This window comes from Nocardioides renjunii (assembly GCF_034661175.1).
Taxonomy (GTDB): Bacteria; Actinomycetota; Actinomycetes; order Propionibacteriales; family Nocardioidaceae; genus Nocardioides; species Nocardioides renjunii.
Window position 1 is genome coordinate 1,854,853 of the sequence record NZ_CP141058.1, and the last position, 55,797, is coordinate 1,910,649.

Genomic DNA, 55,797 nt, shown 5'->3' on the forward strand with positions numbered 1-55,797 from the left:
GAGGACCTCAGACGGGGACGAGCTCCACCGCGCCGACGGCGTAGCGAGCCAGCACGGCCCGCGCCACGGCGGGGTGGGCGCCCAGCGGGTCGGAGACGGCGACGGCGCCGGCCTCGACGGCGAGCTCGGTGGCCCGGTCCGGCAGGCGGCCGGGGGCCAGGAAGAACGACGCGACCGCGATGTGGCGCTTGCCCTCGGCGCGGAAGGCGCGCACCGCCTCGCCGGCGGCCGGGGGAGCGGCCGACGCGAACGCCGCCGTGACCGGGAGCCGGTGCCGGGCGCCCCAGGTGCGGGCGATCCGAGCGACCGCCTGGTTGGCGAGCGGGTCGGACGAGCCGGCCGCGGCGAGCACGAGCGCGTCGAGCTCCCGGACCCGCGCGGCCTTCAGCGCGTCGCGCAGGCGGACGTCGAGGACCTCGAGGAAGGCGGCCTCCATGCCGAGGATCCGGCTGGCCTGGATGCGGACGCCTTCGTGGCGGGCCATGGCCGCCGCGACGGCCTCGGGCACATCGACCTTGGCGTGGTAGGCCTCGGTGAGCAGGAGCGGGACGACGACGATCTCGTCGTGGCCCGCCTTGACCAGCCGGTCGACCACGGTGTCGAAGCTCGGCTTGGAGAGGTCGAGGAACGCCGTCTCGACCCGGAGGTCGGGACGCATGGCCTTGACCTCGGCGACGAGCGCCTTGATCGTCGCGGCTGAGCGCGGGTCCCGGCTTCCGTGGGCCAGGGCAACCAGAGCAGGAGCAGCCATCAGGGGTGCCTCCGATCGTGCGTAGTGGTGCGGTGGTGCTGGGTGGGCTCGACGTCGTTGTCGGTGTTCGGGGGTGCGGTCGTGGAGCCGCGGGGTGGCCTAGGCATGGATCCCGCACTCCGTCTTGGTGGTGCCGGCCCACCGACCGCTGCGCGGGTCGTCGCCGGGGGCGACGCGGCGGGTGCAGGGCCAGCAGCCGATGCTGGGGTAGCCGTCGTGGAGGAGCGGGTTGACCAGCACGCCGTTGTCGACGATGTAGCGCTCGACCTGCTCGTCGCTCCAGCGGGCGAGGGGCGACACCTTGACCTTCCCCTTGCGCGCGTCCCAGCCGACGACCGGCGCGATGACCCGGTTGTGGGTCTCGGCGCGGCGCAGGCCGGTGGCCCAGGCGTCGTAGCGCGAGAGCGCGTCGTTGAGCGGCGCGACCTTGCGCAGGGCGCAGCAGAGGTCCGGGTCGGTCTTGTAGAGGTCCGTGCCGTGCTCGGCGTCCTGCTCGGCCACGGTCTGCTTCGGGGTGATGGTCAGCAGGTTGACCGGCAGCGTCGCCTCGACGGCGTCGCGGGTGCCGATGGTCTCGACGAAGTGGTAGCCGGTGTCGAGGAAGACCACGTCGAGGCCGGGGGCCACCTTTGACGCGAGGTGCGCCAGCACGGCGTCGCCCATCGAGGAGGTGATGGCGAAGCGGTCGCCGAACGTCGCGACGGCCCACTCGATGATGACCTCGGCGGGGGCCAGCTCGAGCTCGGCGCCGACGTGGGAGACCAGCTCGCGCAGCTCCTCCGGCGTACGTCCCTCGGTGTGGGTGCCCTTGAAGGCGCGCGCGGCGCGGGTGGAGAGGCTCACGAGGCACCTCCCTCGGTGCGGGGGTCGCGGATCATCCCGGTCATCTGCACGGTGAACCCGCGCAGGCACGAGCGGCACTCCCAGGCACCCGCGCCCTCACGGGGGAACAGGTTCTCGTCCCCGCAGTAGGGGCAGTGGAAGGGCTGTGCTCTCTCAGACATGGGCGCGCCTGGTCATGCCGGGACCGGCTCCGGCTCGCCGCGCAGCAGCCTCTCGTCGGCGCGCGCGACCCAGTCGGCGAAGCGCTCGCCGTCGGTGCGGTCCCCGAGGTATGCCGAGACGACCGCGGTGACGTAGTCGTCCAGGCCCGCGCTGGTGACCTTGTGCGCCCGCAGCTTGCGACCCATGACGGGGTTGAGCCCGAGGGCGCCGCCGAGGTGGACCTGGAAGCCCTCCACCTGCTGGCCGTCGGCGTCCATGACGAGCTGGCCCTTCAGCCCGATGTCGGCGACCTGGGTGCGGGCGCAGGCGTTGGGGCAGCCGTTGACGTTGACCGAGATCTGCGTGTCGAGGTCGGGGAAGCGCTTCTCCAGCTCGGTGACCAGGCGGCGCGAGCGCTCCTTGGTGTCCACGATCGCCAGCTTGCAGAACTCGATGCCGGTGCAGGCCATCGTGGAGCGGCGCCAGTTGCTCGGGCGGGCGGTGAGCCCGATCTTCTCGAGGTCGTCGGCGAACCGCTCGGTGTCCTCGGCGGCGACGCCGATCACCACCAGCTTCTGGTAGGCGGTCAGCCGCGCGCCGGCGGCGCCGTACGCGTCCACGAGGTCGCCGAGCGCCGACAGCGTCGTGCCGTCGATGCGGCCGACCACGGGCGCGGCGCCGATGTAGAAGTGGCCGTCCTTCTGCTCGTGGATGCCGATGTGGTCGCCGGGCGTGACCGGAGCCGCGGGGGAGGGGTTGTCGACGAGGGCGCGGTGGAGGTACTCGTTCTCGAGGACCTCGCGGAACTTCTCCTTGCCCCAGTCGGCGAGCAGGAACTTCAGGCGGGCCTTCGAGCGCAGCCGCCGGTAGCCGTAGTCGCGGAAGATGCCCGCCACGCCCTCCCACGCGTCGGCCACCTCGTCGAGGGGGATCCACACGCCGAGCTTGTGGGCGAGCATCGGGTTGGTGGACAGCCCGCCGCCGACCCACAGGTCGAAGCCGGGGCCGTGCTCGGGGTGGACCGTGCCGACGAAGGACACGTCGTTGACCTCGGGCGCCACGTCGTGGCTGGGGTGCCCGGTGAGCGCGGTCTTGAACTTGCGCGGCAGGTTCGAGTAGGCCGGGTTGCCCAGGATGCGGCGCTTGATCTCGGCGAGCGCCTCGCTGCCGTCGATGATCTCGTCCTTGGCGATGCCGGCGACGGGCGAGCCGAGGAACGGCCGCGGGCTGTCGCCGCACGCCTCGAGCGTGGTGAGGCCGACCGACTCGAGCCGCTCCCAGATCGCCGGGACGCTCTCGATCTCGATCCAGTGGTACTGGATGTTGTTGCGGTCGGTGATGTCCGCGGTGTTGCGGGCGTACGACGTCGAGCACTCACCGAGGGCGCGCAGGGCCGGCCCGTCGAGGATCGCTCCGTCGGTGCGCACGCGCATCATGAAGAAGCGGTCGTCGAGCTCCTCCTCCTCGAGCTGCGCGGTCTTGCCCCCGTCGAAGCCGGGCGCACGCTGCGTGTAGAGGCCCATCCACCGGAACCGGCCGCGCAGGTCCGCGGGATCGATCGAGTCGAAGCCGCGGCGCGAGTAGGTGAAGAGGATGCGGTCCCGCACGTTGAGCGGGTCGTCGTCCTTCTTGGACTGCTCGTTCTTGTTGAGCGGCTCGGTGTAGCCGAGCGCCCACTGGCCCTCGGCGCGCTTGGGGCGCGGGATCTCGGTGCTCTGGGCGGCCTGGGGCTTGAACCGGAGGTCGGGCATGGTCAGGAATATCCTGTTCGCTGAGGAGTGCCGCGCGCGACGTTGAGCGCGGAGAAGACGTGCTGGGGGGCGGCGTCAGCGATGCCAACAGGTCGCGCTGCCCACGCGCATGAGGTCGACGTGACGTCGGACCACGAGGTGCGCGTGGGTGGAGGCGGTGACCATGTCAAGAAGTCTCAGTCACTGGACACCGGTTCCACAAGGCGAAATCTTGTCATGTGAGATGGCGCTCCGACATGTGAGACGGCGGGGGCTGGCGACGCTTGTGGAGGACCACCGGTGCGGTCCAGGTCACACCGTCCGCGCCCGCGCGACCTCGTACGTCGGTCCGCGACGTGGCCTCTAGGCTGTGACGCATGACGGACTCCCTGATCAGCAGCGCGTACTCCCAGGCCCTCGAGGTCATCGCCTCGGTGGAGCCGCGGATCGCCGAGGCCACCCGCCAGGAGCTCGCGGACCAGCGCGGATCGCTCAAGCTGATCGCGTCGGAGAACTACGCGTCGCCGGCCGTGCTGCTCACCATGGGCACCTGGTTCAGCGACAAGTACGCCGAGGGCACCGTCGGGCACCGGTTCTACGCCGGTTGCCAGAACGTCGACACGGTGGAGGCGCTCGCCGCCGAGCACGCCCGCGAGCTGTTCGGCGCGCCGTATGCCTACGTCCAGCCGCACTCGGGCATCGACGCCAACCTCGTCGCCTTCTGGTCGATCCTGGCCAACCGGGTCGAGACCCCCTACCTGCAGAAGCTGCAGACCAAGAACGTCAACGAGCTCACCGAGGCCGACTGGGAGACGCTGCGCCACGAGTTCGGCAACCAGCGCCTGCTCGGCATGTCCCTGGACGCCGGGGGCCACCTCACCCACGGCTTCCGCCCGAACATCAGCGGCAAGATGTTCCACCAGCAGCAGTACGGCACCGACCCCGGGACGGGGCTCCTCGACTACGACGCCGTCGCCGCCAAGGCCCGCGAGTTCAAGCCGCTCGTGCTGGTCGCCGGCTACTCCGCCTACCCCCGCCGGGTGAACTTCGCCAGGATGCGCGAGATCGCCGACGAGGTCGGCGCGGTGCTGATGGTCGACATGGCGCACTTCGCCGGCCTGGTGGCAGGCAAGGTGTTCACCGGTGAGGAGAACCCGGTGCCCTACGCCCACATCACCACCACGACGACCCACAAGTCGCTGCGCGGGCCGCGCGGCGGCATGGTGCTGGCGCAGGAGGAGTTCGCCGCCGACGTCGACCGCGGCTGCCCGATGGTGCTCGGCGGCCCGCTCTCGCACGTGATGGCCGCCAAGGCCGTCGCCTTCGCCGAGGCCCGCACCACCGAGTTCCAGGGCTACGCGCAGAAGGTCGCCGACAACGCCAAGTCGCTCGCCGAGGGCTTCCTCAGCCGCGGCGCGAACCTGGTCACCGGCGGCACCGACAACCACCTCGTCCTGCTCGACGTGTCGTCGTTCGGGCTGACCGGCCGCCAGGCCGAGTCCGCGCTGCTCGACGCCGGGGTGGTCACCAACCGCAACTCGGTCCCGGCCGACGCCAACGGCGCCTGGTACACCTCCGGCGTCCGCCTCGGCACTCCCGCGCTCACCACCCGCGGCTTCGGCCACGACGAGTTCGACACGGTCGCCGACCTGATCGTCGACGTGCTGAGCAACACCGAGGCCGGCACGACCAAGGCCGGCGGCCCGAGCAAGGCGTCGTACGTCCTGGGCGACGGCGTGGCCGACCGCGTCACGAAGCGGTCGGCGGAGATGCTCGACAAGCACCCGCTCTATCCAGGGCTCGTCCTCAGCTGACGCGGCCGACCGCGCGGCCTGCGGGGAACCTCGTCCACTCGGGGGTGAGGTTCAGCTGCCAGTTGCGCCAGCCGAGGTAGATCCACCACGCGAAGTGGGCGATCCCGAGCAGGATGGCGCCGACGGCGGCGACCCACGCGCCGAGCGGCCACAGGACGAACGCGGTGACGCCCGCGGCGACGATCGTGTTGACCGCGATGATGAAGACCCCGGAGCTGGCCGCGACGTGGCTCGCGCTGCGCGCCGGCCCCATCGTGTAGGTCTGGGCGATGCCGGCCTCGTCGTCGGTGAGGCCGGTGATGAAGTACGGCTCGAGGCCGGGGTCGATGTCGAGGTAGCCCGCCCGCAGCCGGTTCATCCCCTTGACGAACATGTAGTCCTCCTGGCTCGCGTTGTGCACGCGGAAGGCCGTGAGGGTGCCCGTGGTCAGCAGGGTGAGGCCGAGGACGATGGCGAGGAACCGGAAGGTGTCGGTGTAGCCCACGCTCTGCCCGACCAGCGCCAGGAACAGCAGGCTGGCCGAGGTGAACATCAGCTGGGCGGTGATCCGGCCCATCACCTCGTTCCACGTCTGGCTGCGCACCGCGAGCAGCCCCCAGTGCTCCGTGGCGAGGATCTGCGCCCGTACGGCGGGTGGCACGGGCTCGGGGACCGGCTGGCTCATGGCGCCTCCTCCGGTCACGGTAGACCCGCGTGGTGGTCGCCGGCACCCCTCGCCTCGCACGACGAACGGACCCAACGTGCGGTGAGGCATGCCTCGACGCTCAGCCGCAGGCGTCGAGTCCGCGTTCGGTCCGTGCGACGGTCGCGTAAAGCACCGAGCGCACCCACGCCTGGTCGTGCATGACGTCCTCCCAGGCGAAGCGGAGCACCTGCCAGCCGTTCGCCACCAGGAGGTCGTAGCGTCGGGCGTCGCGACGCAGGGCGGCCCGGTCACCGTGCCACTCGAAGGAGTCGGCCTCCAGCACGAGGCGGAGACGACGGTCCACGAGGTCCGACCGAGCCACCAGGCCCAGGTCGCCGCGCACTGTCACCTGCGGCTCGACGTCGAGCCCAGGCAGGTCGACGGCAATCGCTCGCAGGACCGACTCGAACGGGTTGGCCGCCCGACCGTCCGCGACCTCGGCGACGCGTCGCAGACGTGCGGACCCAGGACCGCGCGCCGTCCGTGCGAGGTCCAACAGCGCCTGACGTGGGAAGCCTTCGCGCAGGGCCGAGTCAGCGATGGACAGCGCCTCGTCGAACGGCAGGCGGCGCCCGCACATCTCGAGCGTCTTCGCCTCGGTGGTGCATAGTCCTTCGGTGTGGCCGTCGTGCAGGTCGACCCAGCTCAGCTCCACGAGGGCGCGGGTCGCTGCGTCGACACGACGGTCCTTCGGCACGGCAACCTGCGGCCGCTCGGGCACCAGCTTCACTCTCCAGCCGTGCTCCAGGGCGGCCGAGACCAGGCACACGTGCCCGGACACCTTGAGGGCCAGCTCGGTGCCGGCGTGCACAGCCGGTACGGCGTACCGTCCGCGGCCGACCCGCACCAGCTCCCCGGCCCGGAGGGCATCGTCGAGCGCGCGCCTCGACGTGACGTTGACCAGCATCCGGCGGGAGGCCACTCCGCCCAGGACCGGCATCAGCTCTGCGATCTCCATGCTGGCAGCCTCGGTCACGCAGACGGTGTCCCCCTCGCGGCATCCACAGGACCGGCGTACGGACCGAACGCACGTCCGGACGGCCGACCTAAACGTGCACGGCCAGCCGCAACCGTCGTTCGGTCCGTTCGTCCGCGCGCCTAGGCGAGCGAGCGGTAGAGGTCGACCGTGCGGGCCGCGATCGAGCCCCAGCTGAAGGACTCCTCGGCGCGCCGGCGTCCGGCCTCGCCGAAGGTACGCGCGCGGTCGGGGTCGCTGACGGCGTCGGTCAGGGCGGCGGCGAGGTCGGCGACGTACTGCTCGGGGTCGAGCGGCGTGCCGGTGCCGTCGGTGGCCTGCTCGATGGGGACCAGCCAGCCGGTCTCGCCGTGCACGACGACCTCCGGGATCCCTCCGGTCGCGGTCGCGACGACGGCGGTCTCGCAGGCCATCGCCTCGAGGTTGACGATGCCGAGCGGCTCGTAGATCGACGGGCAGGCGAAGACGGTCGCCGCGGTGAGCAGTGCGACGACGTCGTGCCGGGGGAGCATCTCGGCGATCCACACGACGCCGGACCGCGTGGCCGCGAGGTCGTCGACGAGCCCGCGGACCTCGGCCTCGATCTCCGGGGTGTCCGGCGCTCCCGCGCACAGGACGAGCTGGACGTCCTGCGGGAGCGCGGCGGCCGCGCGCAGGAACAGCGGCAGGCCCTTCTGGCGCGTGATCCGCCCGACGAAGATCACGCTCGGGCGGTCCGGGTCGACGCCGAGCTCCCGGACCCGGTCGGGGTCGGGCGCCGGCGACCACTGGGTCGTGTCGATGCCGTTGTGCACGACGTGGACCCGCTCGGGGTCGACGGACGGATAGCTGCGCAGGACGTCGTCGCGCATCGCCGCGCTGACGGCCACGATGCCCGCCGCACCCTCGTACGCCGTCCGCTCCACCCAGCTGGACAGGGCGTAGCCGCCGCCGAGCTGCTCGGCCTTCCACGGCCGCATCGGCTCGAGGGAGTGGGCGCTGACGACGTGGGGGATGTCGTGCATCAGTCCGGCGAGGTGACCGGCCATGTTGGCGTACCAGGTGTGGGAGTGGACGAGGTCCGCCCCGGCGCAGTCGTCGACCATCGCGAGGTCGACGCCGAGCGTGCGGATGGCGGCGTTGGCTCCGACCAGCGACTCGGGCTCGGCGTAGGCCGTCGTGCCGGCCTCCGACCGCGGCGCCCCGAAGCAGCGCACCCGGGCGTCCACGTCGGGCAGCACCCGCAGCGCACGGACGAGCTCGGCGACGTGCACGCCGGCGCCGCCGTAGACCTCCGGTGGGTACTCCTTGCTGAGGACGTCGATGCGCATGAGCCGAACGTAGCCTGAAGGGAGGTCGACCCGCGCCCCCGCGGAGGGCTAGTTTCGAGGCATGGCAGCCACGCCGAGTCGCAAGAAGGTCCTCGCCGTCGTCCTCGCAGGTGGTGAGGGCAAACGGTTGATGCCGCTCACCGCCGACCGGGCCAAGCCCGCGGTGCCGTTCGGGGGGATCTACCGGCTCATCGACTTCGCCCTGTCCAACGTCGTGAACTCCGGCTACCTCAAGGTCGTCGTGCTCACGCAGTACAAGTCGCACAGCCTCGACCGGCACGTCACCACGACGTGGCGGATGTCGAACCTGCTGGGCAACTACGTCACCCCGGTGCCGGCGCAGCAGCGCGTCGGCAAGCGGTGGTACCTCGGCAGCGCCGACGCGATCTACCAGTCGCTCAACCTGCTCACCGACGAGCAGCCCGACATCGTGGTCGTGGTCGGCGCCGACCACGTCTACCGCATGGACTTCTCCCAGATGGTCGCCGACCACGTCGAGTCCGGCGCCGGCTGCACCGTCGCCGCGATCCGCCAGCCGATCAGCCTCGCCGACCAGTTCGGCGTGATCGACGTCGACCCGGGCAACCCGCAGCGCATCCGTGCGTTCCTCGAGAAGCCCACCGACCCGGTCGGCCTGCCCGACGCACCGGACGAGGTGCTGGCCAGCATGGGCAACTACGTCTTCGACGCCGACGCCCTGCGCGACGCCGTGACCCGTGACGCCGAGGCCGAGCAGTCCAAGCACGACATGGGCGGCGACATCGTGCCGTGGTTCGTCGACAAGTCGGAGTCCGCGGTCTACGACTACAAGGACAACGAGGTCCCGGGCGCGACCGACCGCGACCGCGGCTACTGGCGCGACGTGGGGACGATGCGGTCCTACTACGCCGCCCAGATGGACCTGGTCTCGCCGCTGCCGGTGTTCAACCTCTACAACACCGCCTGGCCGATCTACACCAGCTACGGCCCGCACCCGCCGGCCAAGCTGGTCGAGGGCGCCAGCGGTGCGCAGGTGTCGACGTTCAACTCGATCCTGTCGCCCGGCGTCGTCGTCAGCGGCGGCACGGTCAACCAGTCCGTGCTCTCGCCCGCCGTGTGGGTCAAGGACGGCGCCGAGGTCTCCGACTCGGTGCTGATGGACGGGGTTCGCATCGGCGAGGGCGCCGTCGTGCGCAACGCGATCATCGACAAGGGCGTCGTCGTCCCGCCGGGCGTGCACATCGGGGTCGACCAGGAGGCCGACCGGGCCCGCGGGTTCGTCGTCGACGAGGGCCTGACGGTGCTCTCCAAGCAGCAGCCGGTGCCCGAGGGCTAGGGCAGGTCGGCGCGACGCCCGACGAGGAACTCCCGCTCGACGTCGTTGCGGCACGCCGCGATCGCCTGGTCGTACGCCGCCCGCGCCGCGTCGACGTCGCCGGTCCGCGCCAGCAGCTCGGCCCGCACGGCGACCGGGCGGTGGCTGTCGGGGATCTCGAGCCCCTCGAGGGCGTCCAGCCCGGCCGCGGCTCCGCGGTCCTCGGCGACGGCCACGGCACGGGCCAGCCGCGCCGACGGCGAGGGCGCGACCTGCAGCAGAAGGTCGTACCACTCGACGATGCGGTCCCAGCGGGTGTCGGCGGCGGTCGGCGCGGTGGCGTGCTCGGCCGCGATCCGCCCCTGCAGGACGTACGACGCCGCCAGCGGGCTCAGCGGTCCGGCGAGGCTCGGGTGGGCGAGGAGCCGGGTGGCCTCGGCGACCTCGTCGTGGTGCCACCGGGTGCGGTCCTGGTCGCTGAGCAGGACCAGGCGGCCGTCGCGGACGCGGGCGTCACGGCGCGAGTGCTGGAGCAGCATGAGCGCGAGCAGCGCGACCAGGGCCGGCTCCTCGGGGCGCAGGCCCAGCACCACCCTCACCAGCCGGATCGCCTCGCCCGACAGCTCGGCGCGCAGCAGGTCGGGCCCCGTGCCGGGGGAGTAGCCGGCGGTGAAGGCGAGGTAGGCGGTCTGCGCGACGATGTCGAGCCGCTCGGGCAGCACGGAGGAGTCGGGCACGGCGAAGGGGATGCCGGCGCCGACGATGCGCTTCTTGGCGCGGGTGATCCGGGCGGCCATGGTGGGCTCCGGCACGAGGAAGAGCCGCGCGATGTCGGCGGTGGGGACCCCGAGCACCAGCCGCAGGCTCAGCGCCCCGGCGGACTCCGGCGCGAGCGCCGGGTGGGCGCACATCAGCACCAGGCGGAGCACGTCGTCCTCGACGAGGCTGCCGGCGTCGGCCATCGTGCGCGCCCCTTCCTGGTGGTGCTCGGCGTCGGTGAGGAGGACGGGCAGCTTGCGACGCGCCACCTCCTCGGTGCGCAGCCGGTCGAGCACCCGTCGTCGCGCGGCGGTCATCAGCCAGGCGGCCGGGTTGTCCGGCACCCCGTCCTCGGGCCACCGGCGACTGGCCGACTCGACCGCGTCACCGAGGGCGTCCTCGACCAGGTCGAGCCGGCGGAACTGCGCCAGGAGCAGGGCCACGAGCCGGCCCCACTCCTGGCGCACGACCTGTTCGAGATCGGTCACCGGATCAGTACGGGTCCACGGCCGGCGAGATCTGGATGTCGTAGGCAGGGAGGATGCCGAGCAGCTCGACGAGCACGTCGAGGTCGGGGGCCTCGACGAGGTAGAAGCCACCCATCGCCTCGATCACCTCGGCGTACGGCCCCTCGGTGAGGCTGGTGCGTCCTCCGCGCGTGCGCACGGTGGTCGCGTGGCTCGGGCCGGCGAGGGCCTCACCGGCGAGGATCGTCACGCCCTCGCGCTCGCGGCAGGCCTCGTCGAACGCCTCGAACTGGCGCATGACCTCCTGCTGTTCCTCCTCGGTGTGGTCGGGCCATGCCTTCAGCTCGCCGTCTCCGATCAGCAGCACCAGGTACTTCACGATGCTGCCTCCTCGCCGGTGATCTTGCGGTGGACCTCCACGGCGTCTCCCGTGGTGGCGAGGATCCGGCACACCGCCATCAGGTCGTCGAGGTCGTCGGTCCGGACCTCGTAGTAGCCGCCGAGCTGCTCGGTGGTCTCGGTCCAGGGTCCGTCGGTGACGGTCTCCGCGTGGGGCGCGATGGACTTCGCCTCGGACGCACGCGGCAGCTCGGCCCCACCGATGATGGTGTGCCCGCGCCGCTCGAGCTCCTCGGTGAAGCGCCCGTGCACGTCGTAGGTGGCCTTCTTCTCCTCCTCGGGCGTGTCCCACCACGCCTCGGTGTCACCGAACAGCAGCACGATGTAGTCGGTCATGTCCGTCTCCTCACTCGGCCAGTCGTCGGAGCTCGATGTGCTCGCCACGACCCGCGAACCGCTCGCAGGCGGCGCGCAGGTCGGCCTCGTCGTCGGTCTCGACGAGGTAGAAGCCGACCACCTGCTCGGCCGTCTCCGAGAACGGACCGTCCGTCACGAGCGCCTCGCCGTCCGTGCCGGGGCGCATGGACGTGGCGCGGTCGGAGGCCTCGAGGGGACCGCCGACCACCAGCACGTGCCCTCCGGCGGAGAGGTCGCGGTGGAACTGCTCGTGCGACCGCTGCCCCTTCTCGTGGACCTCGGGCGGCAGCTCGGCCCACTCCGCCTCCGGAGCGGGCAGCAGGATCAGGTAGCGGCTCATCGTCGGTGAGCTCCTTCGGTTGTCGCGGACCGCAGGGCTGCGGCCTCACCCCTCTGACGGGTCCAGACTGCCGGAATCGACACGAGGACGGGGACTTTCTCGACGGGGCACGCCGGACCCACCAAGATGGGGCCCATGGCCACCCACGAGAGAGCAGGACAGCCCGCCCGCACCGAGGACCTGGTGGACGTCTCCCACCTCGTGACGGCCTACTTCGACCTGGAGCCCGACCCCGACGACGTCTCCCAGCAGGTCGCGTTCGGCACCAGCGGCCACCGCGGCACGTCGCTCACCACGTCCTTCAACGAGGTCCACATCGCCGCCACGACGCAGGCGATCTGCGACTACCGCAAGGAGCAGGGCTACGACGGACCGCTCTTCATCGGTCGCGACACCCATGCGCTGTCCGAGCCGGCGTGGGCCACCGCGCTGGAGGTCCTCGTCGCCAATGACGTCACCGTCCTGGTCGACGACCGCGACGGGTTCACCCCCACCCCGGCGGTCAGCCACGCGATCCTGCGCGCCAACCAGGGACGTACGTCGGGTGCGGGGCTCGCCGACGGCATCGTCGTCACGCCGTCGCACAACCCGCCGCAGGACGGCGGGTTCAAGTACAACCCGCCGCACGGCGGCCCGGCCGACTCCGACGCCACGAGCGTCATCGCCGCGCGTGCCAACGAGCTGATCCGCGGCAACATCGAGGGCGTACGACGCGTCGCCTTCGCCAAGGCTCGCGCCGCGGTCGGCGACTACGACTTCCTCGGGACCTACGTCGACGACCTGCCGACCGTCCTCGACCTCGACGCGATCCGCGACGCCGGCGTCCGGATCGGCGCCGACCCGCTGGGCGGGGCGAGCGTGGCCTACTGGGGCGAGATCGCCGAGCGGCACCGCCTCGACCTCTCGGTGGTCAACCCGCTGGTCGACCCGACGTGGCGGTTCATGACGCTCGACTGGGACGGCAAGATCCGGATGGACTGCTCGTCGCCCTACGCGATGGCCTCGCTGGTGGGCCGCAAGGACGAGTACGCCATCGCCACCGGCAACGACGCCGACGCCGACCGGCACGGGATCGTCACGCCCGACGCGGGCCTGATGAACCCCAACCACTTCCTCGCCGTGGCGATCGCGCACCTCTTCGGCGGGGCGCGCCCGGAGTGGCCGGGGACGGCGCGCATCGGCAAGACCCTCGTCTCGAGCTCGATGATCGACCGGGTGGCCGAGTCGATCGGCACGCCACTGGTCGAGGTGCCGGTCGGCTTCAAGTGGTTCGTGCCGGGCCTCATGGACGGCTCCTTCGGCTTCGGCGGGGAGGAGTCCGCCGGCGCCTCCTTCCTGCGCCGCGACGGCTCCACGTGGACGACCGACAAGGACGGCATCCTGCTGGCGCTGCTGGCCAGCGAGATCCTCGGTGCGACCGGTCGGACGCCGAGCGAGCACTATGCCGAGCTGGTCGCCCGCCACGGCGACCCGGCCTATGCCCGCATCGACGCGCCCGCCGACCGCGACCAGAAGGCCAAGCTCGCCGCGCTGTCGCCGGAGGACGTCACCGCCACGACGCTGGCGGGCGAGGACATCACCGGCAAGCTCACCGAGGCGCCGGGCAACGGCGCGAGGATCGGCGGCCTCAAGGTCACCACGGAGTCGGCGTGGTTCGCCGCCCGCCCGAGCGGCACCGAGGACGTCTACAAGATCTACGCCGAGTCGTTCCGCGGGCCCGACCACCTCGCGGAGGTCCAGGCCGAGGCCCGGGAGGTCGTGTCGGCCGCCCTAGCGTGACGCGCCGACCGGCCCCGCCTCGATCGGCTGGCGGGGTGCGTGCCAGTGGGGGCGGGCGTCGTCCTGTCGGGACGGCTGCTCGTCACCGTCGATCGACGCGCGGGAGAAGCTGACCGCGACGATCGAGTCGAGCCGCACGAGCACCTGGTTGCCGGCGCCGTCGTCGAGGATCACGCCGAGGCCGTCGGAGCCGACGACCGTGCCGTCCAGCCACGTCCCGGACACCAGGACCCGCACGGCGGAGCCCGCGTCCTTGGCGTGGCGCAGCAGCGTGCCGACGGTGAACAAGGTGCTCGACTGGCTGGACATGGACGGACCCCCCTGGCAGGACTTCCGGCGACCCTACGTCGCTCCCGCCGCCGCGCCGCGGGTGTTCGGGGAACCTTGACCGAACGTCCGTTCTCGCCTGGCCCGTCTGGACCACTGCCCATCAGCCGATCGGCGTCGCGCGCTCCACGACCTGCCGCAGCGAGCCGCTGGTCAGCATCCCGAACGTCCCGCCGTACGACCCCCCGAACCGGCTGCCGCAGAACGCGTCGGCCACCTCGGGCGGGGCGAACCGGACCAGCAGCGAGCCCTGGAGGCACGCCGCCATGTGGCCGGCCAGCCGGCGCGCACCCGCCTCGGGGCCGCCTCCGGTCGCACCGGCCTCGCCGAGCAGGGCGAGCGTGTCGTCGACCGCCCGGTCCAGCCGGCTGTCGCCGCCGCGGGCCGCGCCGACCTCGGTGATCCAGGCCTGCAGTACCTCCGGCTCCCGGCCGAGGGCGCGCAGCACGTCGAGCGCGTTGACGTTGCCCGAGCCCTCCCAGATCGAGTTGAGCGGGGACTCGCGGAACAGCAGCGGCAGCCCGGAGTCCTCGACGTAGCCGTTGCCGCCGAGGCACTCGAGCGCCTCGGCGACCATCGCCGGGGTGCGCTTGCAGACCCAGAACTTGGCGAGGGGAAGGGCGACGCGGCGCAGGGCCACCTCGTGCGGGTCACCGGGGCGGTCTACGGCGGCGGCCAGCCGCATCGCGAGCGCGGTGGCGGCCTCCGACTCCACGGCGAGGTCGGCCACGACGTTCTGCATGAGCGGCTTGTCGACGAGCAGGCCGCCGAACGCAGAGCGGTGGCCGACGTGCCAGGAGGCCTCCGCCAGCGCGTGCCGCATGAGCGAGGCGGAGCCGATCACGCAGTCGAGCCGCGTCGCGGCGACCATCTCGATGATCGTGCGCACGCCGCGTCCCTCGTCGCCGAGGCGCTGGGCCAGGGTGCCGTCGAGCTCGAGCTCGCCGGAGGCGTTGGAGCGGTTGCCGAGCTTGTCCTTGAGCCGGACGACGTCGATCCGGTTGCGGGTGCCGTCGGCGAGGACGCGCGGCACCACGAAGCAGGTCAGGCCGCCGTCGGCCTGGGCGAGGACGAGGAACACGTCGTTCATCGGGGCCGAGGTGAACCACTTGTGGCCGTGGAGCGTGTACCACCCGTCCTCGGCGGTCGGGACCGCGCGCGTCTGGTTGGCGCGCACGTCCGAGCCGCCCTGCTTCTCCGTCATGCCCATGCCGGCCAGGGCGCCGACCTTCTCCGACCTCGGCCGCACGCCGGGGTCGTAGGAGCGCGCCGCCAGCAGCGGCGTCCACTCCTCGGCGATCGCGTCGTCGGCCCGCAGCGCGGGCACCGCGGCGTACGTCATCGAGATCGGGCAGCCGTGCCCCGGCTCGGTCTGCGACCAGGCGAAGAATCCCGCCGCGCGGCGCAGGTGGGCGTGCGGGTCGCCGCCCTCCTGCTGCTCCCACGGCGCCGCCTGCAGGCCGTGGCCCACCGCGCGCTGCATCAGCCAGTGCCAGGAGGGGTGGAACTCCACCTCGTCGATGCGGGTGCCCCAGCGGTCGTACGGCGTCAGCTCGGGGTGGTGGCGGTTGGCGAGCATGCCGTGCTCGCGCGCCTCCGCTGACCCGGCCTCGGCCCCCAGCGCGACGAGGTCGTCGACGACCTCCGGTGACCCGTGCCGGGCGACGGCCTCGGTGAGGGCGAGGTCGGACGTGACGACGTTGTGCCCGACGAGGGCGGGCGCCTGGTTGGTGGCCGTGCGCGGGTCGGTCATGGCGCCCACCGTAGGCGGTGGCGCCGACCCGGGGGGAGTGACATCACCCACGCGTCGCGGCGGGGGACCCGCGGCCGGGCTGCGGTCGTTCGGGAGTGCTGCTCGATAGCGTGGGCGCATGGTCGAGGCGAGCGAGGAGGAGCCCGCCCCGCGGCGGGCGGAGGTCCTCGCGCGCCGCTGGAGCGAGCACCTGTGGCGCATCATCGTCACGTCCGTCGGCTCGTGCCTACGGCACCGGGTGACCGGCCTGGCCGCGGAGGCGGCGTTCTTCGCGGTGCTGTCGGTGCCGCCGCTGGTCTTCGCCCTCGCGGGGGCGATCGGCTTCGTCAGCGACCGGTTCACCGACACGCAGATCGAGGACGTCAGCAACGCGGTGCTCGAGATCTCGCGCCAGGCGCTCACCGACCGGGCGGTCGACCGGATCATCGAGCCGACCATCAACGAGGTGCTGACCGGCGGTCGCTACGACGTCATCTCGATCGGCTTCATCCTCGCCCTGTGGTCGGGCTCGCGCGCGCTCAACGTCTTCGTCGACACGATCACGATCATGCACGGGCTCGGCGGGCACCGCGGGATCGTCGCCACGCGGGCCCTGTCCTTCGTGCTCTACGTCCTCGCCATGGTCACCGGTGCCGTGAGCCTGCCGCTCGTGGTGGCCGGGCCCTCGCTCGTCGACCGGCTGCTCCCGCCGCGGCTCGACGTCCTCAACAACCTCTACTGGCCGGTCGTCCTGCTGGTGTGCATCTGCTTCCTCGCCACGCTCTACCACGTGTCCGTGCCGGTGCGGACGAACTGGAGCTTCAACCTCCCCGGCGCCACCTTCGCCCTCTTCTGCTGGATCGCGGGGTCCTACGTGCTGCGCTGGGTGCTGACGGTGACCGCCGCGGAGTCGCGCTCGATCTACGGCCCGCTGGCCGCGCCGATCGCCGTCCTCTTGTGGCTCTACCTCCTCGCCCTCGCCGTGCTCATCGGGGCGGCGGTCAACGCCGCCTTCGACACGGTCTTCCCGCAGAAGAACACGACGCGCGCCCGGATGGAGCTGGTGCAGCGCCTGCGGGAGCGGATCAGCGTGCGAGACTCCTGACCGTGCAAGCGCCCAGCAACCACCCCAGCGTGGGACGGGTCTCCCTGCCCGACCGGGTGCGGTCGCCGTGGTGGGAGCTCGGGCGCCGGCTGCTGCTGGCGATGGCGATCCTCGTCGGCACGGTGCTCCTGGTCTTCTTCGACCGCGAGGGCTACCGCGACGGCAACGACCCGACCAACACGATCACGCTGCTCGACGCGTTCTACTACACGACCGTCACGCTCAGCACGACCGGCTACGGCGACATCGCCCCCGTCTCGCCCCAGGCCCGGCTGGTCAACGCGCTGGTGATCACGCCCGCGCGCATCGCCTTCCTGGTCCTGCTGATCGGCACCACCCTGGAGGTCCTCGCCTCCCAGGGACGCGAGATGTTCCGGGTCGCCCGGTGGAGGAAGAAGATGGACCAGCACGTCGTCGTCGTCGGCTACGGCACCAAGGGCCGCAGCGCGATCGACACCCTCGTGAGCAACGGCTACGACCGCGACAGCATCGTGGTGGTCGACCCCGGGGTGGTCGCCATGGAGGAGGCCAACCGCGACCAGCTCGTCGGCATCGCCGGCGACGCCACCCGGCGCGGCGTGCTGCGGCAGGCCGGCGTGGAGAAGGCCACCCACGTCATCATCACCACCGACCGCGACGACTCCAACGTGCTCGTCACCCTCACGGTCCGCCAGCTCAACCCCGACGCCTGGATCGTGGCGTCGGTGCGCGAGCAGGAGAACGTGCCCCTCATGCGGCAGTCCGGCGCCAACTCGGTCATCACCTCCTCCGACGCGGTCGGCCGCCTCCTCGGGCTCTCCTCCATGTCGCCGATGCTCGGCTCGGTGATGGAGGACCTGATGACCTACGGCGAGGGCCTCGAGGTCGCCGAGCGCGACCTGCTGGTCAACGAGGTCGGCAAGCAGCCGCAGTCGCTGCCGGACCAGGTGATCGCGGTGATCCGCGACGAGAAGGTCTACCGCTACTTCGACCCGGTGGTCTCGCTGCTCGCGCGCGGCGACCGGCTCATCGTCGTACGCCCTGCCAAGGAGCTGCCGTGGGCGCCCCGACCGGGCACCCACGGCGAGGACCTGGCCGACGACGAGGACTGAGGAACCACGCTCCGTGATCGCCTCCCACGCCCATCGCTTCGTCTTCATCAAGACCCGCAAGACCGCTGGCACCAGCCTCGAGATCGCGCTGTCGCGGCACTGCGGACCCGACGACATAGTCACCCGGATCAGCCCGGCCGACGAGGAGCTGCGCGCGGCCGCCGGGGGAGTGGGCCCGCAGAACGACGACACCTCGCCCAGCTCGTACGCCCACATGGGCGCCCGCCGCGTCATCGACGTCATCGGCCGCGAGACGTGGGACGCCTTCTTCACCTTCGCTGTCGAGCGCAACCCCTACGACGTCGTCGCGTCCTCCTACCGCTACAGCGCCCGCAAGCCGAGCTTTACCAAGACGTTCGCCGAGTTCGTCCGCACGCCGAAGCGGATGGAGCGGCTCGCGCTCAACGAGCGGCTCTACCGGCTCGGCGGTCGCGTGGTCGTCGACCGGGTCTACCGCTACGAGGACCTGCCCGCCGCGGTCGAGGACGTCTCGGCCCGCCTCGGCGTGCCCCTCGACCTCCCGCACGCCAAGCAGGGGAGCGGCCCGCACTACCGCGAGCTCTACGGCACGGGTGACGCCGAGATCGTGGCGCAGCGCTTCGCCCGCACCATCCGCGAGTTCGGCTACGAGTTCTGAGGGTCAGGTCCCGGCCGGCTGCCCGGGCTGCTGGCGACTCCCCCTCCTCATGCGAGCGCGAGGTCGACGAGCAGGTCGGCGTGGGCGACCGCCGAGTCGATGACCGGCAGCGGTGCGTCCTCGGGGCCGACGAGGAGCCCGATCTCGGTGCAGGCGAGCACGACCGCGTCCGCGCCGCGGTCCGCGAGGTCGCGCATGACCTCGACGTACGCCTCGCGCGACGACGGCAGGAAGATGCCCTGGGTGATCTCGTCGAACACCACCCGGTCGACGAGCTCGCGACCGGCGGCGTCGGGGACGACCACGGAGATGCCGTGGCCGGCGAGACGGTCGGCGTAGAACGTCTCCTCCATCACCCACGTGGCGCCGAGGAGGCCGAGCGTCGTCCAGCCCTCGCGTGCGGCGACGGCTGCGACCGCGTCGGCGATGTGGACGGCGGGCCCCTCGGCCGCGGACTCGAGCGCGGCGAAGTTCTTGTGCATGAGGTTGGTGCACAGCGCGACGAGGTCCGCACCGCCCGCCTCGCAGCGGCGCGTCGCGTCGGCCAGCAGCCGTGCCGAGCCGTCCCAGTCACCGCGCAGCTGGCAGTCGCGCACCTCGGCGAAGTCGAGCGACTGCAGCGAGATCCGGGCCGACGCGTGCCCGCCCAGGCGGGCGGCGACCTGCTCGTTGATGAGCCGGTAGTAGGTCGCGGTCGAGTGCCAGGACATGCCTCCGACGAGGCCGATCGTCTTCATGGCTCCATGGTGGTCGACCGGCGGGCTCAAAGGAACCCCCGTTCTCCTTGGGCGTCCCATAAGCGATGCTAGGCCCATGAGCCTTGATCCCCGACGTGTCCTGATCTTCCGCGAGGTGGCCCGGCAGGGATCGATCAGCGCCGCCGCCCGGGCGCTCGGGTGGACCCAGCCCGCCGTCAGCCAGCACCTCGCCCGGATCGAGCGGGACGTCGGAGGGCCCCTGCTCCTGCGCGGGCCCGGCGGGGCGACCCCGACCGAGGCCGGGGTGGCGCTCCTCCGCCGTGCCGACGTCCTCGCCGCCGAGCTGCACGCCGCCGAGGAGGAGCTCGCCGCCCTCACCCAGCTGCGGGCGGGGCGGGTCCGGCTCACGGCCTTCCCGTCCGCCGCAGCCACCCTGGTGCCCGAGGCCATCGGCGCGCTCGCAGTCGACCATCCCGAGATCGAGGTCGGCCTCGACGAGGCGGAGCCGCCCGAGGCGATGGCCGCCGTCGCGGCGGGGGACTCCGACCTCGCCCTCGTCTTCGGGTACGACGGCCCGCCGGAGGCCATGGGCCTGCTGACCTGGCAGCCCCTGCTCGACGAGCCGGTGCACCTCGTCGTGCCACCCGGCTGGCGGGGACCCGGGCGGCGTGGCCTCGCGGCCCTGGCCGACGCGGACTGGATAGGCGGCTGCGTGCGCTGCCGCAGCCACCTCGTCGCCTGCTGCCAGGCGGCCGGCTTCTCCCCGACGCTGCGGCACACGACCGACGACTACGTCGTGGTGCAGAACCTCGTGGCCCGCGGGCTGGGGGTCACGGTGCTCCCCGCCTCCGCCCTCGTCGCCTACCGCCACCCCGACGTGCGCGTGGTCGATCTCCCCGCGCTCGGACGCCGCCACATCGGCCTCGCCCACCGCCACGGCGCCGAGGCCGTCCCCGCCACCGCGGCCTTGATCGACCGGATGCGTGAGGTGGTCGCCACGGCGGAGCGACGGTGACTCCTCAGCCCGGGCGCCGACACCCGCGACACGCGCGTGGTCTCGCCCTAGGCTCGTGAGGATGGTGGACAACGTGCTGTGGATCATCACCGACGACCAGATGCGCTGGACGCTGAGCAGGATGCCCAGGACGCGGAAGCGGCTCGTGGGCAAGGGCGCGGAGTTCAGCCGCGGCTATGCCGCAGTCCCGCTCTGCGGTCCGGCACGCGCCTCCATCCTGACGAGTCGCTACCCCCACGACCACGGCTGCCTCACCAACGCGACCCACACGCGGTTCGTCGCGCAGCGCCACGACCGCGACACCGTCGCCACGCGGATGCGGGCTGCCGGCTACGACACGGGCTACTTCGGCAAGTACATGAACGGCATGGGCCGCGACGCCACGTACGTCGCCCCCGGGTGGGGTCGCTGGGTGGGCTCGTCGGTGGGTAACCGGGAGACGGTCAACGTCGACGGAGAGCTGCGCGAGCTGGCGAGCCGCCAGGCGGTGGAGCGGTTCGCCTACAGGAAGCTCCGGCGCTTCGTCAGGCGCCACCGGGACACCGGGCCCTGGTTCGCGGTGTGGGGGCCGACGGCGCCGCACGCGCCGTACACACCGTCGCCCGCGCACCGCCACGACTTCGACGACGTGCAGTGGGACCCGCCCGCCCTCAACGAGGCCGACCTGTCCGACAAGCCCACCTGGATGCGCGACCTGCCGCCGCAGGAGCGGGCGGAGATGCGCCGGCTGCTCGAGGGGAAGCTCGAGGAGCTCCAGGACCTCGACGACCAGATCGGCCGGCTGCTCGCGCTGCTGAGGAAGACCGGTCAGCTGAGGCGGACCTGGATCTTCCTCGTCTCCGACAACGGCTACCTGCTCGGCGAGCACCGCCTGGTCCACAAGGAGCAGCCCTACGAGGAGTCGAGCGGCATCCCGTACGTCGTCCGCGGCCCCGGCGTCAGGCCCGGCACCCGACGCGCGCTCGTCTCGCAGGTCGACCTGATGCCGACCACCCTCGACATCGCCGGCCTCGATCCCGACGCCGGCCGGGACCTGTCGGGGCGCTCGATGCTGCAGCCGCTGCGCACCGGCGACTGGGGGCGTTGGCGACGCCGCCTCCTGGTCGAGAACCCCGACCTGGGGTGGGCGATGCTGCGGGAGGGGTCCACCGCCTACATCGAGCACCACGAGCGCGGGGAGTGGGAGCTCTACGACCTGGAGTCCGATCCCCACCAGCTCGAGAGCCGCAGGGGAGCCGACGTGACCGACGTGTCCCGGCGGTTGACGCTGCTCCGGCAGGCGCGGGGGAAGGAGCTGCGCGCGCGAGAGGTGTAGTCCCTCGGCAACCCGGCCGTCCGGCCGGAGCGCGTCGGGTCAGGCGTCGTTGGCGCAGCGGAACCCGATGTTGCCCGACGAGGACTCCGCCGTGTTCGACGAGCGGGCCGCCACGCGGTAGCGGTTGCAGTAGCTGTCGTGGCAGAGATACGACCCGCCGCGCATCACCCGCGGCACCTGGGCCTCGTCCGTGCCGGTCGGCTCGCTCGCCACCGGGTCGACGACCGCCTCCTCGCCCGCGCGCTCGGCGTACTCGGTGGGGCGGAAGGCGTCCTGGCACCACTCCCACACGTTGCCGACGGTGTTGTGCAGGCCGTAGCCGTTGGGCTGGAAGGCGGTCGCCGGCGCGGTGGTGAGGTGGCCGTCGTCGAGGGTGTTGCGGCGCGGGAAGTCGCCCTGCCAGATGTTGCACCGCCATCGGCCGCCGCTCATCAGGTCGTCGCCCCACGGGTAGCGCGCGCGGTCGAGACCCCCGCGCGCCGCGTGCTCCCACTCGGCCTCGGTCGGCAGTCGCTTGCCGGCCCAGGTGCAGTAGGCCTGCGCGTCGCGCCAGGACACGTGGACGACGGGGTGGTTCTGGAGGTCGGCGATGCTCGAGCGCGGTCCCGCCGGGTGGCGCCAGTCGGCACCGCGCACGGCGAGCCACCACGGGACGCCGGCGGCGCGCTGCAGGACGTCGGCGGGTGCCGCCTGGACAGCCAGGTGGAAGACCGCCGAGACGCCGTCGCGCTCGGCGTCGGTGACGTGGCCGGTCGCCTTGGCGAACGCGGCGAACTGGGCGTTGGTGACGGCCCTGGAGTCGATGAGGTAGGACGACAGCCGCACGAGGTGGACCGGCCGCTCGCCGTCGGCGGCGTACCCGTCACCGTGGCTGTCACCCATCCAGAAGTCCCCGGCGGGCACGCGCACCTGGCCCCGCGTGCTGCGCGCGCCTCGCGGCAGGACTGCCTCCGGCGAGCGCTCCGCCGGTGCCGACCGGTCGGCCGTCGGGGCGCAGCACGACCCGACGTGGGATGCCGCGAGGTGCGTCGCCATGGGACAAAAGTACAGCAGGTCGATGGTCTTGATCCGGTTCGGGCGCCGGCGCCGTGGACGGGGGTCGTCGCACCAGCGGGTGCATGACTAGAGTAAGTAGATAGAAGAAGTGCAGTTAGCGCGCAGTTAGCGCCAGGCCACTCGGAACTGCTCGAACCCCACTCGGACAAGGACCATCAATGCCCCCTCGGAAGATGTTCACGGCCCTGGCCCTCCCGGCCGTGCTCACGCTCACCAGCGTCGCGCCGGCCCTCGGTGTCGTGCAGCCGGACAGCGCCCCGGGCGCTGCCGCGCCGCGCGACAAGGCACCACGCCCCAACCTCGTGTTCGTCATGGCCGACGACCTCGGTTGGGCCGACCTCAGCAGCGGCCTGCCCAACGGCGGCTTCGCCAACGACTTCAACGAGACGCCGCACCTCGACCAGCTCGCCGCGGAGGGCCAGGTCTTCACGGAGGCCTATGCCTCGGTGCAGTGCAGCCCGACCCGGACCGCATTGCACACCGGCCAGTACGCCACCCGCCCGACCAACAACGTGTATGCCGTGAGCGGCATCGCCGGCCAGGCGGGCGACCCCCTGCTCGGTGCCCCGCACGGTCGTCCGGCCGATGGTCGCTCGGCGGTTCCCACCGACTACACGACCCTCGGCGAGACCCTGCAGCAGGCCGGCTACGCCACCGGCTACTCGGGCAAGTTCCACGTGTCGGCGTCCCCGGACGAGATCATCGCCAGCCACGGTTACGACGAGAACTGGGGCGGCAGCCAGAACTCGCACGCGACCTACTACTTCGCGACGAGCAACCAGTTCAACGACTCGGTGTCGCCGAGCCTCGACCAGTTCGCAGCCGATTACACCCAGGACTACGTCGACGCGAACATCGCGCCCTACAGTCGCGGCGTCAGCGAGGCCCAGCTCGACGCACTGGTCGGCACCGACAAGCACGTGACCGACGCGCAGACCGACGCGGCCATCGACTTCATCGACCGCAGCAAGGACGAGCCGTTCTTCGCCTTCGTCAGCGAGTTCGCCCCGCACTTCCCGGTCAACGACGCCCAGGCCCGCCCCGACCTGCTCGCGAAGTACCGGGCCAAGGCCCCCGGCAGCTCCCCGGCCAAGCCGTCGTACGGCGCCCTGACCGAGGGAGTCGACCAGTCGGTGGCCCGGATCGTCGACTACCTCGAGGAGACCCCCGACCCGCGCAACGGCGGCAAGCCGCTCGCTGACAACACCCTGGTCATCTTCACCTCCGACAACGGCGGCGAGGAGGACCCCGTCGAGGCGGGAGCGGACAACGGCCCGCTCCGCGAGGACAAGGGCTTCAAGTACGAAGGCGGCGTCCGCGTCCCGTGGATCGTGTGGAGCGGCGGTCGCGACCTGGTCCGCGGTGGCGGTCGCAGCAACGAGACGCTCGTCAACAGCACCGACCTCTACACGACCCTCGCGTCCTACGCCCAGGCCGCGCTCCCGGCCAGGGTCCCGCTCGACGGCGTCGACCTGAAGCCCGCCTTCAGCCGTGGGGCGACGATCAACCGTGACCACTTCCACCACGTCCCGGGCTACGTCCGGTTCGGGGGACAGCTGCAGTCGCGGCCGTTCTCCAGCGTCCGCGACGGCCGGTGGAAGCTCTACCACGACTACACCGACGGCTCCTTCGAGCTCTACGACCTCGCGGCCGACCTCGGCGAGACCACCGACCTCGCCGCCCGCAGGCGCGGGCTCGTCCAGCAGCTCGGGGAGAAGCTGGTCGAGTGGCTCGACGAGACCGACGCACCGCTCGCGACCCTGCGCGCGGGCCAGCCGACCCGGGTGCTCGAGGACGTGACTGGCTGGACGTACGCCGAGGGCCAGGTGACCCGCCACCGCCGCGACACGCTCACGATCGAGCCCGGCGACGAGGTGCCGTTCGTCCTGCCGCGGCCGTGACGACGCACCGCGGTCAGGCGTAGCCCGTCTCCTGCCGGCCACGCGTGATGTCGAGGTGGTGCGTCACGACCTTGCCCAGCGAGACGGAGTCCACGGCGACGGTCACGATCGTCGCTCCCTCAGCGGCATGGCGCGCGGCGTCGTCTCCGTCGTAGGCATGGACGCCGACAGGCATCCCGGCGGAGACGGCCCGCGCGATGATGGAGGACAGGACCTGGCGCAGGTCCGCCGAGCGATTCGCGCCCGCGAGCCCCAGGGACAGGGAGAGGTCCCCGGGGCCGACGTAGATCCCGTCCAAGCCCTCCACCCGCACGATGGCGTCGAGGTCGTCGAGTGCGGTCCGCGTCTCCACCATCACGATGACCAGCGGCTGATCGGCACCACCGGACAGACGCCCGATGGACCGCCCACCGGCTGGTGCGTAGCGGGTGGCGGCGACGACCTCCCGGGCGTGCTCGGCGTCGCGCACGTTGGGCACGATGACGCCGCCGGCACCGAGGTCGAGCGGGCGCCCGACATCGGCGAACTGCGGGCTGCGTGTCCGCACGAGCGGGACCGAGCCTGCTGCCCTGATGGCTGCGGCAACCCCGGGGAGCTCGGCTTCTGTCGCAGCCCCGTGCTGCAGGTCCACGACGACGAAGTCCGGACCGGTCCTCGCGAGGACCTCAGCGCTCACGACGCCCGGCAGCAGGCTCCACACCCCGTGGCAGGGCTGTCCCTCGGACAACCGCCGCCGTACGACGTCCTCGTTGATGACCATGGCGACATCCTCCCTCGGCTCGCAGGATTGCGATGGCCGGGTCGATCACGACGTCCGCCGCCACGCCAACGAGCCAGGCGCTCAGTGCAGAGCCGGGGACGGTTGATGGTGGCGACGAGGCCGCGGCCGTCGGAGCGGCGGGTGGGTTGACGCCGCACTTGCATTTTACAAGTATGAGGTCATGAGCCTCTTCATCACCTGCCCGGTCGAGAGTGTCGACCGCTCGACCGCCTTCTACTCCGCCCTCGGCTGGACCCTCAACCGTGAGATGTCCGATCACAACGTGTCGTGCTTCGCGATCGCCCCGGACCAGTACGTCATGCTGGGCAGCCGCGAGATGTACGCCGGCGTGGGCGGCGTCGAAGACCTGGTCGGCGGGCCCGACACGCCGTCGAAGGTCACGGTCTCGTTCGACCTCGGCAGCCGTGAGGCGGTCGACGCGCTCGTCGAGCGCGCCGAGCGCGCCGGTGGCCGGGTGGGGGACACCGACGACTACCCGTTCATGTACCAGCGCCAGTTCGACGACCCCGACGGCTACCACTACTCGCCGTTCTGGATGAAGCCGGACGCCGACCCGGGCTCGTGAGCGATCTCCGCGCCGCCCTCGACGTCCTGGGGGTGCGGTGGGCACTGCTCATCGTGGAACGGCTGCTCGACGGGCCCCAGCGCTACGGCGACCTGCAGCGGGACCTGGGCGTGCCGACGAACATGCTCGCGACCCGACTACGGGAGCTGGAGGCTGCGGGCGTGCTGACCCGTCTGCCGTTGCGGCACAACACCCGGGCGTACGCGTTGACGGATCGTGGACTCGCCGTGCGCGGGGCGGTCGAGGCGCTCGCGCGCTGGGGCGCCGAGCAGGCGCGACCCGGATGAGCACCCCGTGCGTGCCCTCTCTCGGGCCGTCCCAGCCGGCCCGTAGGCCGTGCTCAGGTCGGGGGCCGTCCAGTGGTGGTGGGCGATACTGGGTTCGAACCAGCCTGCAGGGCCATCGCCGATACTGGCTGTGCACGGCTGAAACAGCCTCTGACCTGCGGGTATGAGTTCTGATATCGGAGGACGACTCGGGACAGTCATGGACACGAAAGCCCTTCTAGTGGACACGTCGTGGACACGCGGAAGGGGTTCCCAACGGCCAGCGGCACTCGGCGCCGTACACGTTCGAGACCAAGGGCGATGCCGAGGCTTGACTGGCCGATGAGCGGCGCTTCCTGGCCGCGGGGGCGGTTGGGAACGGTCAGGCGCAGTCGCGGCAGACGAAGGGGTGTTCCGACACCTTGGCGCTGCGGTGGCGCACGAGGAAGCACACAGAGCACGAAAACTCGTCGTGCTGCTCAGGCACTACTTCGACGGTCAGCTCCTCGTGCGACAGGTCAGCTCCAGGCAGCTCGAAGGCCTCGGCGGCCTCGTTCTCGTCTTGGTCGACCTTGCCGGAGTTTGCGTCTCTGTCAGTCGCAGTGAGTCGGAGAGCTTCAAGGCTCTCCTCCTTCTGCTCCTCCTCGCTCTTGCGAGAGGCGTCGTAATCGGTGGTCATGATGAAGAACAATCCTCCTTCGGGGGCGCACGCCTTGGTTCCGTGCGGCAGTGCTGAAGCGATGGCGATGCCGCAGCCGTTGGAGACGTCTCGGCGCGACCAATTCGTCTACGCGTTCAACACACGGTCCGCTGCGCATCCATGCGCCCGGGTCCCTTGCAACTGCGACCTGCACACGAGGTCGTGCGGCGGGCAGCTGCCTGTCGGCACCGTAAGCCGGCTTCGACTGCTGAAGGTTGAGCGCGTTGCCTGTAGGCAGGCGCCACGACCGGGGTGATGCAGACGCTGGCAGCTCGGATCTCGACACGACGAGGCGCTCGGGCCGGCCATGGGGCAGTCGCCGCTTCTAGGCCGCGTCGCCTCCCACGGGCGGCTCGGACGAGGCTGGTTCGAGGTGCCAGATCTCCAGCAGCTTGAGGGCGAAGACACTCGCGCCGTGCAGGCTCAGCACGCCACCTTGCGCCTCGGCGCGAGACTTTGCCAGAGCGAACGCGAAGAGGGCGGTGTGGTCGAGAAAGGTGACATCACTCAGATCGACGAGGATGTGAGCTCCCGGGTGGGCCCTGACTGCCACGTCCAGCACGTCCAGGGCGTGCGAAGCAGCGAAGTCGAGTTCCCCGGCGAGCACCACGACCACCCATGGGGTGCAGGTCGCTGGACCCGGTATTGATGCGCCGGGCGTGTTGTCTAGCACGATCATGTTTCCTCCAACCGCACCAGCGGTGCGGACAGGTCGCGCGCCCTGTCGAGGAGGCCAGCACCTCGGGGCGACAAAGGATGTCGCGCCACCGAGGTCCGGGGTAGCAGCCACGTGATGTGTGGCTGAGATCAGCACACCACGTCCGTCGTCATGCGGCAACCCTCGACGAGGCTTTCCCTCGCTCGAACCGCTTGGTGTCGCGCGCGCGGTTCGTTCGTGCCGAGGATCATCGCCATCAGAGCAGCAGCTCGACGACCTCGAGTCAGCTCCTACGAGGATCCCCGCGGCGCGCTAGCAGTCTTCGGGCAGGCTCCACGACCGCGCGCCGGGCGACTGGCCTCATGCGAAGTCGACGCACGCGTATGGACACGTCGTGGACACGGCTCCCACGTGAAAGGGCCCCCGACCTGGTGTTCCGCAGGTCAGGGGCCACTCGAAAATGGTGGGCGATACTGGGTTTGAACCAGTGACCTCTTCCGTGTCAAGGAAGCGCGCTACCGCTGCGCCAATCGCCCGGGTCTTGAGTTGTTCACATCTGGGGGAGAGGTGGGTACGGGATTTGAACCCGTGTAGACGGATTTGCAGTCCGTTGCCTCGCCTCTCGGCCAACCCACCGTGGAGGTCCAAACAAGTACGGCGGAGACCTTCCGAGCGGACAACGAGACTCGAACTCGCGACCTCAACCTTGGCAAGGTTGCGCTCTACCAACTGAGCTATGTCCGCCTGCATCCTCGGCCGTTTCACCGGCCTCAAGTGCGAGTGGAACAGTAGTACATGGCTTGCGCGGGGCCAAAATCGCCCCCCCGACCTGGCGTGTTCGGGGCCCTAGGGTGGACCCATGCGCGCGTGGCTCAACGGTGACCTGCTGACCGACCCGTCCCAGGGGGCCGTCGCGGTCACCGACCACGGCTTCACCGTGGGGGACGGCGTCTTCGAGGCGGTGAAGACGCTCGGGGGACGCCCCTTCGCGCTCACCCGCCACCTGGCGCGGCTCGAGCGGTCGGCCGCCGGCCTCGGGCTGCCCGTCCCCGACCTCGACGACGTACGACGCGGGGTCGAGGCGGTCCTCGCCGACGGGAGCGACGCCGACCCGGTCGGGCGGCTGCGGATCACCTGGACCGCCGGTCCGGCACCCATGGGGTCCGGGCGTGGCGACGGGACGCCGACCCTGGTGGTCGCCTACAGCGCCATCGACGCCGCTGCCGACGCGACGACCGTCGTGACCGTGCCGTGGACCCGCAACGAGCACGGCGCAACAGCGGGACTGAAGACCACCTCGTACGCCGACAACGTGATCGCGCTCGCCCACGCCAAGGCGGAGGGCGGCAGCGAGGCGATCTTCGCCAACACGGCCGGCAACCTCTGCGAGGGCACGGGCTCCAACGTGTTCTACGTGGTCGACGACGAGCTCCGCACCCCGAGCCTCGCCGTCGGGTGCCTGGCCGGGATTACGCGCGACCTGGTCATCGAGTGGTGCGGCGCCCGCGAGGTGGACGAGCCGCTCGTCGAGGTGCAGCGCAGCGCCAGCGAGGCGTTCCTCGTCTCCACCACCCGCGACGTGCAGGCCATCTCGCGCTGGGACCACCGCGACCTGCCGGCCCCGGGACCGGTCACCCAGCGGTGTGCGGAGACCTGGGCCGCCCGCGAGGCTGAGACCATGGAGCCGTGAGCACTTCCGACACCACCCTCGACCCGGCCATCGCGGCGCGGCTCCGCCACACCGCCGAGGGACTGGTCCCCGTCGTCGTGCAGCAGCAGGGGTCCCGCGAGGTCCTCATGCTGGCGTGGGCCGACGACGAGGCGCTCGCGCGGACCATCGACACCGGCCGGGCGACGTACTGGTCCCGCTCGCGCCGTGAGTACTGGGTCAAGGGCGACACCTCCGGCCACGTGCAGTGGGTCAAGGAGATCCGCCTCGACTGCGACGGCGACACGCTGCTCTTCGTCGTCGACCAGGTCGGCGCTGCGTGCCACACGGGCGACCACACCTGCTTCGACGCCGACCTCGTGCATCGCGTCGATGGCTGACGAGGCGGGCGGCGCGGCCAGGTCCCGGCGCACCTTCGGACCCGTGGTGCTGCTCGGCCTGGCGGGAGCCGCGCTGGCGGCCGTGGCCGGCAGCAAGCCGTGGGTCGAGGGGACCTCGGGGTCGGTCAGCTCGGACACGGACGACGCGATGGCGTCCGTGCTCGCCCTCGACAGCGCCGCCGAGTCACCGCTGGCGGCCGCCCTGGCGCTCGTGCTGCTCGCCTGCTGGGGCGTCCTGCTGGTCACCCGCGGTCGCGTGCGCCGCGCGGTCGCCGTGCTGGCGCTCGTCGCGGCGGTCGGGCTGGTCATCACCACGGTCGAGGCCTTCTGGAGCCTGCCCGACACGCTGGCCGACGCCCTCCTCGAGGTGTCGGGCACCGACACCGTGAGCACCGGGATCACCGCCTGGTACGTCGCCGCGCTGGTGGCCGCCGCCCTGAACGTCGCCGCCGCCGCTGCGGCCCTGCGCTTCGTGGGCTCGTGGCCCGAGATGGGCACGCGCTACGACGCCCCGACCGGCACGCGCGGGGAGCCCGACGGCGACCGGTCGGCCGTGCCGACCGACAACATCGACATCTGGAAGGCCCTCGACGAGGGGCGGGACCCGACCGCCTAGACTCGGTCGCGCAACCGCTCGAGTCGACGAAGGAGCACCACGATGGCTGCTGGCCACGGCAACACCCCCGCTGCTTGGACCGCCGTCGGGGTCGCGATGCTCGGCTTCGTCGTCGGCAGCGTCGCCCTGCTGCAGATCCCGGCCAACGAGACCCTGCTGTGGATCGGCATCGCCATCGGGCTCATCGCGTTCCCGCTCTTCCTCGTGCTGTCCAAGCTCGGCTTCAACGCCTCCGAGCACTGAGCCACGGGCTCGACCGGCCGAGTCCGGCCACTGGGCACCGCCGCCGGCCGGGCTGGGCCCGGGTGAGAGGCTGAGCGCATGCCTGCGACCGCCTCCGTGCTCGACGACATCGTCGCCGGAGCACGCGACGACCTCGCGCGCCGCGAGGCCGCGCTCCCGCTCCCCGAGCTGCGTGCGCGCCTCGCGGACGCGCCGGCACCGCGCGACCCGATGCCGGCGTTCCGCGGCCCGGGATCGAGCGTCATCGCCGAGGTGAAGCGCCGCAGCCCGAGCAAGGGCGACCTCGCCGACATCCCCGACCCGGCGGCGCTCGCGGCGGCGTACGCCCGTGGCGGTGCGGCCGCGATCTCGGTGCTGACCGAGGAGCGACGCTTCGGCGGGAGCCTCGACGACCTGCGCACCGTCCGCGCGGCGGTCGACACCCCGCTGCTGCGCAAGGACTTCATCGTCGAGACCTACCAGCTCGTCGAGGCCCGCGCCGCCGGCGCCGACCTCGCGCTGCTGATCGTGGCCGCGCTGGACGACGACACGCTGCGGCGGTTGCACGACGAGGCCCGCGAGCTGGGCCTCACCGTGCTCGTCGAGGTCCACGACGAGGCCGAGGCCGAGCGCGCCCTCGCCCTGGGCGCCGGCCTGGTCGGCGTCAACAGCCGCAACCTCAAGACCCTCGAGGTCGACCCCGACGTCTTCGGCCGGCTCGCCCCGCACCTGCGCGGCGACGCGGCCCTGGTCGCCGAGAGCGGCATCACCGGCGTGCCCGACGTCCAGCGCTTCGTCTCCGAGGGAGCCGACGTGGTGCTGGTCGGCGAGGCGCTGGTCAAGGACGGCGACCCCGAGGCCGCCGTGCGAGCGATGACAGGAGTGACGGCGTGAGCCAGCAGACGACCGAGACGACGAGCCCGACCACGAGGTACGACGCCGACGAGCGCGGCTACTTCGGCGGGACCTGGGGCGGGCGGTTCATGCCCGAGGCGCTCGTCGCCGCACTGGACGAGCTGACCCTCGCCTGGCACGACGCGATGGCGGACCCCGCGTTCGTCGCCGACTTCGAGCGGGTCCTGCGCGACTATGCCGGCACGCCGAGCCGGCTCTACCACGCCGAGCGGCTCTCCGAGACCGTCGGCGCCCGGGTGCTGCTCAAGCGCGAGGACCTCAACCACACCGGCGCCCACAAGATCCGCAACGTGCTCGGCCAGGCGCTGCTGACCAAGCGGATGGGCAAGACCCGGGTGATCGCCGAGACGGGCGCCGGGCAGCACGGCGTGGCCAGCGCCACCGCCGCCGCGTGGTTCGACCTCGACTGCACCGTCTACATGGGGGCCGTCGACACCCGCCGCCAGGCGCTCAACGTCGCCCGGATGCAGCTGCTCGGCGCGAAGGTCGTGCCGGTCGAGTCCGGCAGCGCGACGCTCAAGGACGCCATCAACGAGGCGCTGCGCGACTGGGTCGCCAGCGTCGACCACACCGCCTACCTCTTCGGCACCGCCGCCGGTCCGCACCCGTTCCCCAGCATGGTCCGCGACTTCTGCCGCGGCATCGGCGACGAGGCCCGCGCACAGTGCCTCGAGCAGTACGGCGTCCTGCCGGATGCGGTCGCGGCGTGCGTCGGTGGCGGCTCCAACGCCATCGGCCTGTTCACCGCGTTCCTCGAGGACGAGGGCGTCGAGATCCACGGCTTCGAGCCCGGCGGTGACGGCGTCGAGACCGGCCGGCACGCCGCCACCATCCACGCCGGCGAGGCCGGGGTGCTGCACGGTGCCCGGACCTTCGTCCTCCAGGACGAGGACGGCCAGACGGTCGAGTCGCACTCCATCTCCGCCGGCCTCGACTACCCCGGCGTCGGCCCGCAGCACTCGTGGCTCGCGGCCGACGGGCGGGCGACCTACACCCCCGTCACGGACACCCAGGCCATGGAGGCCATGGCGCTGCTGAGCCGGACTGAGGGCATCATCCCGGCCATCGAGTCCGCCCACGCGATCCACGGTGCGCTCGAGGTGGCCAAGCGGCTCGGCCGCGAGAAGGGCCCCGACGCGACGATCATCGTCAACCTCAGCGGTCGCGGCGACAAGGACATGGGCACGGCCATCGAGTGGTTCGGCCTCGGCGACGCCGAGGAGGGCCCGGAGGCCGACCTGGAGCAGGCCGCGAAGGAGGCCACCCAGTGACCGCGAGCTCCACCGCCACGGCCTTCGCGACCGCACGGGCCGAGGGACGCTCGGCGCTCATCGGCTACCTCCCCGCGGGCTACCCGAGCGTCGAGGGCTCCATCAACGCGATGCGCGCGATGGTGGAGGCGGGCTGCGACGCGATCGAGATCGGCCTGCCCTACAGCGACCCCGTCATGGACGGCCCGACCATCCAGGCAGCGGCCCAGCAGGCGCTCGACGCGGGCGTGCGCACCAGCGACGTGCTCGACGTCGTCGCCGCGGTGGCCGAGACCGGCGTGCCGACGCTGGTGATGACCTACTGGAACCCCATCGAGCGCTACGGCGTGGAGCGCTGGGCCGGCGACCTGGCGAAGGCCGGGGGAGCGGGGCTCATCACGCCCGACATCACCCCCGACCACGGATCCGCGTGGGTGGAGGCCGCCGACGCGCACGACCTCGACAAGGTCTTCCTCGTCGCGCCGAGCTCCACCGACGAGCGCATCGCGCTCACCGCCGAGGCCAGCCGCGGGTTCGTCTACGCCGCCGCGGTCATGGGCGTCACCGGCGCCCGCGACGCCACCTCCGACCTCGCCGGGCCGCTGGTCCGCCGCGTGCGGGCGACCGGCGACATCCCGGTGGCCGTCGGCATCGGCGTCAGCAACGGCGACCAGGCCGCCGAGGTGGCCGCCTTCGCCGACGGCGTCATCGTCGGCTCGGCCTTCGTTCGCTGCCTGCTCGACCACGCCGGGGACGAGGCCGCCGGTCTGGACGCCCTGCGCGCGCTGACCACCGACCTCGCCGAGGGCGTACGCCGTGGTCAGAACTAGTGCCCTGCGGGCGAGTGCGGCAGCAGCGCTCCTCGGGCTGATGACCGCCTGCGGCGGCGGCGCGGGAGCCGGCTCCGGCTCGATGGAGCTCACGGGCACCGTCCTCGACCCGCCGTTCGAGGTGTCCTCGACGCCGCTCGTCGACACCGAGGGTGCCCCCTTCAGCCTGACCGAGGACACCGACGAGGACCTCACCCTGGTGTTCTTCGGCTACACCAACTGCCCCGACATCTGCGGTCAGGTCATGGCCACGCTGGCGGGCACGCTGAGCCGGCTCTCCGACGAGGAGAAGGAGCAGCTCGAGGTCGTCTTCGTGACCACCGACCCCACCCGCGACGACGCCGCCGTGGTCGAGGACTACGTCGACGCCTTCGACCCGAGCATCGTCGGGCTCACCGGCGACCTGGCCGACATCCGAGAGGTGGCGTCGAGCGTGAAGGTCGCCATCGGCTACTTCGACCCCGACGGCACGGAGCTCGACCCGGGCAGTCTCCCGGCCACCGGCTACGAGGTCGACCACGGCACCCAGGTGTTCGGGATCGGTCCCGACGACGGCGTCGAGACCTTCTGGGGCTCCGACGTCTCGCAGGCCCAGCTCGCCCACGACGTCACGATGTTGCTCGACCGAGGATGATGCTCCCCATGTTGTCCCTGCAGTCGCCCCTGGTGACGCTGATGTCCATCCCCAGCCCGTCCGACGGCGTGTGGAACCTCGGCCCCGTGCCGATCCGCGGCTACGCGCTGTGCATCATCCTCGGCATCGTCCTGGCCATCTGGATCGGCGAGCGCCGCTGGGTGGCCCGCGGCGGCGTCGCCGGCGAGGTCAGCGACCTCGCCATCTGGGCGGTGCCCTTCGGCCTGGTCGGCGGCCGGCTCTACCACGTCGCCACCGACTGGGAGCTCTACTTCGGCGAGGGCAGGAACCCGGTCACGGCGCTGTACGTCTGGCGCGGCGGCCTCGGCATCTGGGGCGCTATCGCCCTCGGCGCCGTCGGCGTCGCCATCGGCGCCCACCGGCGCGGCATCAAGCTGCTGCCCCTCCTCGACGCCCTCGCCCCGGGCGTGCTGGTGGCCCAGGCGATGGGTCGCTGGGGCAACTGGTTCAACCAGGAGCTCTACGGACGTCCCACCGACCTGCCGTGGGGACTCGAGATCGACGTCGACCACCGGCCCTCGCAGTACCTCGACGTGCCGACCTTCCACCCGACGTTCCTCTACGAGTGCCTGTGGGTCCTCGCGGCCTTCGCGCTGCTCGTCTGGCTCGACCGCCGCTTCCAGCTCGGGCACGGCCGCGTGGTCGCCCTCTACGTCATGCTCTACACAGCCGGCCGCGGCTGGATCGAGAACCTGCGCATCGACGACGTCCAGCTCGACGACGTGCTGGGCCTGCGGCTCAACGTGTGGACCTCCATCGTGCTGTTCGTGCTCGCGGCCGCCTGGTTCGTGTGGTCCGCGCGCCGCCACCCCGGGCGCGAGCAGGTCGTGCGCACCCGTCCGCTGGAGGACGACGACGCGACCACCGACGGCACCCCGGACGAGTCCTCCGACGACGCCGGCCACGACGCCTCCCACGACAGCACCGACGACACCCGGTCCTCGGGGTCGACGGCGTCCACGCAGGGCCGCTCCACGGCCGATCCCACGGCCTGAAACACGGCGCCCCGGCGTCGGTGGCCGGTGATAGATTCCGTCTCGCTCGGGCCAACGTCGTCCCCAGCGGTCACGCCCACCACTCAGCCTGACCGGGCCCCCGCCCGCGATCGCCGAGACGACGACGGGAGAACCAGTGTCCTCGACGCACGCGTTCCCGCCGAACTTCCCACCGCCGCAGGGCCTCTACGACCCGCGCCACGAGAAGGACGCCTGTGGTGTCGCCATGGTCGCGACGCTGACGGGCGAGGCCAGCCACGACATCGTGGTCAAGGCGCTCACCGCGCTGCGCAACCTCGACCACCGCGGCGCCGCGGGCGCCGAGGTCAACTCGGGCGACGGGGCCGGGATCCTGATGCAGGTGCCGGACGCCTTCCTGCGCGACGTGGCACGCGAGGCGGGCTTCGAGCTGCCCCCGGCGCGGGCGTACGCCGTCGGCACCGCCTTCCTGCCCGGTGACGCCGAGGCGGTGGCCGCGACCCGTCGCCGCATCGAGGAGATCGCCGACGAGGAGGGCCTCGCCGTCCTCGGCTGGCGCGAGGTGCCGGTCGACGACTCGACGCTCGGCGCGACCGCGCGCAGCGTGATGCCGGCCTTCGCCCAGGTCTTCGTGGCCGGCAAGGGCTCGCGGGTCAGCGGCATGGCGCTCGAGCGCCTTGCGTTCTGCCTGCGCAAGCGCGCCGAGTCCGACACCGACGTCTACTTCCCGTCGCTGTCCTCGCGCACGCTCGCCTACAAGGGCATGCTCACGACCGACCAGCTCGACCGGGTCTTCCCCGACCTGACCGACGAGCGGGTCGCCTCGGCGATGGCGGTCGTGCACTCGCGCTTCTCGACCAACACCTTCCCAAGCTGGCCGCTGGCGCACCCCTTCCGCTTCATCGCGCACAACGGCGAGATCAACACCGTGATGGGCAACCGCAACTGGATGCGCGCCCGCGAGGCGCTGCTCGAGAGCGACCTGATCGGCGGCGACCTGGAGCGCCTCTTCCCGATCTGCACGCCCGGCGCGTCGGACTCCGCGTCGTTCGACGAGGTCCTGGAGCTCCTCCACCTCGCCGGCCGCTCGCTGCCGCACGCCGTGCTGATGATGATCCCGGAGGCGTGGGAGAACCACGGCGAGATGGACGCCAGGCGCCGGGCGTTCTACGAGTTCCACTCGATGCTCATGGAGCCGTGGGACGGCCCCGCGTGCGTGGTGTTCACCGACGGCACCCAGATCGGTGCCGTGCTCGACCGCAACGGCCTGCGCCCGTCGCGCTACTGGGTCACCGACGACGGCCTCGTCGTGCTGGCCTCCGAGGTCGGCGTGCTCGACCTCGACCCGGCGACCGTGGTGCGCAAGGGCCGGCTGCAGCCCGGCCGGATGTTCCTCGTCGACACCGAGGAGCACCGCATCATCGAGGACGAGGAGATCAAGGGCCAGCTCGCCGCCGAGCACCCCTACGACGAGTGGCTGCACGCCGGTCTCGTCCACCTCGACGACATCGACGAGCTCGAGCACATCGTCCACACGCACGCCTCGGTCACCCGCCGCCAGCAGATCTTCGGCTACACCGAGGAGGAGCTGCGCGTCCTGCTCAGCCCGATGGCCAACACCGGTGGCGAGGCGCTCGGCTCGATGGGCACCGACACCCCCATCGCCGCGCTGAGCGAGAAGCCGCGCCTGCTCTTCGACTACTTCTCGCAGCTCTTCGCCCAGGTGACCAACCCGCCGCTCGACGCGATCCGCGAGGAGCTCGTCACGTCCCTCAGCGGCTCGATCGGACCCGAGGCCAACCTGCTGGAGCCGGGCCCGGCGTCGTGCCGCCAGATCGTGCTGCCGTTCCCGGTCTTCTCCAACGACGACCTGGCCAAGATCCGCCACATCAACCGCAACGGCGACATGCCGGGCTTCCAGGTCCACATCGTCCGCGGGCTCTACGACGTGGCCGGGGGAGGGGACGCCCTCGCCGCCCGGCTCGACGAGCTGTGCGCCGAGGTCTCGGCCGCCACCGCCGAGGGAGCGCGGATCATCGTGCTCTCCGACCGCCACGCCACGGCCGAGCTGGCACCGATCCCGTCGCTGCTGCTCACCGGTGCGGTGCACCACCACCTGGTCCGGGAGAAGACCCGCACCCAGGTCGGCCTGCTCGTCGAGGCCGGTGACGTCCGCGAGGTGCACCACGTCGCGCTGCTCGTCGGCTACGGCGCGGCCGCGGTCAACCCCTACCTCGCCATGGAGTCGGTGGAGGACCTCGCCCGCGAGGCCTACTACGTCAAGGTCGAGCCGGAGCAGGCCGTCGCCAACCTCATCAAGGCGCTCGGCAAGGGCGTGCTCAAGGTCATGTCCAAGATGGGCGTCTCGACGGTCGCCTCCTACACCGGGGCGAAGATCTTCGAGTCCGTCGGCCTCTCCCAGGCGGTCATCGACCGCTACTTCACCGGCACGACCTCCAAGCTCGGCGGCATCGAGCTCGGCACGATCGCCGAGGAGGTCGCCCGCCGCCACGCGACGGCGTACCCCCGTGGTGGGATCGCGCCGGCGCACCGCGAGCTGCCCGTCGGCGGCGAGTACCAGTGGCGTCGCGAGGGCGAGCCGCACCTGTTCGACCCCGAGACGGTGTTCCGGCTCCAGCACTCGACGCGCACCGGCAGCTACGACGTCTTCAAGCAGTACACCGACCGGGTGAACGCCCAGTCCGAGCGCCTGATGACGCTGCGTGGGCTGTTCACGTTCAAGGACGGCGCGCGCGAGCCCGTCGACATCGACGAGGTCGAGCCCGTCTCCGAGATCGTCAAGCGGTTCTCGACCGGCGCCATGTCCTACGGCTCCATCAGCCAGGAGGCGCACGAGACCCTCGCGATCGCGATGAACCGGCTGGGCGGCAAGTCCAACACCGGTGAGGGCGGCGAGGACGCCGACCGGCTCCACGACCCCGAGCGCCGCTCATCGATCAAGCAGGTCGCCTCCGGCCGCTTCGGCGTCACCTCGGAGTACCTCACCAACGCCGACGACATCCAGATCAAGATGGCGCAGGGCGCCAAGCCCGGCGAGGGCGGCCAGCTGCCCGGCCACAAGGTCTACCCGTGGGTGGCCAAGACCCGGCACTCCACGCCGGGGGTCGGCCTGATCAGCCCGCCGCCGCACCACGACATCTACTCGATCGAGGACCTGGCGCAGCTGATCCACGACCTCAAGAACGCGAACCCGTCGGCGCGGGTGCACGTCAAGCTGGTCTCCGAGGTCGGCATCGGCACCGTCGCCGCGGGCGTGTCCAAGGCCCACGCCGACGTCGTGCTGGTCTCCGGGCACGACGGCGGCACCGGCGCCTCCCCGCTGACCTCGCTCAAGCACGCGGGCGGTCCGTGGGAGCTCGGCCTCGCCGAGACCCAGCAGACGCTCCTGCTCAACGGGCTGCGCGACCGGATCGTGGTGCAGGCCGACGGCCAGCTCAAGACCGGCCGCGACGTCGTGGTCGCCGCGCTGCTCGGCGCGGAGGAGTACGGCTTCGCCACCGCGCCGCTGGTCGTCAGCGGCTGCATCATGATGCGCGTGTGCCACCTCGACACCTGCCCGGTGGGCGTGGCCACGCAGAACCCGGTGCTCCGCGAGCGCTTCAGCGGCCAGGCCGACTACGTCGTGAACTTCTTCGAGTTCATCGCCCAGGAGGTCCGCGAGCTGCTCGCCGAGCTCGGGTTCCGCACCCTCGACGAGGCCATCGGCCAGGTCGGCACCCTCGACGTCGCCCAGGCGATCGACCACTGGAAGGCCGCGGGCCTCGACCTCCGGCCGATCCTGCACCAGGCCTCCCGCCACGGCGAGTTCGGCCAGTTCGAGGACCAGGACCTGCGCTGCACCAGGACGCAGGACCACGGCCTCGACAAGGCGCTCGACAACGAGCTGATCGACATCGCACGGCCGGCGCTGGAGTCCGGCGAGCCGGTGCGCGCGCAGGTCCAGGTCCGCAACGTCAACCGCACGGTCGGCACGATGCTCGGCCACGAGGTGACCAGGCGCTACCGCGGTGCGGGGCTGCCCGAGGGCACGATCGACATCACGCTCACCGGGTCGGCGGGCCAGTCCTTCGGCGCGTTCGTGCCGCGCGGGGTGACCCTGCGCCTCGAGGGCGACGCCAACGACTACGTCGGCAAGGGCCTGTCCGGCGGCCGCCTGGTGGTGCGCCCCGACCGGGCCGCGACCTTCGAGGCCGGCGAGCAGATCATCGCCGGCAACACGATCGGCTACGGCGCCACGTTGGGCCAGATCTTCCTGAGCGGCCGGGTCGGCGAGCGGTTCTGCGTCCGCAACTCCGGCGCCAGCGCCGTCGTCGAGGGCGTGGGCGACCACGGCTGCGAGTACATGACCGGCGGCGTCGTCGTCGTCCTCGGTCCGATCGGGCGCAACTTCGCGGCCGGCATGTCGGGCGGCTACGCCTTCGTGCTCGACCTCGACGAGGCGCGGGTCAACCGCGAGCTCGTCGAGCTCGCGCCCGTGGGCGGCAAGGCCGCCGACGAGCTCAGGTCCCTGGTCGAGCAGCACGCGGAGGAGACCGGCTCCGCCGTCGCCACCGCGCTGCTCGCCGACTGGGACTCCGCCCTGGCGCGCTTCACCGAGGTGATGCCCCGGGACTTCAAGCGCGTGCTCGACGCTCGTGAGGAGGCCCTCCAGGAGGGGCTCACCGAGGACGAGGCCAACGCCCGGATCATGGAGGTGCTTCATGGCTGACCCCAAGGGATTCCTCAAGCACGGCCGCGAGGTCGCCTCCCGCCGCGAGGTCGCCGAGCGGGTGCACGACTGGAACGAGGTCTACCCCGACGGCGTCGGGCGTGCGCTGCTGCCGATCATCAACACCCAGGCCGGACGCTGCATGGACTGCGGCATCCCGTTCTGCCACCAGGGGTGCCCGCTGGGCAACATCATCCCGGAGTGGAACGACCTGGTGTGGCGTGACGACTGGGACGGCGCGATGGACCGGCTCCACGCGACCAACAACTTCCCCGAGTTCACCGGCCGGCTGTGCCCGGCCCCCTGCGAGACCGCCTGCGTGCTCGGCATCAACCAGGACCCGGTGACCATCAAGAACGTCGAGGTCTCCATCATCGACCGGGCCTGGGGCTCGGGCTACGTCCGCCCGGAGCCGCCGGAGTGGCTCTCGGGCAAGACGGTCGCCGTCATCGGCTCCGGCCCCGCCGGCCTCGCCGCCGCCCAGCAGCTCACCCGGGCCGGGCACACCGTGGCGGTCTACGAGCGCGCCGACAAGATCGGCGGGCTGCTCCGCTACGGCATCCCCGAGTTTAAGATGGAGAAGAAGCACCTCGACCGGCGCCTGGACCAGATGCGCCGCGAGGGCACCGTCTTCCGCGCCGGGGTCGACGTCGGGGGCGACCTGACCGGCCAGCAGCTGCTCGACCGCTACGACGCGGTCGTGCTCGCCATGGGCGCGACCGCCGCCCGCGACCTCCCGGTCCCGGGCCGTGAGCTGGGCGGCATCCACCAGGCCATGGAGTTCCTGCCGCAGGCCAACCGCGCCTCGCTCGGCGAGCCCCCGACGCTGGACGGCGCCGAGCAGATCGTGGCGACCGGCAAGGACGTCGTCATCATCGGTGGCGGCGACACCGGCGCCGACTGCCTCGGCACGTCGATCCGCCAGGGTGCCCGCTCGATCACGCAGCTGGAGATCATGCCGCAGCCCGGCTCGGACCGGCCGACGGGCCAGCCGTGGCCGACGTACCCCATGACCTTCCGGGTCTCCTCGGCCCACGAGGAGGGCGGTGACCGGGTCTACGCCGTCTCGACGCAGGAGTTCGCCGGCGACGCCGACGGCCACGTGTCCGGCCTCCGGCTGGTCGAGGTCGACGGGAGGTTCCAGCCGGTCGAGGGCACCGAGCGCGAGATCCCCGCGCAGCTGGTGCTGCTCGCCATGGGCTTCGTGGGTCCGGAGAAGGCGGGCCTGGTCGAGCAGCTCGGCGTGGAGCTCGACGAGCGCGGCAACGTCCGGCGCGACGCGTCGTACGCCGCCTCGGTGCCCGGCGTCTTCGTCGCCGGCGACGTGGGCCGCGGCCAGTCGCTGATCGTGTGGGCCATCGCGGAGGGCCGCAGCGCGGCCGCCGCGGTCGACGCCCACCTGACGGGGTCGACCACGCTTCCGGCGCCGATCAAGCCGCACGAGCGCCCGCTGGTCGTCTGACACCCGTGGAGCGGTGAGTGAGGCAGGTTCTCCGGATGAAAAACCTGCCCCACTCACCGCTCCGGGTGGACGAACCCTCGTTGGAACGATCCAACTTCCGCTAGGGTTGAGCACGTGCGTAGAGCCAAGATCGTCTGCACCCTCGGCCCAGCGGTGAACACCCCCGAGGGCATCCGAGCACTCGTCGAGGCGGGCATGGACGTCGCCCGGCTCAACATGAGCCACGGGGCGTACGCCGACCACGAGGCCGTCTACCGGCTGGTCCGCAAGGCCTCCGACGACACCGGTCACGCGATCGGCATCTTCGCCGACCTCCAGGGTCCGAAGATCCGCCTCGAGCGGTTCGCCGACGGCCCGGTGAAGCTCAAGAAGGGCGCCACCTTCACGATCACCACGCGCGACGTCGTCGGTGACGTCGACATCTGCGGCACGACCTACAAGGGGCTGCCCGGTGACGTGAAGCCGGGCGACCCGCTGCTCATCGACGACGGCAAGGTGCGGCTCAAGGTCGTCTCCGTCGACGGCACCGACGTGGTGACCGAGGTCGTCGTGGCGGGCAAGGTCTCCAACAACAAGGGCATCAACCTGCCCGGCGTCGCCGTGTCCGTGCCGGCGCTGTCGGAGAAGGACACCGAGGACCTGCGCTGGGCGCTCAACCTCGGCGTGGACTTCATCGCCCTCAGCTTCGTGCGCAACGCCCGCGACGCGGAGGACGTGCGCGTGATCATGCGCGAGGAGAACATCCACGTCCCCGTGATCGCCAAGATCGAGAAGCCGCAGGCGATCGACAACATCGACGAGATCGTCGACGCCTTCGACGGCATCATGGTCGCCCGCGGCGACCTCGGGGTGGAGTGCCCGCTCGAGGACGTCCCGATCCACCAGAAGCTCATCATCGACAAGGCCCGACGCAACGCCAAGCCGGTCATCGTCGCCACCCAGATGCTCGAGTCGATGATCAGCTCGCCCGCGCCGACCCGCGCCGAGGCCAGTGACGTCGCCAACGCCGTCCTCGACGGCGCCGACGCCGTGATGCTCTCGGGCGAGACCAGCGTGGGGGAGTACCCGATCGTCGCCGTCGAGACGATGGCGCGCATCGTCGCCTCCACCGAGGACCACGGCCTGAGCCACATGGCGGCCGTCGCCTGGAATCCGCACACCCGCGGCGGCATCATCGCCAAGGCCGCGGCCGAGGTGGCCGAGCGGGTGGGCGCCAAGTACGTCGTCGCGTTCACGGTGAGCGGTGACTCGGCCAAGCGGCTCTCGCGCTACCGCGGCCCGATCCCGGTCCTCGCCTTCACCCCGGAGGCGCGCACGCGCTCGCAGCTCGCGCTGACGTGGGGCGTGGAGACCTTCCAGGGCGCCGAGGTGGAGCACACCGACGAGATGGTGCGCCAGGTCGACGAGGCGCTGCTCCACATCGGCCGGGTCAAGGAGGGCGACCTCGTCGTCATCATCGCGGGCAGCCCGCCCGGCATCCCCGGCTCCACCAACGCGCTCCGGATCCACCGGATGGGCGACGCGATCAACGGCCAGGCCCCGGCCTACCGCCGGGCCTGACCGCTCCCTCGAGCGGTGCCTGAGCCACGTACGGCCCCGCTGGCGGCGGTCGGGCCACCGGTCGCCTGATCGCCCCGTACGTCCTCGCGCGGGACGTCATGGCTGCGCGTCGCCCGGGCGGCCAGTCGCCATGACGTCGGTCGACGAGGTCATGGCCGGCGGTCGTCAGACCACCAGCGGCCATGACGTCCGGCGTGCGGTCATCGGACGGAACGGCCGGGCCCGGCCTACCGCCGGGCTTGAGGGAGCAGGTCAGGACTTCGGGCCGATCAGGCCGTCGAGGCGGAGCACTGCCTCGCGCCTCGAGACCGAAAGTGTCCATGGGCCTGACTGTCGCCACGCCACCTCGACCAGGTCGAGTGCCCAGCCGCAGAGCCGGCGGATGTCCTCGGACCGGTTGGTGAACTGCCACCTCGGGTACTCGTAGCGCCGTTTTTCGCCTCGTACGACACGGGTCGCCCAGTTCTTCACCCGCGCGCCGTCCGAGTGGAAGAGGCCGCGAAGGAAGTCCGCCGGGAAGGCCGTCACGAGCGCGCGCTGCCACTCATCGAGGACGATCTCGCGTTCGTGCTTGCGGCCGGGCCCATGCTGCGGGAAGAGGCAGGGCCAGTGCTTCCAGGAAACGGTGGTGACGATCGCACCAGGGACACGACGAGTGTGTGGTCTGCTCGACGGCTTGACGGTGCGCATCAGGACGAGCAGACGAGCGTTCAGGTCGGTGTACCGGACGTCGTTGTAGATGTGGAGGTTGAACACCGAGCGCCGCCCGAGCGAGATGTAGCCGTCACCGAGGTACCACCCGAGCAGCTCGGCATAGGCCGGTCCGTCCAACGGCCCCTCGTCGCACCGCGGACACGGTGGAGCCAGGTGGGTCTGGCCGCGCGAAGCTCCTCGACGCTGGTAGAGCCTGCGCCACCGTCGAATCGTCTTCACTGCCACGCCGTGCAGCTCTGCGTTGTCGGCGTCGCGCATGCCTTGGTCCGAGCACGCCAGCGCCGAGTCGACGACCGACTGGGGGCGGACGTGGGGCATGTCTCCCAGCGTGACGAAAGCCACCGACACCCGACCTGTGTGCCGGGTGTGGGAGTCGAACCCACACGCCCTTGCGGGCAGTGGTGTTTGAGACCACCGCGTCTGCCATTCCGCCAACCCGGCTGGGTGGCGACACCGTACCCGACTAGCCTTGCCGTCGTGACGCAGCCCGACGACCCGACCCCCAGCCCCGACGGCCCTCGCCGTGTGGTGATCGCGGAGGACGAGGCCCTGATCCGGATGGACCTGGCCGAGATGCTCGGCGAGGAGGGGTACGACGTCGTGGGGCAGGCCGGCGACGGCCAGAAGGCCATCGAGCTGGCCCGCGACCTGCGCCCCGACCTGGTGATCCTCGACGTCAAGATGCCCGTGCTGGACGGCATCGCGGCGGCGGAGACGATCGCGGGGGAGCGGATCGCGCCCGTCGTCATCCTCACCGCCTTCTCCCAGCGCGACCTCGTCGCCCGGGCGCGCGACGCCGGCGCGATGGCCTACCTCGTCAAGCCGTTCCAGCGCGGTGACCTGGTGCCCGCGATCGAGATGGCGGTCAGCCGCTTCGCCGAGATCACCGTCCTCGAGCGGGAGGTCTCGGACCTCCAGGAGTCCCTGGCGACCCGCAAGTCGGTGGACCGGGCCAAGGGCGTGCTGCAGGAGAAGCTCGGGATCAGCGAGCCCGACGCCTTCCGCTGGATCCAGAAGACGGCGATGGACCTGCGGCTGTCGATGAAGCAGGTCGCCGACGGGGTGGTGGAGCACGGAGTGGCCGGCCTCGGGGGCCAGGGCGAGGCAGTCGCGGACGACGCCTGACCGCCGCCTGATCCTCCACGCCGTGTGCACGCGGTGTTTCGGGACCGTTTCCGGTGCAGACCAGTTGGTCACGAAACGGCAACGGCCTGCGTCTCAGGAGTCCCAATCGTGTCCCGCGCCACATCCGGGGTGTTAGGTTCCCGCCACGAGGCTGCCGAGGTGGTCAGCCCAAAAGCCCAAGAACAACGGAGGGATCCATGATCCGCTCATCCAAGACGTGGCAGGCTGCCGCCATCGCGGCCGCTGCCGGTCTGGTGCTCAGCGCGTGCGGAACCACCGACACCGATGGTGGTGGCGGCGGCGACGCGTCCGGCGAGGACTGCAACTTCAAGATCGGTGCGATGGGTGCGCTGTCCGGCGCCAACGCCAGCATCGTGATCCCGTCGGTCGACGGTGCCGAGCTGGCCCTGAGCCAGTGGGACGGCGGCGACTGCGAGGTCAGCCTGGAGCGCTTCGACACCGAGGGCGACCCGGCCAAGGCGACCCCGGTCGCGACCCAGATCGCCGGCGACGAGACGTTCATCGGCGTCATCGGTGGCGCGTTCTCGGGCGAGACCCGCGCGACCAAGACGATTTACCAGGACGGCGGCGTCCCGATGATCAGCCAGTCGGCCACCGCGACCGACCTGACGCAGGACGAGCCCGTCGAGGTCTTCCACCGTCTCGTTCCCTACGACGACTACCAGGGTGCGGCGATCGCCAAGTACCTGACCGACGAGGTCGGCGCCTCCAAGGTGTTCGTCGTCGACAACTCCGAGGCCTACGGCGAGCCGCTGGCGGACCGCGTCGAGGAGACCCTCGGTGACGCCATGGTGCAGCGCGACAAGACCCAGGTCGGCCAGACCGACTTCGCGCCCACCATCTCCAAGATGGAGTCGGCCGCGCCGGACGCCATCTTCTACGGCGGCTACATCGCCGAGGCGGCCCCGCTGCTCAAGCAGATCCGTGACGCCGGCATCGACGCTCCGTTCGTCGGTGGCGACGGCCTCTACGGTGCCGACTTCGGCAACGCCGTCGGCCCGGCCGGCGAGGGTGCCGTCGTGATGTGCCCCTGCGCCCCGATCGAGGAGGACAGCACCTTCGCTGCCGACTTCGAGGCCGAGTTCGGCTCCGCTCCCGGCGCCTACGCGGCCGAGGGCTACGACGCGATGAACGTCTTCCTCGCCGCCCTCGACGACGGTGCCCGCAGCCGCGAAGAGGTCCTCGAGTTCATCAAGGGCTACCAGGAGGAGGGCCTCAGCAAGGAGGTCGCCTTCGACGACGCCGGCGACGTGCCGGCCGAGAACGTCTCCTACTGGGCCTACAAGAACACCGACGGCGTCCTGACGCCCGAGGTGGAGGTCGCGCCCGAGGGCTGATCCACGACCGACAACAGCACCGCGGGGGCGGCCGGCACCATCGGCCGCCCCCGCTCCATGGCCCGACCGGGCCTGAGTCTGAGAGGGGTCCCGCGTGGACTTCGACGCCTTGATCAGCGGGCTTGACCGACACACGCTCGACGGCATCACCCGCGGATCGATCTACGCGCTCGTCGCGCTCGGCTACACGATGGTGTACGGCGTGATGAAGCTGATCAACTTCGCCCACTCCGAGGTCTTCATGGTGGGCACCTGGACCGTGCTGGGGGTCTACACCGTCCTCGGTGCCACCGCCGGCTCCAGCATCGGCATGGTCATCGGGGCCACGCTGCTCGCACTGATCGCGGCGATGCTCGCCTCCGCCGGCACCGCGCTGGCGGTCGAGCGGATCGCCTACCGGCCGCTGCGCAAGAAGGGCGCTCCGCCCCTCATCTTCCTCATCACCGGCATCGGCTGCTCGATCGTGCTGGTCGAGACCTTCGGCCAGGTGCTGCGGGCCTTCTTCGGCCCGCCGTTCGGCCGCGTGACGGTCAACATCCCGTCGGTCTTGGAGACCAAGGTGGTCTTCACGATCCCCGGGATCGACCTCGCCGTCACCAACACCCGGCTGCTCATCATCATCGGCGCGATCGTGATGATGCTGGCGCTGGACACCTTCGTGAACAAGAGCCGCCTCGGTCGCGGCGTCCGCGCCGTCGCGCAGGACCCCGACACCGCGTCGCTGATGGGTGTCAACCAGGACCGCGTCATCATGCTGGTCTTCGTCCTCGGTGGCGCCATGGCCGGCGTCGCGGCGCTGCTGTTCACGATCCAGTACGACATCACCAAGTTCGACATCGGCTTCATCATCGGCATCAAGGCCTTCACCGCGGCGGTCCTCGGGGGCATCGGCAACCTGCGCGGTGCGCTGGTCGGTGGCCTCCTGCTCGGCGTCGTCGAGGTGTACGCCTCCCAGATCTGGGACTCCAGCTGGACCGACGTGACCGCGTTCGTGGTCCTCGTCCTCGTCCTCATGTTCCGGCCCACCGGCCTGCTGGGTGAGTCCCTCGGAAAGGCACGCGCATGAGCACGATCATGGACTCCTACCGCGGGCTCAAGCTCGGCAACCGCTGGGACAGCGCTCCCCGGTTGTTCAAGATGTTCCTGCTGCTGCTGGTGGTCGCGTTCGCGTTCTACCTGCCCTACCTCAACATCCTGCCGTTCGCCTACGTGCGCACCGACCTGAACCCGACCGGTTCGGACTGGGCGAGCGTGCTCTTCCTCATCGTCGTCTACATGATCGTGGCCGTCGGCCTCAACGTCGTGATCGGGCTCGCGGGCCTGCTCGACCTGGGCTACGTCGGCTTCTACGCCCTGGGGGCCTACTCGGTGGCCCTCTTCGGCTCGCCGTCGTCGCCGGTGGTGGAGGCGCTGCAGTCGCGCTTCGGCCTGTCGGAGGACTGGGCGGTCCCGTTCGCGATCTGCATCCCCATCGCGATCACGATGTCGCTCATCGCTGGCGTGATCCTCGGCGCCCCGACGCTGCGGCTGCGAGGCGACTACCTCGCGATCGTGACCCTCGGCTTCGGCGAGATCATCCGCATCACCGCCCGCAACCTCGACAACGTGACCGGCGGCGCAGCGGGCATCACCCAGGTGCCGGTGCCGCCCGGGCCGGAGGTCGACGGTCGCTCGTTCTTCAACACGATCGACGCCGAGCGCTGGTACTGGCTGGCGCTGGTCATCCTGCTGATCATCATCTGGCTGACCCTCCGGCTCGAGCACAGCCGCGTCGGCCGCGCCTGGCTGGCCATCCGCGAGGACGAGGACGCCGCCGCAGTCATGGGCGTCGCGGGCTTCAAGTTCAAGCTGTGGGCCTTCGCCATCGGCGCGTCCGTCGGCGGGCTGGCCGGTCTGCTCTTCGGCAGCAAGCAGCAGTACGTCGAGCCCAACGCGTTCATGCTCAACCTGTCCTTCCTGTTCGTGGCCATGGTGGTCATCGGTGGGTCCGGCAACGTCGTCGGCGTGCTCGTCGGCGCCTTCCTGCTGACCTACCTGCCCGAGCGGTTCCGCGAGCTCCAGGAGTGGCGCCCGTTCGCCTTCGGCGTCGCCCTCGTCCTGGTGATGGTGCTGCGCCCGCAGGGCCTGGTGCCGAGCAGGCGGAGAGCACGCGAGTTCGAAGATCGACGACACGAGGCCGAGGAGGCTGCTGCCGATGTCTGAGCAGACCACGCACGACACGGGCATCGAGGTCCTGCCGGACACCTCGGACCACGACCTGATCGCGCTCGAGGCCACCGGGGCGAAGGGTGAGGTCCTGCTCGAGGTGGACCACGTCACGCTGCGGTTCGGTGGGGTCGTCGCCCTCGACGACGTCCACTTCGAGATCCGTCGCGGCGAGATCCTGGGCCTGATCGGCCCCAACGGTGCCGGCAAGACGACCTGCTTCAACGCGATGACCGGCGTCTACACCCCGACCGAGGGCACGATCCGGTTCAAGGGCCAGGAGATCTCGGGCCAGAAGTCGCACAAGATCAACCAGCTCGGGATCGCCCGCACGTTCCAGAACATCCGGCTCTTCCCGGAGATGTCGGCGCTGGAGAACGTCATGGTGGGCTGCGACGCCCGCCACAAGACGAGCGTGCTGGGCGCGTTGTTCCGTGCCTACCGGGTCCGCCCGTCCGAGGAGGAGCTGCCGGCCAGCGGCATCCGCCGCAGCTTCGCGAAGGTGTTCGGCATCAGCCGCCACACCCTCGAGGAGCGCGCCGGGCGCCGTCGGTCGATGGAGCTGCTCCGCTTCGTGGGGATCTCCGACCGGGCGCACGAGCTGGCGCGCAACCTGCCCTACGGCTACCAGCGCCGTCTGGAGATCGCGCGGGCCCTGGCCACCGAGCCGGAGCTGATCTGCCTGGACGAGCCGGCAGCCGGCTTCAACCCGGCGGAGAAGGAGGACCTCATGGGCCTCATCCGCCGGATTCGCGACCTGGGCCACACGGTCCTGGTCATCGAGCACGACATGAAGCTGGTCCTCGGCGTCACCGACCGGATCGTGGTCCTTGAGTTCGGGCAGAAGATTGCTGAAGGCAGCCCCGAGCAAGTTGCCCGTGACCCGAAGGTCATCGCCGCCTATTTGGGAGAACCCGATGATGCTGCTTGAGATGAAGGACGCCGTGCTCAGCTACGGCAAGATCGAGGCGCTCCACGGCATCTCCGTGGAGGTCAAGGAGGGCGAGGTCGTCTCGCTCATCGGTGCCAACGGCGCCGGCAAGACGTCGACGATGCGCGCCCTGTCGGGCGTCCGCGGCCTGGCCTCCGGGTCGGTCGTGTTCGACGGCGAGGACGTCACCAAGCTGCGCGCCGACCAGCGCCTGCGCAAGGGCCTGGTGCTGTGCCCCGAGGGTCGCGGCATCTTCCCCGGCATGACGGTGACCGAGAACCTCAACATGGGCGCCTACACGCGCAAGGACAAGGACGCCATGGAGGAGGACTACGCGCGCGTCTTCGACCTCTTCCCGCGGCTGATGGAGCGTCGCAAGCAGGTCGCCGGCACGATGTCCGGCGGCGAGCAGCAGATGCTCGCCATCGGGCGCTCGCTCATGTCGCGCCCCAAGCTGCTCATGCTCGACGAGCCGTCCATGGGCCTGGCGCCGATGCTGATCCAGCAGATCTTCGACATCATCACCGAGATCTCGCAGCAGGGCACCACGATCCTCGTCGTGGAGCAGAACGCCAAGCAGGCGCTGTCCCGCAGCGACCGGGCGTACGTCCTCGAGACGGGCCGGATCGTCAAGACCGGCACCGGCGAGGAGCTTCTCGACGATCCCTCGGTGCGAGAGGCCTACCTCGGCGTAGCCTGATCCGGGACCGGGGGATAGTGTCGCCCGGGTGGTGCCGCGAAGGGTCGGCAAAGGGGGCCACGGTGGGTGCTCGAGGAAATGGTGGGTCGATGAGTCGGACGCCGGTGACCGTGCGCAAGGCAGAGCCGTACGACGTGGCGACGCTGCGTGAGCTGTGGAGCGACATCCTGCGCAAGGGTGCTCGCGACGACCAGCTCGCCGACGTCGCACGCATCGTCGAGACGGCGTCCGAGCGCGCTGACCAGTGCGTCGCCGTGGCCGAGGTCGACGGCGAGGTGGCCGGTGCGGTCTACCTCGAGGCGACGACCTTCACCCCCCTCAACCTCGAGCCCGCCGTGCTGGCCGTCTCCCCGCACGTCTTCCCGCAGTTCCGCCGCAAGGGCGTGGGCAGCGCGCTGATGGAGGTGGCCTGCCGGTTCGCGGAGCAGCACGGCATCCAGCACGTCCAGACCGCCGCGGCGTCGGAGGCGCGCGACGCCAACCGGTTCATGGCCCGGCTGTCCTTCGCGCCGCAGGCGACCCTGCGGGCGGCCGCGACCAGCTCCGTGCGGTCGCGGCTGCCGCAGGCCCGTCAGGCGACTCCGGCCGCCAGCAGCCGGCAGCGCATCGACCGGGTGCTCGCCGCGCGCCGCACCCGGCGCGAGCGCGTCGTACCCGGCTGACCCGCAACCGCCGCAGCTCCCGGTGGCGGAGGCTCAGCCGCCCTGGGTGGGTGCCGGCACCAGCGCGCAGGTGATGCGCGAGGTGCACACGCGCTTGCCGCGCTCGTCGGTGATGACGATCTCGTACGACGTCGACGTGCGGCCGAGGTGGACCGCGGTCGCGACCCCGGTGACGGTGCCCGACGTGGCGGCGCGGTGGTGGGTGGCGTTGATGTCCACGCCGACCGCGATCTTCTCCGGGTAGGCGTGAATGGCCGACCCGATCGATCCCAGCGTCTCGGCCAGCACGACGGACGCGCCGCCGTGCAGGAGGCCGAAGGGCTGGGTGTTGCCCTCGACGGGCATGGTCGCCACGACCCGCTCGGCGGACACCTCCACGAGCTCGACGCCCATCTTGTCGTTCAGCCGGCCGTTGCCCTGCGGCATGAAGTCGATCAGCTCCTGGACGCTCAGTCCGGCCAGCGTGGCGGGGGCGGATCCGGACGGGGGCGCGGGTGCATCGCTCATGCGGCCATTGTGTCGGAGCCGGCCCCGTTCCCGGGCGCAGGGCTGTCGGTCCCGGCCGCTAGAGTCGGCGGGTGCCTGAAATGAGTGCCGCGTCGACCGAGCAGACACGCCCGCGACTCCTGCTGCTGGACGGCCACTCGCTGGCCTACCGCGCGTTCTTCGCCCTGCCGGTGGAGAACTTCGCGACCGCGTCCGGACAGCACACCAACGCGGTCTACGGCTTCACCTCGATGCTGGTCAACGTGCTCCGCGACGAGGTGCCGACGCACGTCGCGGTCGCCTTCGACAAGTCGCGCCAGACCTTCCGCCTGGAGGAGTACAGCGACTACAAGGCCAAGCGCAACAAGACCCCCGACGAGTTCGGCAGCCAGCTGCCCCTCATCCGGCGGGTGCTCGACGCGCTGCGGATCCAGCACCTCTCGATGGACGGCTACGAGGCCGACGACATCATCGCGACGCTCGCTACGCAGGGCCTGGCCGAGGGGATGCAGGTCCTGATCATGACCGGCGACCGCGACTCCATCCAGCTCGTCACCGACGACTCCACGGTCCTCTACACGATGCGGGGCGTGAGCGACCTGGCTCGGCTGACGCCGGCGGCCGTCCAGGAGAAGTACGGCGTCCCGCCGCACCGCTATCCCGAGCTCGCGGCGATCGTCGGCGAGACCTCCGACAACCTCCCCGGCGTGCCGGGCGTCGGCCAGGGCTACGCCGCGAAGTGGATCAACCAGTTCGACGGCCTCGACAACGTGATCGCCCGCGCCGACGAGATCACCGGCAAGAAGGGCGAGGCGCTGCGCGAGCACCTCGGCGACGTCATCCGCAACCGCCGCCTCAACGCGCTGGTCCGCGACCTGACGCTGCCGGTGCGCCCCGACCAGCTGGTGCGCCAGCCGTGGGACCGCACCGAGGGTCTCGAGCTGCTCGACGAGCTGGAGTTCCGCGGAGAGCTCCGCTCCCGGCTGCTCGACACCATCGACCCCGACCCGGGCGAGACCTTCGAGGCCGAGTCGGGCTTCGAGCTCGACGGCCGCCGGCTCGGCGCCGGCGAGGCCGCCGCCTGGCTCGACACCCACGCCCCCGCCGAGGTGCGGGTCGGTGTCTCGGTGCAGGGCAGCTGGCGGGCCGGCACCGGCGAGGTCGTCTCCGTCGCGGTGGCGACCGGCGACGGCCAGGCGGCGTGGATCGACGTCTCCGATATCGGCCCCGACGACGACGCGGCGGTGGCCGCGTGGCTCGCCGACCCGTCGCGGCCCAAGGCCCTCCACGACGCCAACGGCCCGAGCCTGGCGCTGGCCGCCCGGGGCTGGGAGCTCGGCGGCCTGCAGGTCGACACCGCGCTCGCGGCCTACCTGGTCCAGCCCGACCAGCGGTCCTACGCCCTCGCCGACCTCACGCTGCGCTACCTCAAGCGCGAGCTGCGGCAGGACGCGGTCGACACCGAGCAGCTGAGCTTCGACGCGATGGACGACACCACGGCGAGCGACACCGCCATGCTGACCGCCCGCGCGGTCCTCGACCTCGCCGACGCCCTCGACGGCGCCGTCGAGGAGCACGGCGGCACCCGCCTGCTGCAGGAGGTGGAGCTGCCGCTGATCGGGACGCTCGTGCGGATGGAGCAGGTCGGCATCGCGGTCGACTCCGACCACCTCGAGGGCCTGGAGTCCGAGTTCGGCGACCAGGTCCGCGCTGCGGCCAACGACGCCTACGACGTCATCGGCAAGGAGATCAACCTCGGCTCGCCCAAGCAGTTGCAGGTGGTGCTGTTCGACGAGCTCGACATGCCCAAGACCAAGCGCACCAAGACCGGCTACACCACCGACGCCGACGCGCTGCAGCAGCTGTTCGAGAAGACCGAGCACCCCTTCCTCCAACACCTGCTGCGCCACCGCGACGTGATCCGGCTGCGCCAGACGGTGGAGGGGCTGCTCAAGACCGTCGCCTCCGACGGTCGCATCCACACGACCTACAACCAGATCATCGCGGCGACCGGCCGGCTCTCGAGCACCGACCCCAACCTGCAGAACATCCCCATCCGCACCGAGGCCGGGCGCCGCATCCGCGAGGGCTTCGTCGTCGGCGAGGGCTACGAGTCGCTGATGACCGCCGACTACAGCCAGGTCGAGATGCGGATCATGGCCCACCTGTCCGAGGACGCGCTGCTCATCGAGGCGTTCCGCTCCGGCCAGGACTTCCACTCCATCACCGCTGCACGGGTGTTCGGGGTCGACGCCGCAGACGTGAGTGTCGAGCAGCGCGCCAAGATCAAGGCGATGAACTACGGCCTCGCCTACGGCCTGTCGGCGTTCGGGCTGTCCCAGCAGCTGCGCATCGACACCTCCGAGGCGCGGGGCCTGATGGACGAGTACTTCCAGACCTTCGGCGGGGTCCGTGACTACCTCGGCGGCATCGTCGACGAGGCGCGGCGCTCCGGCTTCACCGAGACGATCCTGGGTCGTCGCCGCTACCTCCCCGACCTCACGAGCGACAACCGGCAGCGACGAGAGACCGCGGAGCGGATGGCGCTCAACGCGCCCATCCAGGGCTCGGCCGCCGACCTGGTCAAGGTCGCCATGCTGGGCGTCGAGCGGGCGCTCGCCGAGCAGGGGTTGCGCTCCCGGATGCTGCTCCAGGTCCACGACGAGCTCGTCTTCGAGGTGGCGCCCGGCGAGGCCGACGCGCTGGCCGAGCTGGTGCGGGTCGAGATGGGCGGAGCCGCCGACCTGGCGGTGCCGCTCGACGTGTCCATCGGCACCGGCCGCAGCTGGCACGACGCGGCGCACTAGGTCCCGCGCCCCGCAGCAGCAGCTGGTGCGCGGGCTGGGCGTCAGCCCGGCAGCGTGCCCGGGAGGGGCGGCGGGGGAGCGTCCCGGGCGATGCGCAGGCTCGCCAGCGTGAGCACGACGAGCAGGACGGCGTCGACGGACACGACCGTGGTGACGAGCGCCGCCACCGATCCCGCCTGCAGGCCCAGCACGACGATCGCGACGAGGGCCCCCCACACCAGGAGCACCGAACGACGCGCCTGGCGCGCCAGGACGGCGTACACCTGGAGCTGCAGCATGGCCAGCACGGTGCCGAGCGCGGCGAATACCCAGAGCAGGTCCTCGACCTCACCGAAGTCGGAGCCGCCGACGAAGATCATGGCGACGCCCGACAGCAGGCGTGCGGCGGCCACGGCCAGCACGCCGAGGACCCCGATGGCCAGCAGGCTCCGCACCAGCGCGCGCTTGCGGCTCTCGGGCGAGGCCATGTCGGGGAAGGCGATGACGACGATGAACTGCGGCAGGAACAGCATCACCTTGGTCATGATCAGGCCGGCGGCGTAGAGCCCGGCGTCGTGGTCGTCGAGCACGTGGCGCGCCATCACGATGTCGACGCTCGACAGGGCGAAGAAGACGAAGAGCACCTGGGCGTTGTGCACGCTCTCGACCAGCATCGACCGCGCGGAGTGCTCCGGCGCCGCCACGTCGGGCGTACGACGCTCGCGCAGCACCCACCAGCCGACCGCCACCGGGAACAGCAGCCCGAGCGTGACGCCGAGCACGGCGGCCGTCGCGTCGGGGCGCCAGAGGATCAGCGACGTGCCGACGACGAGGCGCGGGATCCCCCCGGCCAGGTAGAACACCGACAGCGCACCCCACCGGCGCTCGCCCTGCAGGACGCCCGCCTGCCCTCCGGCGAGGGTGAGGGGGACGACCGCGAGCGAGACGATCGCGGCGGTCAGGAGGTCGTCGAGGTTGAGCAGCCGGTTGATCACGGGGCAGAGGACGAGCATGACCACGCCGGCGACGAGCGACACCCTGGTCGTCAGCGACAGGACGGTCCTCTCGATGGCCGCGACGTTGCCGCGGTCGACGGCGATCCGCCGGGCGGCTGTGGCCTGGAGCCCCAGCGCCCCCACCTGCAGCACGATCAGGAGGCTGAGGCAGGCCGCGAGCGCGCCGTACTCGCTGGGACCGATGATCCGTGCGGCCAGCATGGTGAAGCCGTACGTCGCGATGTTCATCACGCTGGTGGCCACCGCGACGGACGTGCCGTCGAAGGTGCGCCTGCTGCGCACGCTGCTCGGGGCCGTCACCCGCCGCATCCTAGGTTCCCGGGCCCGCCGGCGCCGCCCCGGTGCCGCCCCGGTGCCGTCCCGGCGACGTCCGCGGGGTCGCGGCCCGGGGTGGCCGTGGTGGAGCAGCGCAGACCCTAGGGTGGTGTCCCGTGCGGCGACGGACGAGCGAGGGAGCCCTCCGTGCCGCTCCGGTGCTGTGGTCGCTCCTCCTCGCCGTGGTCCTCCTGGGCGGGGCGCTGGGGCCGGGATTCGTCCTCACCTACGACATGGTCTGGGTCCCCGACCTCTCCGTGCGCCCCGACTTCCTCGGGCTGGGGTCCGGACTCCCGCGCGCGGTGCCGTCGGACCTCGTGGTCGCCCTCCTCGACGAGGTCGTCCCGGGGATGCTGCTCCAGAAGGCGGCGCTGCTGCTGTCGCTCGTCCTCGCCGGCGTCGGTGCGTGGCGGCTGCTGCCACCGGGGAGCTGGGTGGCCAGCGTGGCGGCGGCCACGGTCTACGTGTGGAACCCGTTCGTGGTCGAGCGGCTGGGCATCGGCCACTGGCCGCTGCTGATGACGTACGCCGCGCTGCCGTGGATCCTGCGCGCGGCACGCGGCTGGGGGGCGGGCGAGCGGACCTCGGCCGGCGTGGTGCTGTGGGTGGCGGTCGGCAGCCTCAGCCCAGTCGGCGGCATCCTCGCCGCGGTCTTCGCGCTGCTGTGCGTCGCGGCGCCGCGTGCGGGTGCGCGCCGTCGCCTGCTGTGGACCGGGTGCGCCGCCGCTGCGCTCAACGCGCCGTG

General features: G+C 71.4%; 54 protein-coding genes and 4 tRNA genes (1 of these 58 only partly in view). 32 read left to right on the plus strand and 26 right to left on the minus strand.

Translation table 11 applies throughout. The annotated features are described in order from the left end of the window. Positions 1-7 precede the first annotated feature (7 nt). The 5 genes from SHK17_RS08865 to SHK17_RS21175 all read right to left on the minus strand — a co-directional run bounded on the left by SHK17_RS08865 (position 8) and on the right by SHK17_RS21175 (position 3,651). Positions 8-751, minus strand: coding sequence for a sirohydrochlorin chelatase (locus tag SHK17_RS08865; protein ID WP_172273008.1), 744 nt, complete (start codon positions 749-751; stop codon positions 8-10). A gap of 99 nt (positions 752-850) precedes the next feature. Next, the gene (locus SHK17_RS08870; protein WP_322921795.1) at positions 851-1,594 is read right to left on the minus strand and encodes a phosphoadenylyl-sulfate reductase; all 744 of its coding nucleotides are present in this window, start codon (positions 1,592-1,594) and stop codon (positions 851-853) included. Beyond that, positions 1,591-1,755, minus strand: a complete 165-nt coding sequence (locus SHK17_RS08875; protein WP_322921797.1) for an eL43 family ribosomal protein — start codon at positions 1,753-1,755, stop codon at positions 1,591-1,593. The genes SHK17_RS08870 and SHK17_RS08875 overlap by 4 nt, the downstream gene beginning before the upstream one ends. Positions 1,756-1,767: 12 nt before the next feature. Next, complete coding sequence (locus tag SHK17_RS08880; RefSeq protein ID WP_322921798.1) at positions 1,768-3,486, minus strand: nitrite/sulfite reductase; 1,719 nt, start codon at positions 3,484-3,486, stop codon at positions 1,768-1,770. A gap of 75 nt (positions 3,487-3,561) precedes the next feature. After that, the gene (locus tag SHK17_RS21175; protein WP_363321295.1) at positions 3,562-3,651 is read right to left on the minus strand and encodes a putative leader peptide; all 90 of its coding nucleotides are present in this window, start codon (positions 3,649-3,651) and stop codon (positions 3,562-3,564) included. Positions 3,652-3,842: 191 nt separating this feature from the next. Here SHK17_RS21175 and SHK17_RS08885 point away from each other — a divergent pair, with 191 nt between their 5' ends. Continuing rightward, a complete protein-coding gene (locus SHK17_RS08885; protein ID WP_172272997.1) occupies positions 3,843-5,279 on the plus strand; it encodes a glycine hydroxymethyltransferase in 1,437 nt (478 codons plus the stop codon). Here the strand turns inward: SHK17_RS08885 and SHK17_RS08890 are convergent. The 3 genes from SHK17_RS08890 to glgA all read right to left on the minus strand — a co-directional run bounded on the left by SHK17_RS08890 (position 5,272) and on the right by glgA (position 8,250). Beyond that, a complete protein-coding gene (locus SHK17_RS08890; protein WP_322921799.1) occupies positions 5,272-5,943 on the minus strand; it encodes a hypothetical protein in 672 nt (223 codons plus the stop codon). The genes SHK17_RS08885 and SHK17_RS08890 overlap by 8 nt on opposite strands. A 100-nt stretch (positions 5,944-6,043) precedes the next feature. After that, positions 6,044-6,922, minus strand: coding sequence for a DUF559 domain-containing protein (locus SHK17_RS08895; protein WP_322921800.1), 879 nt, complete (start codon positions 6,920-6,922; stop codon positions 6,044-6,046). A gap of 140 nt (positions 6,923-7,062) precedes the next feature. Next, entirely contained in the window at positions 7,063-8,250 is a 1,188-nt protein-coding gene (glgA, locus tag SHK17_RS08900) for a glycogen synthase (protein ID WP_322424059.1), read from the minus strand. Between the two features lie 61 nt (positions 8,251-8,311). On the opposite strand from glgA, the gene glgC reads away from it, so the two are divergent. Further along, entirely contained in the window at positions 8,312-9,565 is a 1,254-nt protein-coding gene (gene glgC / locus SHK17_RS08905) for a glucose-1-phosphate adenylyltransferase (RefSeq protein ID WP_322921801.1), read from the plus strand. Here the strand turns inward: glgC and SHK17_RS08910 are convergent. Genes SHK17_RS08910 through SHK17_RS08925 form a run of 4 tightly spaced genes read right to left on the minus strand, consistent with a single transcriptional unit; the run spans position 9,562 to position 11,866 of the window. Next, positions 9,562-10,791 (minus strand): RNA polymerase sigma factor, encoded by a 1,230-nt coding sequence (locus SHK17_RS08910; protein ID WP_322921802.1) that lies wholly within the window; start codon positions 10,789-10,791, stop codon positions 9,562-9,564. The genes glgC and SHK17_RS08910 overlap by 4 nt on opposite strands. 4 nt (positions 10,792-10,795) lie before the next feature. Next, positions 10,796-11,149 (minus strand): YciI family protein, encoded by a 354-nt coding sequence (locus SHK17_RS08915; protein ID WP_322921803.1) that lies wholly within the window; start codon positions 11,147-11,149, stop codon positions 10,796-10,798. Next, positions 11,146-11,505, minus strand: a complete 360-nt coding sequence (locus tag SHK17_RS08920; protein WP_172272985.1) for a YciI family protein — start codon at positions 11,503-11,505, stop codon at positions 11,146-11,148. Before SHK17_RS08920 ends, SHK17_RS08915 begins: the two co-directional genes overlap by 4 nt. 10 nt (positions 11,506-11,515) lie before the next feature. Continuing rightward, on the minus strand, positions 11,516-11,866 hold the full coding sequence (locus tag SHK17_RS08925; RefSeq protein WP_322921804.1) for a YciI family protein: 351 nt from the start codon (positions 11,864-11,866) through the stop codon (positions 11,516-11,518). Between the two features lie 135 nt (positions 11,867-12,001). Between SHK17_RS08925 and pgm the strand changes: the two genes are divergently transcribed. After that, entirely contained in the window at positions 12,002-13,645 is a 1,644-nt protein-coding gene (pgm, locus tag SHK17_RS08930) for a phosphoglucomutase (alpha-D-glucose-1,6-bisphosphate-dependent) (protein WP_322921805.1), read from the plus strand. Here pgm and SHK17_RS08935 read toward each other — a convergent pair. Beyond that, the gene (locus tag SHK17_RS08935; protein WP_172272976.1) at positions 13,637-13,954 is read right to left on the minus strand and encodes a hypothetical protein; all 318 of its coding nucleotides are present in this window, start codon (positions 13,952-13,954) and stop codon (positions 13,637-13,639) included. The genes pgm and SHK17_RS08935 overlap by 9 nt on opposite strands. A 121-nt stretch (positions 13,955-14,075) precedes the next feature. Further along, complete coding sequence (locus SHK17_RS08940; RefSeq protein ID WP_322921807.1) at positions 14,076-15,725, minus strand: acyl-CoA dehydrogenase family protein; 1,650 nt, start codon at positions 15,723-15,725, stop codon at positions 14,076-14,078. A gap of 118 nt (positions 15,726-15,843) precedes the next feature. Between SHK17_RS08940 and SHK17_RS08945 the strand changes: the two genes are divergently transcribed. The 3 genes from SHK17_RS08945 to SHK17_RS08955 are packed head-to-tail and all read left to right on the plus strand — an operon-like array spanning position 15,844 to position 18,537. Next, positions 15,844-16,809, plus strand: coding sequence for a YihY/virulence factor BrkB family protein (locus SHK17_RS08945; RefSeq protein ID WP_172272971.1), 966 nt, complete (start codon positions 15,844-15,846; stop codon positions 16,807-16,809). A gap of 2 nt (positions 16,810-16,811) precedes the next feature. Beyond that, entirely contained in the window at positions 16,812-17,900 is a 1,089-nt protein-coding gene (locus SHK17_RS08950) for a potassium channel family protein (protein ID WP_322424065.1), read from the plus strand. 13 nt (positions 17,901-17,913) lie between these two features. Next, entirely contained in the window at positions 17,914-18,537 is a 624-nt protein-coding gene (locus tag SHK17_RS08955) for a hypothetical protein (RefSeq protein ID WP_322921808.1), read from the plus strand. Positions 18,538-18,584: 47 nt separating this feature from the next. On the opposite strand, the gene SHK17_RS08960 is transcribed toward SHK17_RS08955, so the two are convergent. Continuing rightward, entirely contained in the window at positions 18,585-19,274 is a 690-nt protein-coding gene (locus SHK17_RS08960) for an aspartate/glutamate racemase family protein (RefSeq protein WP_322921809.1), read from the minus strand. A gap of 76 nt (positions 19,275-19,350) precedes the next feature. On the opposite strand from SHK17_RS08960, the gene SHK17_RS08965 reads away from it, so the two are divergent. Both SHK17_RS08965 and SHK17_RS08970 read left to right on the plus strand, forming a co-directional pair. Beyond that, entirely contained in the window at positions 19,351-20,250 is a 900-nt protein-coding gene (locus tag SHK17_RS08965; protein ID WP_322921810.1) for a LysR family transcriptional regulator, read from the plus strand. A 61-nt stretch (positions 20,251-20,311) separates the two neighbouring features. Further along, the gene (locus tag SHK17_RS08970) at positions 20,312-21,565 is read left to right on the plus strand and encodes a sulfatase-like hydrolase/transferase (RefSeq protein WP_322424068.1); all 1,254 of its coding nucleotides are present in this window, start codon (positions 20,312-20,314) and stop codon (positions 21,563-21,565) included. A gap of 39 nt (positions 21,566-21,604) precedes the next feature. Here SHK17_RS08970 and SHK17_RS08975 read toward each other — a convergent pair whose 3' ends face one another. Further along, positions 21,605-22,600 carry a formylglycine-generating enzyme family protein gene (locus tag SHK17_RS08975; protein ID WP_322424069.1) on the minus strand — a complete coding sequence of 332 codons (996 nt, stop codon included), beginning with the start codon at positions 22,598-22,600 and terminating at the stop codon, positions 21,605-21,607. A 179-nt stretch (positions 22,601-22,779) separates the two neighbouring features. Here SHK17_RS08975 and SHK17_RS08980 point away from each other — a divergent pair, with 179 nt between their 5' ends. Then, positions 22,780-24,522: a sulfatase-like hydrolase/transferase gene (locus tag SHK17_RS08980; protein WP_322424070.1), complete on the plus strand. Its 1,743-nt coding sequence runs from the start codon at positions 22,780-22,782 to the stop codon at positions 24,520-24,522. A 13-nt stretch (positions 24,523-24,535) separates the two neighbouring features. On the opposite strand, the gene SHK17_RS08985 is transcribed toward SHK17_RS08980, so the two are convergent. Further along, entirely contained in the window at positions 24,536-25,282 is a 747-nt protein-coding gene (locus SHK17_RS08985; protein ID WP_322424071.1) for an HpcH/HpaI aldolase family protein, read from the minus strand. Between the two features lie 181 nt (positions 25,283-25,463). On the opposite strand from SHK17_RS08985, the gene SHK17_RS08990 reads away from it, so the two are divergent. Together SHK17_RS08990 and SHK17_RS08995 are read left to right on the plus strand one after the other, a co-directional pair. Then, on the plus strand, positions 25,464-25,868 hold the full coding sequence (locus SHK17_RS08990) for a VOC family protein (RefSeq protein ID WP_322424072.1): 405 nt from the start codon (positions 25,464-25,466) through the stop codon (positions 25,866-25,868). Then, entirely contained in the window at positions 25,865-26,155 is a 291-nt protein-coding gene (locus tag SHK17_RS08995) for a winged helix-turn-helix transcriptional regulator (protein WP_322921811.1), read from the plus strand. The genes SHK17_RS08990 and SHK17_RS08995 overlap by 4 nt, the downstream gene beginning before the upstream one ends. A gap of 361 nt (positions 26,156-26,516) precedes the next feature. Here the strand turns inward: SHK17_RS08995 and SHK17_RS09000 are convergent, their stop codons facing one another. The 5 genes from SHK17_RS09000 to SHK17_RS09020 all read right to left on the minus strand — a co-directional run bounded on the left by SHK17_RS09000 (position 26,517) and on the right by SHK17_RS09020 (position 28,236). Next, entirely contained in the window at positions 26,517-26,813 is a 297-nt protein-coding gene (locus tag SHK17_RS09000; protein ID WP_172272948.1) for a DUF4193 family protein, read from the minus strand. A 346-nt stretch (positions 26,814-27,159) separates the two neighbouring features. After that, positions 27,160-27,513 carry an STAS domain-containing protein gene (locus SHK17_RS09005; protein WP_322424075.1) on the minus strand — a complete coding sequence of 118 codons (354 nt, stop codon included), beginning with the start codon at positions 27,511-27,513 and terminating at the stop codon, positions 27,160-27,162. A 440-nt stretch (positions 27,514-27,953) separates the two neighbouring features. Further along, positions 27,954-28,028 (minus strand) — tRNA-Val (locus SHK17_RS09010). A gap of 29 nt (positions 28,029-28,057) precedes the next feature. Beyond that, a tRNA-Cys gene (locus tag SHK17_RS09015) sits at positions 28,058-28,128 on the minus strand. Positions 28,129-28,163: 35 nt separating this feature from the next. Continuing rightward, positions 28,164-28,236, minus strand: a tRNA-Gly gene (locus SHK17_RS09020). A 115-nt stretch (positions 28,237-28,351) separates the two neighbouring features. Here SHK17_RS09020 and SHK17_RS09025 point away from each other — a divergent pair. From SHK17_RS09025 to pyk, 12 genes are all read left to right on the plus strand, one after another. Beyond that, on the plus strand, positions 28,352-29,182 hold the full coding sequence (locus tag SHK17_RS09025; RefSeq protein WP_322424076.1) for an aminotransferase class IV: 831 nt from the start codon (positions 28,352-28,354) through the stop codon (positions 29,180-29,182). Next, positions 29,179-29,541, plus strand: coding sequence for a phosphoribosyl-AMP cyclohydrolase (gene hisI / locus SHK17_RS09030; RefSeq protein ID WP_172272941.1), 363 nt, complete (start codon positions 29,179-29,181; stop codon positions 29,539-29,541). The genes SHK17_RS09025 and hisI overlap by 4 nt, the downstream gene beginning before the upstream one ends. Next, entirely contained in the window at positions 29,534-30,157 is a 624-nt protein-coding gene (locus tag SHK17_RS09035) for a Trp biosynthesis-associated membrane protein (protein WP_322921812.1), read from the plus strand. Before hisI ends, SHK17_RS09035 begins: the two co-directional genes overlap by 8 nt. 42 nt (positions 30,158-30,199) lie before the next feature. Beyond that, complete coding sequence (locus tag SHK17_RS09040) at positions 30,200-30,400, plus strand: HGxxPAAW family protein (RefSeq protein ID WP_172272937.1); 201 nt, start codon at positions 30,200-30,202, stop codon at positions 30,398-30,400. A gap of 78 nt (positions 30,401-30,478) precedes the next feature. Next, the gene (gene trpC / locus SHK17_RS09045) at positions 30,479-31,273 is read left to right on the plus strand and encodes an indole-3-glycerol phosphate synthase TrpC (protein ID WP_322921813.1); all 795 of its coding nucleotides are present in this window, start codon (positions 30,479-30,481) and stop codon (positions 31,271-31,273) included. After that, on the plus strand, positions 31,270-32,565 hold the full coding sequence (gene trpB, locus SHK17_RS09050; protein WP_322921814.1) for a tryptophan synthase subunit beta: 1,296 nt from the start codon (positions 31,270-31,272) through the stop codon (positions 32,563-32,565). Before trpC ends, trpB begins: the two co-directional genes overlap by 4 nt. Beyond that, a complete protein-coding gene (gene trpA, locus SHK17_RS09055; RefSeq protein WP_322921815.1) occupies positions 32,562-33,374 on the plus strand; it encodes a tryptophan synthase subunit alpha in 813 nt (270 codons plus the stop codon). The genes trpB and trpA overlap by 4 nt, the downstream gene beginning before the upstream one ends. 40 nt (positions 33,375-33,414) lie before the next feature. After that, positions 33,415-34,008 carry an SCO family protein gene (locus SHK17_RS09060; protein WP_322921816.1) on the plus strand — a complete coding sequence of 198 codons (594 nt, stop codon included), beginning with the start codon at positions 33,415-33,417 and terminating at the stop codon, positions 34,006-34,008. Positions 34,009-34,016: 8 nt separating this feature from the next. Further along, on the plus strand, positions 34,017-35,024 hold the full coding sequence (lgt, locus tag SHK17_RS09065) for a prolipoprotein diacylglyceryl transferase (protein WP_322921817.1): 1,008 nt from the start codon (positions 34,017-34,019) through the stop codon (positions 35,022-35,024). Positions 35,025-35,160: 136 nt separating this feature from the next. Continuing rightward, positions 35,161-39,732, plus strand: a complete 4,572-nt coding sequence (gltB, locus tag SHK17_RS09070) for a glutamate synthase large subunit (protein ID WP_322921818.1) — start codon at positions 35,161-35,163, stop codon at positions 39,730-39,732. After that, on the plus strand, positions 39,725-41,194 hold the full coding sequence (locus tag SHK17_RS09075) for a glutamate synthase subunit beta (RefSeq protein ID WP_322921819.1): 1,470 nt from the start codon (positions 39,725-39,727) through the stop codon (positions 41,192-41,194). Before gltB ends, SHK17_RS09075 begins: the two co-directional genes overlap by 8 nt. Positions 41,195-41,308: 114 nt before the next feature. Further along, positions 41,309-42,754: a pyruvate kinase gene (gene pyk / locus SHK17_RS09080; protein WP_322921820.1), complete on the plus strand. Its 1,446-nt coding sequence runs from the start codon at positions 41,309-41,311 to the stop codon at positions 42,752-42,754. Between the two features lie 252 nt (positions 42,755-43,006). On the opposite strand, the gene SHK17_RS09085 is transcribed toward pyk, so the two are convergent. Beyond that, the gene (locus SHK17_RS09085) at positions 43,007-43,726 is read right to left on the minus strand and encodes a transcriptional regulator (RefSeq protein ID WP_322921821.1); all 720 of its coding nucleotides are present in this window, start codon (positions 43,724-43,726) and stop codon (positions 43,007-43,009) included. Positions 43,727-43,826: 100 nt separating this feature from the next. Continuing rightward, positions 43,827-43,909: transfer RNA gene (locus SHK17_RS09090), tRNA-Leu, on the minus strand. A 36-nt stretch (positions 43,910-43,945) separates the two neighbouring features. Here SHK17_RS09090 and SHK17_RS09095 point away from each other — a divergent pair. From SHK17_RS09095 to SHK17_RS09125, 7 genes are all read left to right on the plus strand, one after another. Further along, positions 43,946-44,593 carry an ANTAR domain-containing response regulator gene (locus SHK17_RS09095; RefSeq protein ID WP_322424086.1) on the plus strand — a complete coding sequence of 216 codons (648 nt, stop codon included), beginning with the start codon at positions 43,946-43,948 and terminating at the stop codon, positions 44,591-44,593. A 197-nt stretch (positions 44,594-44,790) separates the two neighbouring features. Beyond that, a complete protein-coding gene (locus SHK17_RS09100; protein WP_172272916.1) occupies positions 44,791-45,951 on the plus strand; it encodes a branched-chain amino acid ABC transporter substrate-binding protein in 1,161 nt (386 codons plus the stop codon). A gap of 94 nt (positions 45,952-46,045) precedes the next feature. Next, positions 46,046-47,017, plus strand: coding sequence for a branched-chain amino acid ABC transporter permease (locus SHK17_RS09105; RefSeq protein ID WP_172272913.1), 972 nt, complete (start codon positions 46,046-46,048; stop codon positions 47,015-47,017). Next, a complete protein-coding gene (locus tag SHK17_RS09110; RefSeq protein ID WP_172272910.1) occupies positions 47,014-48,153 on the plus strand; it encodes a branched-chain amino acid ABC transporter permease in 1,140 nt (379 codons plus the stop codon). Before SHK17_RS09105 ends, SHK17_RS09110 begins: the two co-directional genes overlap by 4 nt. Then, entirely contained in the window at positions 48,146-49,087 is a 942-nt protein-coding gene (locus tag SHK17_RS09115; RefSeq protein ID WP_172272907.1) for an ABC transporter ATP-binding protein, read from the plus strand. Before SHK17_RS09110 ends, SHK17_RS09115 begins: the two co-directional genes overlap by 8 nt. After that, positions 49,074-49,787, plus strand: coding sequence for an ABC transporter ATP-binding protein (locus SHK17_RS09120; RefSeq protein WP_322921823.1), 714 nt, complete (start codon positions 49,074-49,076; stop codon positions 49,785-49,787). The genes SHK17_RS09115 and SHK17_RS09120 overlap by 14 nt, the downstream gene beginning before the upstream one ends. An 89-nt stretch (positions 49,788-49,876) precedes the next feature. Further along, positions 49,877-50,449, plus strand: a complete 573-nt coding sequence (locus SHK17_RS09125) for a GNAT family N-acetyltransferase (protein WP_322921824.1) — start codon at positions 49,877-49,879, stop codon at positions 50,447-50,449. A gap of 33 nt (positions 50,450-50,482) precedes the next feature. On the opposite strand, the gene SHK17_RS09130 is transcribed toward SHK17_RS09125, so the two are convergent. Then, positions 50,483-50,956, minus strand: a complete 474-nt coding sequence (locus SHK17_RS09130; protein ID WP_322424088.1) for a hotdog fold thioesterase — start codon at positions 50,954-50,956, stop codon at positions 50,483-50,485. An 80-nt stretch (positions 50,957-51,036) separates the two neighbouring features. Between SHK17_RS09130 and polA the strand changes: the two genes are divergently transcribed. Then, positions 51,037-53,742, plus strand: a complete 2,706-nt coding sequence (gene polA / locus SHK17_RS09135) for a DNA polymerase I (RefSeq protein ID WP_172273745.1) — start codon at positions 51,037-51,039, stop codon at positions 53,740-53,742. Positions 53,743-53,783: 41 nt separating this feature from the next. Here the strand turns inward: polA and SHK17_RS09140 are convergent, their stop codons facing one another. Further along, positions 53,784-55,046: an oligosaccharide flippase family protein gene (locus SHK17_RS09140; protein WP_172272895.1), complete on the minus strand. Its 1,263-nt coding sequence runs from the start codon at positions 55,044-55,046 to the stop codon at positions 53,784-53,786. Between the two features lie 122 nt (positions 55,047-55,168). Here SHK17_RS09140 and SHK17_RS09145 point away from each other — a divergent pair, with 122 nt between their 5' ends. Next, on the plus strand, positions 55,169-55,797 hold the 5' end (the start) of the coding sequence (locus SHK17_RS09145; protein ID WP_322921825.1) for a hypothetical protein. The gene runs 1,138 nt beyond the window's last position; 629 of the gene's 1,767 nt are visible here — the first part of the coding sequence; it begins with the start codon at positions 55,169-55,171; its stop codon lies beyond the right edge, outside the window.

Coding starts and splice junctions, on each gene's coding strand:
- SHK17_RS08865 (WP_172273008.1), bottom strand. CDS start 751: ATGGCTGCTCCTGCTCTGGTTGCCCTGGCCCACGGAAGCCGGGACCCG.
- SHK17_RS08875 (WP_322921797.1), bottom strand. CDS start 1,755: ATGTCTGAGAGAGCACAGCCCTTCCACTGCCCCTACTGCGGGGACGAG.
- SHK17_RS08880 (WP_322921798.1), bottom strand. CDS start 3,486: ATGCCCGACCTCCGGTTCAAGCCCCAGGCCGCCCAGAGCACCGAGATC.
- SHK17_RS21175 (WP_363321295.1), bottom strand. CDS start 3,651: ATGGTCACCGCCTCCACCCACGCGCACCTCGTGGTCCGACGTCACGTC.
- SHK17_RS08885 (WP_172272997.1), top strand. CDS start 3,843: ATGACGGACTCCCTGATCAGCAGCGCGTACTCCCAGGCCCTCGAGGTC.
- SHK17_RS08890 (WP_322921799.1), bottom strand. CDS start 5,943: ATGAGCCAGCCGGTCCCCGAGCCCGTGCCACCCGCCGTACGGGCGCAG.
- SHK17_RS08895 (WP_322921800.1), bottom strand. CDS start 6,922: ATGGAGATCGCAGAGCTGATGCCGGTCCTGGGCGGAGTGGCCTCCCGC.
- glgA (WP_322424059.1), bottom strand. CDS start 8,250: ATGCGCATCGACGTCCTCAGCAAGGAGTACCCACCGGAGGTCTACGGC.
- glgC (WP_322921801.1), top strand. CDS start 8,312: ATGGCAGCCACGCCGAGTCGCAAGAAGGTCCTCGCCGTCGTCCTCGCA.
- SHK17_RS08920 (WP_172272985.1), bottom strand. CDS start 11,505: ATGACCGACTACATCGTGCTGCTGTTCGGTGACACCGAGGCGTGGTGG.
- SHK17_RS08925 (WP_322921804.1), bottom strand. CDS start 11,866: ATGAGCCGCTACCTGATCCTGCTGCCCGCTCCGGAGGCGGAGTGGGCC.
- pgm (WP_322921805.1), top strand. CDS start 12,002: ATGGCCACCCACGAGAGAGCAGGACAGCCCGCCCGCACCGAGGACCTG.
- SHK17_RS08935 (WP_172272976.1), bottom strand. CDS start 13,954: ATGTCCAGCCAGTCGAGCACCTTGTTCACCGTCGGCACGCTGCTGCGC.
- SHK17_RS08940 (WP_322921807.1), bottom strand. CDS start 15,725: ATGACCGACCCGCGCACGGCCACCAACCAGGCGCCCGCCCTCGTCGGG.
- SHK17_RS08945 (WP_172272971.1), top strand. CDS start 15,844: ATGGTCGAGGCGAGCGAGGAGGAGCCCGCCCCGCGGCGGGCGGAGGTC.
- SHK17_RS08960 (WP_322921809.1), bottom strand. CDS start 19,274: ATGAAGACGATCGGCCTCGTCGGAGGCATGTCCTGGCACTCGACCGCG.
- SHK17_RS08965 (WP_322921810.1), top strand. CDS start 19,351: ATGAGCCTTGATCCCCGACGTGTCCTGATCTTCCGCGAGGTGGCCCGG.
- SHK17_RS08970 (WP_322424068.1), top strand. CDS start 20,312: ATGGTGGACAACGTGCTGTGGATCATCACCGACGACCAGATGCGCTGG.
- SHK17_RS08975 (WP_322424069.1), bottom strand. CDS start 22,600: ATGGCGACGCACCTCGCGGCATCCCACGTCGGGTCGTGCTGCGCCCCG.
- SHK17_RS08980 (WP_322424070.1), top strand. CDS start 22,780: ATGCCCCCTCGGAAGATGTTCACGGCCCTGGCCCTCCCGGCCGTGCTC.
- SHK17_RS08985 (WP_322424071.1), bottom strand. CDS start 25,282: ATGGTCATCAACGAGGACGTCGTACGGCGGCGGTTGTCCGAGGGACAG.
- SHK17_RS08990 (WP_322424072.1), top strand. CDS start 25,464: ATGAGCCTCTTCATCACCTGCCCGGTCGAGAGTGTCGACCGCTCGACC.
- SHK17_RS09000 (WP_172272948.1), bottom strand. CDS start 26,813: ATGACCACCGATTACGACGCCTCTCGCAAGAGCGAGGAGGAGCAGAAG.
- SHK17_RS09005 (WP_322424075.1), bottom strand. CDS start 27,513: ATGATCGTGCTAGACAACACGCCCGGCGCATCAATACCGGGTCCAGCG.
- SHK17_RS09025 (WP_322424076.1), top strand. CDS start 28,352: ATGCGCGCGTGGCTCAACGGTGACCTGCTGACCGACCCGTCCCAGGGG.
- SHK17_RS09035 (WP_322921812.1), top strand. CDS start 29,534: ATGGCTGACGAGGCGGGCGGCGCGGCCAGGTCCCGGCGCACCTTCGGA.
- SHK17_RS09040 (WP_172272937.1), top strand. CDS start 30,200: ATGGCTGCTGGCCACGGCAACACCCCCGCTGCTTGGACCGCCGTCGGG.
- trpC (WP_322921813.1), top strand. CDS start 30,479: ATGCCTGCGACCGCCTCCGTGCTCGACGACATCGTCGCCGGAGCACGC.
- SHK17_RS09060 (WP_322921816.1), top strand. CDS start 33,415: ATGACCGCCTGCGGCGGCGGCGCGGGAGCCGGCTCCGGCTCGATGGAG.
- lgt (WP_322921817.1), top strand. CDS start 34,017: ATGTTGTCCCTGCAGTCGCCCCTGGTGACGCTGATGTCCATCCCCAGC.
- SHK17_RS09075 (WP_322921819.1), top strand. CDS start 39,725: ATGGCTGACCCCAAGGGATTCCTCAAGCACGGCCGCGAGGTCGCCTCC.
- SHK17_RS09085 (WP_322921821.1), bottom strand. CDS start 43,726: ATGCGCGACGCCGACAACGCAGAGCTGCACGGCGTGGCAGTGAAGACG.
- SHK17_RS09100 (WP_172272916.1), top strand. CDS start 44,791: ATGATCCGCTCATCCAAGACGTGGCAGGCTGCCGCCATCGCGGCCGCT.
- SHK17_RS09110 (WP_172272910.1), top strand. CDS start 47,014: ATGAGCACGATCATGGACTCCTACCGCGGGCTCAAGCTCGGCAACCGC.
- SHK17_RS09115 (WP_172272907.1), top strand. CDS start 48,146: ATGTCTGAGCAGACCACGCACGACACGGGCATCGAGGTCCTGCCGGAC.
- SHK17_RS09120 (WP_322921823.1), top strand. CDS start 49,074: ATGATGCTGCTTGAGATGAAGGACGCCGTGCTCAGCTACGGCAAGATC.
- SHK17_RS09125 (WP_322921824.1), top strand. CDS start 49,877: ATGAGTCGGACGCCGGTGACCGTGCGCAAGGCAGAGCCGTACGACGTG.
- SHK17_RS09130 (WP_322424088.1), bottom strand. CDS start 50,956: ATGAGCGATGCACCCGCGCCCCCGTCCGGATCCGCCCCCGCCACGCTG.
- polA (WP_172273745.1), top strand. CDS start 51,037: ATGAGTGCCGCGTCGACCGAGCAGACACGCCCGCGACTCCTGCTGCTG.
- SHK17_RS09140 (WP_172272895.1), bottom strand. CDS start 55,046: ATGCGGCGGGTGACGGCCCCGAGCAGCGTGCGCAGCAGGCGCACCTTC.